Source organism: Rhizobacter sp. OV335 (genome assembly GCF_900142965.1).
In the GTDB taxonomy this organism is placed as follows: domain Bacteria; phylum Pseudomonadota; class Gammaproteobacteria; order Burkholderiales; family Burkholderiaceae_C; genus Rhizobacter.
In genome coordinates this window covers 55,590-110,489 of sequence record NZ_FRCQ01000021.1, presented here as the reverse complement: position 1 = coordinate 110,489, position 54,900 = coordinate 55,590, and the positions used below count along the sequence as shown (strand labels likewise).

The 54,900-nt window shown below is 68.5% G+C and carries 56 protein-coding genes (2 of these 56 running past the window's edge); 26 read left to right on the top strand and 30 right to left on the bottom strand.

Annotated elements, in window-relative coordinates; genetic code table 11:
- Nucleotides 1–1,203: the 3' end of a hypothetical protein gene (locus tag BUE42_RS32495; RefSeq protein ID WP_143171662.1), read on the top strand. It extends 2,175 nt beyond the left edge of the window; only the last 1,203 of its 3,378 coding nucleotides appear in the window; its start codon lies beyond the left edge, outside the window; the stop codon is at nt 1,201–1,203.
- 239 nt (nt 1,204–1,442) lie between these two features.
- On the opposite strand, the gene BUE42_RS20845 is transcribed toward BUE42_RS32495, so the two are convergent.
- Nucleotides 1,443–1,640, bottom strand: coding sequence for an ATP-binding protein (locus BUE42_RS20845; RefSeq protein ID WP_073467212.1), 198 nt, complete (start codon nt 1,638–1,640; stop codon nt 1,443–1,445).
- Between the two features lie 250 nt (nt 1,641–1,890).
- Between BUE42_RS20845 and BUE42_RS20840 the strand changes: the two genes are divergently transcribed.
- The 4 genes from BUE42_RS20840 to BUE42_RS33875 are packed head-to-tail and all read left to right on the top strand — an operon-like array spanning nt 1,891 to nt 5,647.
- Nucleotides 1,891–2,838, top strand: coding sequence for a CesT family type III secretion system chaperone (locus BUE42_RS20840; RefSeq protein WP_073467211.1), 948 nt, complete (start codon nt 1,891–1,893; stop codon nt 2,836–2,838).
- Between the two features lie 17 nt (nt 2,839–2,855).
- On the top strand, nt 2,856–4,712 hold the full coding sequence (locus BUE42_RS32490) for a hypothetical protein (RefSeq protein ID WP_143171661.1): 1,857 nt from the start codon (nt 2,856–2,858) through the stop codon (nt 4,710–4,712).
- Between the two features lie 26 nt (nt 4,713–4,738).
- The gene (locus BUE42_RS33880; RefSeq protein WP_235002498.1) at nt 4,739–5,158 is read left to right on the top strand and encodes a transposase; all 420 of its coding nucleotides are present in this window, start codon (nt 4,739–4,741) and stop codon (nt 5,156–5,158) included.
- A gap of 18 nt (nt 5,159–5,176) precedes the next feature.
- Complete coding sequence (locus BUE42_RS33875) at nt 5,177–5,647, top strand: transposase (protein ID WP_235002496.1); 471 nt, start codon at nt 5,177–5,179, stop codon at nt 5,645–5,647.
- 356 nt (nt 5,648–6,003) lie between these two features.
- Here the strand turns inward: BUE42_RS33875 and BUE42_RS20830 are convergent, their stop codons facing one another.
- Nucleotides 6,004–7,749: a tetratricopeptide repeat protein gene (locus BUE42_RS20830; protein ID WP_143171660.1), complete on the bottom strand. Its 1,746-nt coding sequence runs from the start codon at nt 7,747–7,749 to the stop codon at nt 6,004–6,006.
- 161 nt (nt 7,750–7,910) lie between these two features.
- On the opposite strand from BUE42_RS20830, the gene sctU reads away from it, so the two are divergent.
- From sctU to BUE42_RS20785, 9 genes are read left to right on the top strand one after another with little or no spacing between them, the layout of a single operon-like run.
- Complete coding sequence (sctU, locus tag BUE42_RS20825; RefSeq protein WP_073467209.1) at nt 7,911–8,990, top strand: type III secretion system export apparatus subunit SctU; 1,080 nt, start codon at nt 7,911–7,913, stop codon at nt 8,988–8,990.
- A gap of 21 nt (nt 8,991–9,011) precedes the next feature.
- Entirely contained in the window at nt 9,012–10,967 is a 1,956-nt protein-coding gene (locus BUE42_RS20820) for an FHIPEP family type III secretion protein (protein ID WP_073467208.1), read from the top strand.
- A gap of 16 nt (nt 10,968–10,983) precedes the next feature.
- A complete protein-coding gene (gene sctP, locus BUE42_RS20815; RefSeq protein WP_083614346.1) occupies nt 10,984–11,628 on the top strand; it encodes a type III secretion system protein SctP in 645 nt (214 codons plus the stop codon).
- 6 nt (nt 11,629–11,634) lie between these two features.
- Nucleotides 11,635–12,708, top strand: coding sequence for a type III secretion system cytoplasmic ring protein SctQ (gene sctQ, locus BUE42_RS20810; protein ID WP_073467206.1), 1,074 nt, complete (start codon nt 11,635–11,637; stop codon nt 12,706–12,708).
- Entirely contained in the window at nt 12,686–13,342 is a 657-nt protein-coding gene (gene sctR / locus BUE42_RS20805) for a type III secretion system export apparatus subunit SctR (RefSeq protein ID WP_073467205.1), read from the top strand. The genes sctQ and sctR overlap by 23 nt, the downstream gene beginning before the upstream one ends.
- 13 nt (nt 13,343–13,355) lie before the next feature.
- Entirely contained in the window at nt 13,356–13,616 is a 261-nt protein-coding gene (gene sctS / locus BUE42_RS20800; protein WP_056810193.1) for a type III secretion system export apparatus subunit SctS, read from the top strand.
- Nucleotides 13,613–14,476 (top strand): hypothetical protein, encoded by an 864-nt coding sequence (locus tag BUE42_RS20795; RefSeq protein ID WP_073467204.1) that lies wholly within the window; start codon nt 13,613–13,615, stop codon nt 14,474–14,476. Before sctS ends, BUE42_RS20795 begins: the two co-directional genes overlap by 4 nt.
- On the top strand, nt 14,473–14,997 hold the full coding sequence (locus BUE42_RS20790; RefSeq protein ID WP_235002494.1) for a CesT family type III secretion system chaperone: 525 nt from the start codon (nt 14,473–14,475) through the stop codon (nt 14,995–14,997). Before BUE42_RS20795 ends, BUE42_RS20790 begins: the two co-directional genes overlap by 4 nt.
- A gap of 26 nt (nt 14,998–15,023) precedes the next feature.
- A complete protein-coding gene (locus tag BUE42_RS20785) occupies nt 15,024–16,880 on the top strand; it encodes an ATP-binding protein (RefSeq protein ID WP_073467203.1) in 1,857 nt (618 codons plus the stop codon).
- A gap of 45 nt (nt 16,881–16,925) precedes the next feature.
- On the opposite strand, the gene BUE42_RS20780 is transcribed toward BUE42_RS20785, so the two are convergent.
- Both BUE42_RS20780 and BUE42_RS20775 read right to left on the bottom strand, forming a co-directional pair.
- Entirely contained in the window at nt 16,926–17,204 is a 279-nt protein-coding gene (locus BUE42_RS20780; RefSeq protein ID WP_073467202.1) for a hypothetical protein, read from the bottom strand.
- 64 nt (nt 17,205–17,268) lie between these two features.
- On the bottom strand, nt 17,269–18,216 hold the full coding sequence (locus tag BUE42_RS20775) for a hypothetical protein (protein ID WP_143171659.1): 948 nt from the start codon (nt 18,214–18,216) through the stop codon (nt 17,269–17,271).
- Nucleotides 18,217–18,416: 200 nt separating this feature from the next.
- Between BUE42_RS20775 and BUE42_RS20770 the strand changes: the two genes are divergently transcribed.
- The 6 genes from BUE42_RS20770 to BUE42_RS20745 all read left to right on the top strand — a co-directional run bounded on the left by BUE42_RS20770 (nt 18,417) and on the right by BUE42_RS20745 (nt 25,408).
- Entirely contained in the window at nt 18,417–19,808 is a 1,392-nt protein-coding gene (locus BUE42_RS20770) for a sigma-54-dependent transcriptional regulator (RefSeq protein ID WP_073467237.1), read from the top strand.
- A gap of 494 nt (nt 19,809–20,302) precedes the next feature.
- On the top strand, nt 20,303–21,046 hold the full coding sequence (locus BUE42_RS20765; protein WP_235002492.1) for a response regulator transcription factor: 744 nt from the start codon (nt 20,303–20,305) through the stop codon (nt 21,044–21,046).
- A 32-nt stretch (nt 21,047–21,078) separates the two neighbouring features.
- Nucleotides 21,079–23,013 carry a SulP family inorganic anion transporter gene (locus BUE42_RS20760; RefSeq protein WP_073467199.1) on the top strand — a complete coding sequence of 645 codons (1,935 nt, stop codon included), beginning with the start codon at nt 21,079–21,081 and terminating at the stop codon, nt 23,011–23,013.
- Nucleotides 23,010–23,597, top strand: a complete 588-nt coding sequence (locus BUE42_RS33515) for a hypothetical protein (protein ID WP_073467198.1) — start codon at nt 23,010–23,012, stop codon at nt 23,595–23,597. The genes BUE42_RS20760 and BUE42_RS33515 overlap by 4 nt, the downstream gene beginning before the upstream one ends.
- 29 nt (nt 23,598–23,626) lie before the next feature.
- Nucleotides 23,627–24,691 (top strand): TAXI family TRAP transporter solute-binding subunit, encoded by a 1,065-nt coding sequence (locus BUE42_RS20750; RefSeq protein ID WP_073467197.1) that lies wholly within the window; start codon nt 23,627–23,629, stop codon nt 24,689–24,691.
- A gap of 6 nt (nt 24,692–24,697) precedes the next feature.
- On the top strand, nt 24,698–25,408 hold the full coding sequence (locus BUE42_RS20745) for a hypothetical protein (protein WP_073467196.1): 711 nt from the start codon (nt 24,698–24,700) through the stop codon (nt 25,406–25,408).
- A 90-nt stretch (nt 25,409–25,498) separates the two neighbouring features.
- Here BUE42_RS20745 and BUE42_RS20740 read toward each other — a convergent pair whose 3' ends face one another.
- From BUE42_RS20740 to sctC, 16 genes are all read right to left on the bottom strand, one after another.
- Nucleotides 25,499–25,975 (bottom strand): RES family NAD+ phosphorylase, encoded by a 477-nt coding sequence (locus tag BUE42_RS20740; RefSeq protein ID WP_073467195.1) that lies wholly within the window; start codon nt 25,973–25,975, stop codon nt 25,499–25,501.
- On the bottom strand, nt 25,972–26,526 hold the full coding sequence (locus BUE42_RS20735; protein WP_083614342.1) for an antitoxin Xre/MbcA/ParS toxin-binding domain-containing protein: 555 nt from the start codon (nt 26,524–26,526) through the stop codon (nt 25,972–25,974). Before BUE42_RS20735 ends, BUE42_RS20740 begins: the two co-directional genes overlap by 4 nt.
- Before the next feature lie 72 nt (nt 26,527–26,598).
- Nucleotides 26,599–28,269, bottom strand: coding sequence for an HrpF/NolX family T3SS translocon protein (locus BUE42_RS20730; protein ID WP_073467194.1), 1,671 nt, complete (start codon nt 28,267–28,269; stop codon nt 26,599–26,601).
- A 47-nt stretch (nt 28,270–28,316) separates the two neighbouring features.
- On the bottom strand, nt 28,317–29,135 hold the full coding sequence (sctT, locus tag BUE42_RS20725) for a type III secretion system export apparatus subunit SctT (protein ID WP_235002490.1): 819 nt from the start codon (nt 29,133–29,135) through the stop codon (nt 28,317–28,319).
- On the bottom strand, nt 29,128–29,646 hold the full coding sequence (locus tag BUE42_RS20720; RefSeq protein ID WP_083614340.1) for a hypothetical protein: 519 nt from the start codon (nt 29,644–29,646) through the stop codon (nt 29,128–29,130). The genes sctT and BUE42_RS20720 overlap by 8 nt, the downstream gene beginning before the upstream one ends.
- Complete coding sequence (gene sctN, locus BUE42_RS20715) at nt 29,643–30,965, bottom strand: type III secretion system ATPase SctN (RefSeq protein WP_073467192.1); 1,323 nt, start codon at nt 30,963–30,965, stop codon at nt 29,643–29,645. The genes BUE42_RS20720 and sctN overlap by 4 nt, the downstream gene beginning before the upstream one ends.
- A 2-nt stretch (nt 30,966–30,967) precedes the next feature.
- Nucleotides 30,968–31,747 carry a FliH/SctL family protein gene (locus BUE42_RS20710; RefSeq protein WP_143171658.1) on the bottom strand — a complete coding sequence of 260 codons (780 nt, stop codon included), beginning with the start codon at nt 31,745–31,747 and terminating at the stop codon, nt 30,968–30,970.
- Entirely contained in the window at nt 31,705–32,442 is a 738-nt protein-coding gene (locus BUE42_RS20705; protein ID WP_073467190.1) for a type III secretion protein HrpB4, read from the bottom strand. The genes BUE42_RS20710 and BUE42_RS20705 overlap by 43 nt, the downstream gene beginning before the upstream one ends.
- Nucleotides 32,442–33,218 carry a type III secretion system inner membrane ring lipoprotein SctJ gene (gene sctJ / locus BUE42_RS20700; RefSeq protein ID WP_073467189.1) on the bottom strand — a complete coding sequence of 259 codons (777 nt, stop codon included), beginning with the start codon at nt 33,216–33,218 and terminating at the stop codon, nt 32,442–32,444. The genes BUE42_RS20705 and sctJ overlap by 1 nt, the downstream gene beginning before the upstream one ends.
- A gap of 26 nt (nt 33,219–33,244) precedes the next feature.
- Nucleotides 33,245–33,667, bottom strand: coding sequence for a hypothetical protein (locus tag BUE42_RS20695; RefSeq protein WP_143171657.1), 423 nt, complete (start codon nt 33,665–33,667; stop codon nt 33,245–33,247).
- A 13-nt stretch (nt 33,668–33,680) separates the two neighbouring features.
- Complete coding sequence (locus BUE42_RS20690; RefSeq protein WP_073467187.1) at nt 33,681–34,130, bottom strand: HrpB1 family type III secretion system apparatus protein; 450 nt, start codon at nt 34,128–34,130, stop codon at nt 33,681–33,683.
- A 115-nt stretch (nt 34,131–34,245) separates the two neighbouring features.
- Nucleotides 34,246–34,596: a hypothetical protein gene (locus BUE42_RS20685; protein WP_143171656.1), complete on the bottom strand. Its 351-nt coding sequence runs from the start codon at nt 34,594–34,596 to the stop codon at nt 34,246–34,248.
- Nucleotides 34,597–34,685: 89 nt separating this feature from the next.
- Nucleotides 34,686–34,919, bottom strand: a complete 234-nt coding sequence (locus tag BUE42_RS20680) for a hypothetical protein (RefSeq protein WP_073467185.1) — start codon at nt 34,917–34,919, stop codon at nt 34,686–34,688.
- Between the two features lie 28 nt (nt 34,920–34,947).
- On the bottom strand, nt 34,948–35,220 hold the full coding sequence (locus BUE42_RS20675) for a hypothetical protein (protein ID WP_073467184.1): 273 nt from the start codon (nt 35,218–35,220) through the stop codon (nt 34,948–34,950).
- Nucleotides 35,220–36,236: a hypothetical protein gene (locus BUE42_RS32480; RefSeq protein ID WP_143171655.1), complete on the bottom strand. Its 1,017-nt coding sequence runs from the start codon at nt 36,234–36,236 to the stop codon at nt 35,220–35,222. The genes BUE42_RS20675 and BUE42_RS32480 overlap by 1 nt, the downstream gene beginning before the upstream one ends.
- 1 nt (nt 36,237) lies before the next feature.
- Nucleotides 36,238–38,322, bottom strand: coding sequence for a type III secretion system outer membrane ring subunit SctC (gene sctC, locus BUE42_RS20665; RefSeq protein WP_143171654.1), 2,085 nt, complete (start codon nt 38,320–38,322; stop codon nt 36,238–36,240).
- Nucleotides 38,323–38,644: 322 nt separating this feature from the next.
- On the opposite strand from sctC, the gene BUE42_RS20660 reads away from it, so the two are divergent.
- The gene (locus tag BUE42_RS20660) at nt 38,645–40,090 is read left to right on the top strand and encodes a serine/threonine-protein kinase (protein WP_073467181.1); all 1,446 of its coding nucleotides are present in this window, start codon (nt 38,645–38,647) and stop codon (nt 40,088–40,090) included.
- 12 nt (nt 40,091–40,102) lie between these two features.
- On the opposite strand, the gene BUE42_RS20655 is transcribed toward BUE42_RS20660, so the two are convergent.
- From BUE42_RS20655 to BUE42_RS20620, 8 genes are all read right to left on the bottom strand, one after another.
- Nucleotides 40,103–40,633 (bottom strand): hypothetical protein, encoded by a 531-nt coding sequence (locus tag BUE42_RS20655; protein ID WP_073467180.1) that lies wholly within the window; start codon nt 40,631–40,633, stop codon nt 40,103–40,105.
- A gap of 177 nt (nt 40,634–40,810) precedes the next feature.
- A complete protein-coding gene (locus tag BUE42_RS20650; RefSeq protein WP_073467179.1) occupies nt 40,811–41,686 on the bottom strand; it encodes an ABC transporter substrate-binding protein in 876 nt (291 codons plus the stop codon).
- Nucleotides 41,687–41,830: 144 nt separating this feature from the next.
- Nucleotides 41,831–43,042, bottom strand: coding sequence for a D-amino acid dehydrogenase (locus BUE42_RS20645; protein ID WP_073467178.1), 1,212 nt, complete (start codon nt 43,040–43,042; stop codon nt 41,831–41,833).
- Nucleotides 43,039–43,980, bottom strand: coding sequence for an ornithine cyclodeaminase family protein (locus BUE42_RS20640; protein ID WP_073467177.1), 942 nt, complete (start codon nt 43,978–43,980; stop codon nt 43,039–43,041). Before BUE42_RS20640 ends, BUE42_RS20645 begins: the two co-directional genes overlap by 4 nt.
- A 26-nt stretch (nt 43,981–44,006) precedes the next feature.
- On the bottom strand, nt 44,007–45,428 hold the full coding sequence (locus BUE42_RS20635; RefSeq protein ID WP_073467176.1) for an amidase: 1,422 nt from the start codon (nt 45,426–45,428) through the stop codon (nt 44,007–44,009).
- On the bottom strand, nt 45,425–46,111 hold the full coding sequence (locus BUE42_RS20630) for an amino acid ABC transporter permease (RefSeq protein ID WP_073467175.1): 687 nt from the start codon (nt 46,109–46,111) through the stop codon (nt 45,425–45,427). The genes BUE42_RS20635 and BUE42_RS20630 overlap by 4 nt, the downstream gene beginning before the upstream one ends.
- Complete coding sequence (locus BUE42_RS20625) at nt 46,108–46,758, bottom strand: amino acid ABC transporter permease (RefSeq protein WP_073467174.1); 651 nt, start codon at nt 46,756–46,758, stop codon at nt 46,108–46,110. Before BUE42_RS20625 ends, BUE42_RS20630 begins: the two co-directional genes overlap by 4 nt.
- On the bottom strand, nt 46,758–47,555 hold the full coding sequence (locus BUE42_RS20620) for an amino acid ABC transporter ATP-binding protein (protein ID WP_073467173.1): 798 nt from the start codon (nt 47,553–47,555) through the stop codon (nt 46,758–46,760). The genes BUE42_RS20625 and BUE42_RS20620 overlap by 1 nt, the downstream gene beginning before the upstream one ends.
- 92 nt (nt 47,556–47,647) lie before the next feature.
- Here BUE42_RS20620 and BUE42_RS20615 point away from each other — a divergent pair, with 92 nt between their 5' ends.
- The gene (locus BUE42_RS20615) at nt 47,648–48,745 is read left to right on the top strand and encodes a GlxA family transcriptional regulator (protein WP_073467172.1); all 1,098 of its coding nucleotides are present in this window, start codon (nt 47,648–47,650) and stop codon (nt 48,743–48,745) included.
- 78 nt (nt 48,746–48,823) lie between these two features.
- On the opposite strand, the gene BUE42_RS32475 is transcribed toward BUE42_RS20615, so the two are convergent.
- Nucleotides 48,824–49,264, bottom strand: a complete 441-nt coding sequence (locus BUE42_RS32475; RefSeq protein ID WP_235002487.1) for a hypothetical protein — start codon at nt 49,262–49,264, stop codon at nt 48,824–48,826.
- On the opposite strand from BUE42_RS32475, the gene BUE42_RS20610 reads away from it, so the two are divergent.
- The 4 genes from BUE42_RS20610 to BUE42_RS33155 all read left to right on the top strand — a co-directional run bounded on the left by BUE42_RS20610 (nt 49,221) and on the right by BUE42_RS33155 (nt 54,095).
- The gene (locus BUE42_RS20610; RefSeq protein WP_143171652.1) at nt 49,221–50,696 is read left to right on the top strand and encodes a hypothetical protein; all 1,476 of its coding nucleotides are present in this window, start codon (nt 49,221–49,223) and stop codon (nt 50,694–50,696) included. The two genes, BUE42_RS32475 and BUE42_RS20610, sit on opposite strands and share 44 nt — an antisense overlap.
- Before the next feature lie 57 nt (nt 50,697–50,753).
- Nucleotides 50,754–52,394 carry an alanine racemase gene (locus tag BUE42_RS20605; RefSeq protein WP_073467170.1) on the top strand — a complete coding sequence of 547 codons (1,641 nt, stop codon included), beginning with the start codon at nt 50,754–50,756 and terminating at the stop codon, nt 52,392–52,394.
- 85 nt (nt 52,395–52,479) lie between these two features.
- Nucleotides 52,480–53,232 (top strand): NMCC_0638 family (lipo)protein, encoded by a 753-nt coding sequence (locus BUE42_RS33160; protein ID WP_159445470.1) that lies wholly within the window; start codon nt 52,480–52,482, stop codon nt 53,230–53,232.
- Nucleotides 53,229–54,095: a dienelactone hydrolase family protein gene (locus BUE42_RS33155; RefSeq protein ID WP_073467168.1), complete on the top strand. Its 867-nt coding sequence runs from the start codon at nt 53,229–53,231 to the stop codon at nt 54,093–54,095. Before BUE42_RS33160 ends, BUE42_RS33155 begins: the two co-directional genes overlap by 4 nt.
- A 4-nt stretch (nt 54,096–54,099) precedes the next feature.
- On the opposite strand, the gene BUE42_RS20590 is transcribed toward BUE42_RS33155, so the two are convergent.
- Nucleotides 54,100–54,900, bottom strand: partial view of a sensor domain-containing diguanylate cyclase gene (locus BUE42_RS20590; RefSeq protein ID WP_073467167.1) — the 3' end only. 1,065 nt of this gene lie beyond the right edge of the window; the window shows 801 of its 1,866 coding nt (coding positions 1,066–1,866); its start codon lies off the right edge, out of view; its stop codon occupies nt 54,100–54,102.

Genomic DNA, 54,900 nt, shown 5'->3' with positions numbered 1-54,900 from the left:
TTGGATCCATTGCATGATTATTGGGTTGATCCCTCTATGGGGAGTATTAATATTCCCAGGCTTACATCAGATATTGTATTGTTCGATCGCGTTTTGAATGATTTTCTATCGAATATCCGTCGTCCTGAGGGTTTTCCCCCGGAGCGTCAAGCTGCAATCAAGGGTGCTGTAATTGACATAGAGGGCATAAAGAAGGAGCTCGAAGAATTGCGAGGTTCGCTCACAAGAATTTCTCCCGGAAATAACACGCGTGTGAGGGAAGCTATAGGGTTCTTCGTACGCTTAATGGCTAAGATAACAAATCCATCGGGAGCTGAGGCGACCGTGCAAGGGCAAAGGCGGTCAGTTGAAAATGATGGAAAGTCCATCGGAAATTCGAAGGACGTGAAAGAAAGAAGGCGCGCAAACGCCTCAGTCAACGAAGCTGAAATTCATTCATTTTCGTCGCGTTCCGAGGCGGCTCACGAGGTTGAGTCGTCCTCACAGGAGAAGGCGACTGCCAAGAAGTCGCTCGAAGTGCAAAAGATTCGGGGTCAACTTAAGATTGCCGTGGAGCCTCTGCGTGAGTTGTACCTGACGGATTTGGAACCCATAAATATTTCACGAGATCAACTTTCTGACGACATCAAGGCGCTCGCCTCCTCTATTGAGTATATTTTGGCGGGCATTTTCGATATCAAGTTTTATTCTCCAGAGGGTAGAAATAAAAGAATAATAAAAATGAAAAATGTGTTGAGAGATTGCGAAGAAATTCTGCAAGGGATACAAGGAAGGCTCGAGAAAGCCACTTTCGAAGATCAACGAAAAGAGGTCGAAGAAGTGCTGCGAAAAGTCGTGGAAGTGATGGACATTATGTCCAGGTCGACTGGTAAAGAAGTCGGTTCGGATCGGTCGCGCGCCGAAATGATTGAGACCGAAGCATCCGAAGCGGCTTTCAGTTTGCAAAACTATTGGAGGACTTCACGGTCAATTGAGAAGGGTCGATTTGAGCAAGGCCTCGTTGATATTCTTAATATTTCAGCGGGGGCCAAGGATAAGGCTGGGCTCACGGAACTCGAGAAAAATCACGCTCGTCTACTAAGTGTGTACTTGGCCATCGAGAAAATTAAGGACGGTAAGGACCAAGATGGACTTGTGCAGTTGTACCAAGAGGCAATGAGCGTGGTCGAAAACATGCTGCGCTCATCGCCCATGCATCAATGACGCCAATCCAGCCACCTCTGCGCGGGTAGCTTCAACGCAACTCGCGGTTCCCCTGTGGCGCATCCATGCACCACAGGGACCCTTCCATCTTGTGTGCGATCCTCTTGCACAGCGTCAGGCCGTGGCGCCATGCAGCGCCAGCGGCTCGCCAAGCCCCGATCGGCCGTTCGCCATGCCGTCGTTGCCCGGATGACGATCCGCGGAACGCATCACACCGCCGTCCCGGATGGGCCTTCGGCCTACCTCTCCGCCGGCAACTCCAACGCCACCCGCAGCTCCCCCTGTGGCGCATCCATGCGCCACAGCCCGCCCTGCATCTCGCGCGCGATCTCCTCGCACAGCGTGAAGCCGACGCCGCCGACCGCCGACGCATCGGCCTCGCGCGCCGCTGACGCGAACAGCACCCGCATCGCCGAGTCGTTCATCGACAGCAGCACTTGCGGCGCCTGCGCGCCGCCCGCTCGCTCGACCTCGATCAGCAGACTGAATCGCCGAAGGCGGCACGCGCTACCTGCAGCAGCCTGAGCCGGTGAGTTCGTGCGTGGCCACACGCACCTGACAGGGACATACCTCCAAGACCAGAGCGCCCGACATGCAGTGGCGACGGAACGCAGCGCGTGACGCGGTGACACAGCAGACACGCCCGCGGCCGCGGGCTGGCGTATCACCTGGCCTGGAGCAGTTCCGATGGATGACCCTGATCGATGGCAAAGCCTGTTCGTGCAGCGGATGCGCGCACTGTTCGAGGCGAATGGACAGCCGGCGCCTGAACTGAGCCACGACGACGAAGCAGCCGATGCCGTGGGGTTCACGATGGACGGGGTCGATTTCGAGATCTCGTTCCACGCGCCTCTGCATCGGGACCACCTGCTGCTCGAATGCGAGTTCGGCGCGGCCCCGAAGGACGAGTGGGCGCTGAGGAAGCTGCTGCGCCTCAACCGCCGCCTGCAGTCATCGGGCCGCGGAAGCTTTGGCTGGCGGCGGGAAGCTGATGCGATCACCTTCGGAGTGCGGCTGCCGTTGGCGCGGTGCGAGAAGGACATGGTCGAAGCGGTGATGGCTGCGATTGCGCAGCAGGCCCACCACTGGCGCGCCGGGCGCAGGCTGGACGAAGCCGCCTTCCTCGCGGTGGAGCCGCCTGAGCTGTCGTTGCCGGTAGGCACCGATGTGCGTTCGCAGCTGATCCGCGTGCTGCAGGAGCTGTGTGCTGACGATCGCGTGGACGGTGTCGAGGAACTGGAGGCGCAGCCACAGGCCCGGGCACTTCGCATCTCCGTCGGGAATGCCGACGTCTATGTGGTGCATGCCGAGCCGGGCTCGCCCCGAATCACCTTGGAGTGCGAATACGGCGCGGCTCCGATCGATCAGCCGGTCGAGGTCTTGTTGGGGCTGCTGGCATCGACCGACTCCCATGCCACCGGCGGGGCGGATGGCTTCGGCTTGGAAGGGCCTGCGGATCTGGTGGTGTACCGAAGCACCTGCATCGGCCCGGATTGGGCCAGCCGGGGTCTGCTGACCGAGATCCTCGATATCGCTCGCAGCTCGACGGAATGGTTCGATGCCTGCTGGGGAAGCCGGACTGCGTCGCAACTGCAAGCGTGCGCGGTAGACGGTCTGGTTGATGTGTTTAATTAATACTTTTGGACTTTTAAATGAAGTGCGTATCCCTTATCTTTGGTCGGACGAAGTCAATTGGCGAATCGACTGAGGACACGAACCATTCGAAAAAAGTCGGTATTTTCGGCAAAGATAGGCAAAAATCATCTAAAATAAGCGCAAAAAAAAATTTGCAAGAAACTCTTTTGAAAAAAACTAGGGAAGTGCTGTGCAGAAATAATGGCGCCACCCCCGTTCTTGATAATGAACAAAGTCGTTCTACCGCCGATTCAAAGGAAAAGATAAATGAAAATTCGGCGAGCAAGAAGTCTTTAAGTGAAAATAAAAAATCAGTCGATCATCATAAGCAGTCCAAGGGGAAGCCGAAACGACGCGTGAAGTCGAAGCGTCGTAACGACGCCGTTAAGCACTCTTCTGACAACAGCGTGCAGAGCAAGCCGGTCCTGCCGAGCGTGCAGGCTGTGCTATTGAAAGAAGTCAGGCGGCGGATTGATACTACTTTTCATTCGATGCTCGGTTATGCTGAAGATTTGAAAGCGGGGGATGAAGATGATCATGATTTTAAGAAGGCTATTGGTGATTATTGTAGTGAAATCGACGAAACCCTGTCGAGATATTATGATTTCGAATCTTCTCCCACGGATGGTAAGAGTGAATTTGAAATCAATGAAATCAATGGGATTGAGAAGGACCTCAAGAAAATAAATGAAATGTTGAAGGGGGTTAAACGTTTTCTTGAAGATGTGCAGAAAGATAGGGTGAGTTCGGGGAAAAAAAATTTCATGAGAAGTATCCCAGGCTACTTGATTACCGCGACTGAATCATGGTCTTTGCCAGGCCCTGAGGTGACTCCATCCAGAATATATGATGTGGCTTCTGAGATATATCAAAATTGGAGCAATTCAAGGCAGCAATCGAAGGATTCGATTTTGAATGGTCTTCAATACGCTACGCGCGCTTTTGATCAGGTGTTGGTGTCGACTAAGCTAGGAAAGGCGGACTGGAAGGGATTCGAGAGGGATGAGCTCGAAGCAAGCTGCGAAAAGCTGAAGGTTCTGTACGAAATTATGAGTTCAACGAGCTACTACGACACCGGCCCGGATAAAGGCAGCTTTGTGGCGGCGTATAGGGAAGCGCATGCTCTGCTCCAAGCGATGGGGCCGGATGCACAAAAATCTGTCACAACCAAGAAAAAACGAGTGCAGTCGCTGGGTAACAAAGTCGTCGCTTCTAAAGATTTTACAAAGAACGAAACAGTTAAAAACGTTGATGCGAAATCTCAGGCGCCGAAAAAGGCTGATGTAAAAAATGGTAAGCCTGCGATGGTCGAAAAATTTTCAGGATTTCAAAATAATGGCTTGGATCCTAGGAAAAAAAATACCAAAAAAATAACCCTTGTTGAAAATAAAGAAGCGGCTAATACAATCGAGTCTGGATTAACGCCGAAGAAAGGCACCCCCCCGAGGTTCACCATTGATAAATCCCCTTTTGGCGGGGGTATTCAGTTAGAATTGGATGCTCATCGAACATTTCTTGCGGAGGGGATAAGTGAGCGGCTCGTTTTTTGGACTCGGCAGTTGGACGCCAGAGAGTACAGTACGCCTGTGTATGACGCCGAAAGAGTTTTAGATAGTGTGAAGAGCTATTTGTTGGCGGTTGAATGGGTTGAGGGTTGTTATGTTGGTTCGAGGATTCCCCTGGAGGTCGAAGGTCAGATCAAGAATATGAAAAAGTGGGCAAAGGGTGGCATGAAAGAGGTGAAGAAATTCATGGGAACTCTTGAAGTTGTCGAAGGGGATGACCCAGAGAAGTGGGGAGCGGACATGAATAAATTCGTGAAACTGCTCGAGAAACTCAAAGGGGCACTTCTCGAACCCTCCCTCACGTCCTGACTGGCTGAGCAGGCAGGATGACGGCCATGATCACACCGCGCATCAAACCCTCGACGTTCTGGCGGCATGAAGCCGGGGCTGACCTGTTCATGCAGGACCATCGGCAAGCCAAGCTGGGCGGCTTCATCGCCAACCTGGCGGCGATGGATGAACTGATCGACTTTGTGGCCATTGCGGCGCAAGTCGATGCGGCGTGCCGGCGGCCGGACCGCAGCAAGGGCGGGCGCCCGCCGTACCCCAGCGAGATCATGGTGCGGCTGCTGTTCATCCAGTCGCTGTACAACCTGAGCGACGAGGACTGCGAGTACCAAGTGCTGGACCGCATGAGCTTCCAGCACTTCTGCCGGCTCGATGGTGCGCTGCACATCCCCGATGCGCGCACGCTGTGGAGCTTCAAGCAGCGCCTGGCCCAGGGGGCTCGGTGGCCGCGATCTTCGACGCGGTGAGCCTGCAACTGCAGCAGCATGGCTACATCCGAGCGCGGCGGACAGATCGTGGATGCCAGCATCGTGCAGGCGCCTGTGACGCAGGCCAAGAGCGAGGAGCGCGAGGCACTCAACCAGGGCAAGGCGCCCGAGGGCTGGAGCAGCAAGCGGCTTGCGCACACCGACGGCGATGCGCGCTGGACCAAGAAGCACGGCAAGAGCTTCCATGGCTACAAGGTGCACGCCAATGCGGACGCGCGCTACCAGCTGATCCGCCAGGCCAAGGTCACGGCGGCCAACGTGGACGACGGCCAGACCTTGAAAGAGGTGCTGGATCGAGACAACACGGGAAGCCGGCTGTCGGGCTCGGGGCGAGCATGTGTTCGCCGGGTTGGAGCAACTCGGCGGCAAGTGCGTGCGGGCGCTGAGCTTGGCCAGGAACGAACTGGCGATCTTGCTGAAGTGCGCTGCCTACAACGCCCGCCGGCTGGTCTGGCTGATGGCCAATGACCGGCCGAGTCGGGCGCAATGAGGGGACAGGTGCGTGCGAAAGGCCAGAAGAACGAGGCCTGCGGCGCATCAAGTGGCTCGGCTCGCACGCCATGCTGACTCGCAACAGCCGCGCTGGCGCATGAACTCACCATTGGCGCCGAACTCAGCGGCGCTTGTTGACTGAAATGGGGTTACGCGAAGTGCCCCACAGGGGGCCCTCCATCTCGCGGGCAACCTCCTCGCACAGCCTGCAGCCGCGACGCCGTGCAGCGTCAGTGGCTCGCGCGGCTCTCGATCGGCCGATCGCCTGCCGTCGTAGCTCGGACGCCAATCCGGGAGCGCATCACGCCGCCATCCCGGATTGGCATCCGGGGCTACCTCTCCGCCGGCAACTCCAACGCCACCCGCAGCTCCCCCTGTGGCGCATCCATGCGCCACAACCCCCCCTGCATCTCGCGCGCGATCTCCTCGCACAGCGTGAAGCCGACCCCGCCGACCGCCGACGCATCCGCCTCGCGCGCCGCTGACGCGAACAGCACCCGCACCGCCGAGCCGTTCATCGACAGGTTCACCTGCGGCGCCTGCGCGCCCCCCAGCCGCTCGATCTCGATCAGCAAAATGCGCAGCAGCACCGCCAGCCGCTGCGCATCGCCGCGCACCTGCGGCGGCGCCACGCCGTGCAGCGCCAGCGGCTCGCGCGGCCCCGAGCGGCCGATCGCCATGCCGTTCCAGGCTTCCTGCAGCGCGAGCGGCAGGTCGAGCACCATCGCCTGCGGTGCCGCCCGGTACGAGAACATGCGCAGCTGCCGCGTCAGCGCGGTCGCCTCGTCGATGTGCGCGACCACGCCGCGCAGCGCCGCCGACATCTCGGCCGGCTTCAGATGGTCGGCCTGCGTGATGCACAGTGACAGCGCCTGCCGGGCCGCCACCAGCGGCGCGCCCAGCGAGTGGTAGATCTGCGCCATCAGCCGGCCGACCACCGCCAGCCGCTGCGCATGCAGCATCGCGGTCTCGCGCTCCAGCCGGCGCTCCTCGGCATCGCGCTCCAGCGCGGCCATCCGGTAGTGCAGCCGCTCCTGCTCGGGCTGCGTGAAGCGCCGCGCCGCATGCGCCTGGCGCAGCCAGCGCAGCGCATCGGCATGCCGGCCGTTCGCGGCATGCGCATTGGCCAGCATCTGCATCGTGTTCGGCAGCTCGCCGTCATGGCGGATGCTGCGCATCGCGCGGATCGCCCGCTCGAAGCGCGCCGCGGCCCGTCCCGGCCGCCCGGCGTGCTGGTAGTACACGCCCATCGTCAGCCACACCTGCGCCATCCAGCGCGGCGCCCGCGGCAACTGGCGCACGCGCCGCAGGAAGATCGACGCGGTGTGCCGCGCGCCTTCCAGGTCGCCGAGTCGCGAGCGCGCGTAGATCACCATGTGCAGCGACGCCAGCGGGCTGCGGTCGCTCGTCCGCGGCAGCGCCTCGGCGGCCCGTCGCCGCTCGGCCTGGGCCTCGGCCAGCCGGCCGCGCCGCTCATGCGCATCGGCCAAGTAGGTGCGGCTGAAGCCGAGCGCGGCGCGCGCGCTCTCGGCGGTGGTCGCCACCTGGCTGCGCACCTTCTCGCCTGCCTTTTCGCCTGAGATCTCGGCGGCAACGCGCAGCACTTCCTCGCAGCAGTTGGCCGCCGCGTCGAACTCGTCGACGCACAGGAAGGTGCAGGCCTGGTTGAACAGCAGCCGCACCAGCAGCTCCAGGTCGCCGCGCGCACGCGCGCCGGCCTGCGTCTGGCGCAGGTGCTCGAGCGCCCGGCTGAAGTCGCCGGTCTCGATGCAGATCGAGATGCAGGTGCTGTCCGCGCTCGAGGCGCGCGCGGTGTCGCCGGCGCGCTCCAGCTTCTCGCTGGCCGACAGCGCCCGCGCGTACGCCAGCTCGTACTCGCCGAGTTGCGCATGCAGTCGCGCCATCAGCAGCTGGATGCGGCCGAGCGTGTGGCCGTCGACGCCGTCGCCGGCGGCCAGCGCCGCCGCCTGTTCGAGCAGGCCGCGGTGGCGGGCGGGGTCTTCGGCGGCTTCGAGGGCCGGCAGCGCTTCGATCACGCGCTGCAGTTCGGCCGTCGGCGGGGCGATCGGATCAAGCATGCGCCGCATTGTGCGGGCGCCGTGCGCTCATCGGAACAAAGCCGAACGCGCCACGTCGGGTTTGCGCACGCCGCTTCGCGCCCGGTGGTGGCCGGCCGCGGCGCCCCGCCTAGCCTGTCGATGTCGGCAATCCGTCGACGCCCGTTGCATTCGGTCACGCCATGTCCGACGAAAAAACCGAAGAGCCCACAGAGCAGAAACTCCGCAAGGCGCGCGAGGAGGGCCAGGTCGCCAAGAGCCAGGACGTGGCGATCGCCGCGTCGACGCTGGCCGTCGTCGGCACGCTGATGGCGATGGCCGACAGCAGCGTCGCCCGCATCCGCACCGTGATCTCGCTCGCGCTCGACATCGGCCCCGGCGACATCCCGATGGACGTGATCTGGAAGCGCCTCGCCGCGATGGGCATGGAGGCGGGGTTCGTGATCCTGCCGCTGCTGGTGGTCGCGGCCATCGGCGCGATCGTCGGCATCGCCGCGCACGTCGGCTTCCAGCTCACGCCCAAGGCGGTGCAGCCCAAGTTCGACAGCCTGAACCCGGCGCAGGGCATCAAGAAGGTGTTCTCGGTGAAGTCGCTGATGACCTTCGCGCAGATGGTGCTGAAGGCCGTGATCATCGGCGCGGTGATGTGGCAGGCCATCGTGCAGCTGCTGCCGCTGATCTCGGGCGCGGTGTTCCAGACGCCGATGGCGATCGGCGCCATCGCGTGGGGCGCGATCGGCAAGGTGCTGCTGTTCGCGGTGGCGCTGTTCCTGGTGCTGGCCCCGCTCGACTACGCGCTGCAGCGCCACCACTTCATGAAGGGCCAGCGCATGTCCAAGGACGAGATCAAGCGCGAGTTCAAGGGCCAGGAAGGCGACCCCGAGATCAAGGGCCAGCGCAAGCAACTGGCGCGCGAACTGGCCGAAGAAGACCCGAAGCAGGCGGTGGGCCGCGCCGATGCGGTGGTCGTCAACCCGACCCACTATGCGGTGGCGATCCGCTACCGCGCCGACGAGGCCGGCGTGCCGGTCGTGCTGGCCAAGGGCGTCGACGACGCGGCACTGCGCATCCGCGGCCATGCCGAGGCGATGGGCGTGCCGGTGTTCGCGCACCCGCCGCTCGCCCGCGCGCTGCACAAGGTGCCGGTCGACCACGCCGTGCCCGAAGAACTGTTCGAAGCGGTGGCCGTCGTGCTGCGCTGGGTCGACGAGATCGGCGCCAGGCGTAGCGAGACCCCCGGCGAAGACAACCCCGTTCATTGACCCTCGACCCAGGCGGATGCCATGAAGAAATTCAAGATCAACATAGGCGGCGATGCCGCGATGGTGGCCACCGTGGTGGCCATCCTCGCGCTGATGGTGCTGCCGCTGCCGACCTTCCTGATCGACGGCCTGCTCGCCATCAACCTGACGATCAGCACGCTGCTGCTGATGGTGACGATGTACATCCCGAGCGCGGTCTCGCTGACCTCGTTCCCGGCGCTGCTGCTGTTCACGACGCTGTTCCGGCTGTCGCTGAACATCTCGTCGACCAAGCTGATCCTGCTGCACGCCGACGCCGGCCACATCATCGAGTCGTTCGGCAACCTGGTGGTCGGCGGCAACCTGGTGGTGGGCATCGTGGTGTTCCTGATCATCACGGTGGTGCAGTTCATCGTGATCGCCAAGGGCTCGGAGCGGGTCGCCGAGGTCGGCGCGCGCTTCACGCTCGACGCGATGCCCGGCAAGCAGATGAGCATCGACGCCGACCTGCGCGCCGGCCACCTGACGGCCGACGAGGCGCGCCAGCGCCGCGGCGCGCTCGCGATGGAAAGCCAGCTGCACGGCGGCATGGACGGCGCGATGAAGTTCGTCAAGGGCGACGCGATCGCCGCGCTGATCATCACGGTGATCAACATCCTGGCCGGCATCGTGATCGGCATCACCTACCACGGCATGCCGGCGGCCGAAGCGGCGAACCGCTTCGCGATCCTGTCGATCGGCGACGCGATGGTGTCGCAGATCCCGTCGCTGCTGATCTGCGTGGCGGCCGGCGTGATGATCACCCGCGTGGCCGACGAGCACGCGACCAAGCCGAAATCGCTGGGCGAGGAGATCACCTTCCAGCTGACGCGCAGCCCGCGCGCGCTGTACCTGGCGGCCGGCTTCCTGTGCGGTTTCGCGCTGGTGCCGGGCTTCCCGTGGTACGTGTTCCTGGCGCTGGCCGCCTTCCTGGTGATGCTGGCGCGCAAGCTGCAAGCCCAGGCCGGTGGCGCCAAGGGCGGGCATGAGGGCGAGCCGGATGCGCTGAAGGGCCTGCAGCGCGAAGGCGCGAAGGCGCGCAAGGGCGACATCCAGGCGATCGAGGACAAGGCGAGCGCGTTCACCGCGCCGCTCGCGGTGACGATGTCGCCGGCACTGGCGGCCTCGCTGCGGTCCGACCTGCTGAACGCCGCGTTCGAGCGCGAGCGCCTGGGGCTGCAGGAGCAGCTCGGCCTGCCGTTCCCCGGCATCCGGCTGTGGACGCGCGCGAGCCATGCCGACAACGAGTACGAGCTGCTGCTGCACGACGTGCCGCACGGCAGCGGCCAGGTGGCGATCGGCCCGAAGCCGGACGGCGAGCCGTCCAACGAGGAACTGATCGCGAAGCACGCGGTGCAGTCGCTGCACGAGCAGGCGCACCAGTTTCTCGGCATCCAGGAAGTGCAGTGGGTGCTGGAGCGGGTCGGCGCGGAGTACCCGGGGCTGGTGGCCGAGATGCAGAAGGTCGTCACGGTGCAGCGCATCGCCGAGGTGCTGCGCCGGCTGCTGGAAGAGCAGCTGCCGATCCGCAACATGCGGGCGATCTGCGAGAGCCTGATCAACTGGGGCCCGAAGGAGAAGGACGCGCTGATGCTCACCGAGTACGTGCGCGGCGACCTCGGGCGCTGGCTGAGCCACCGCGCGACGCAGGGCAGCGGCTCGCTGTCGGCGGTGCTGCTGGAGCCGGCGGTCGAGAAGATGATCCGCGACGCGATCAAGCCGACGCCGGCCGGCAACTACCTGGCGCTGGCGCCGGATGCCGTCGCCGCGATCGCACGGCGCGTGAAGGAGCTGGCGGGGATGACGCCGCGCGCCGGCATCGCGGTGGTGACCTCGATGGACATCCGCCGCTATGTGCGGCGCATCGTCGAATCGGAATCGAAGTGGCTGGCGGTGTACTCGTACCAGGAGCTGGGCGCGCAGGTGCGCGTCGAGCCCCTGGGCCGCGTGGCGCTGTGACCGCGGTTGAACTGGCATGAGCCGCGCCCGCCCTGTTTCCTTCGAAGTGCACCGCAGTGCGTTGCCGAAGCAGCCTGCGCCGGCCGACAGCCTGCGCGCGCCGAGCTTCACCGACCTGCTGCGCCAGCGGCGCCCGTCCAGCGGTGCGCGGCCGTTCGGCGAGCGGCTGCGGCCTGAGGCCGAGCCTTCTTCGTCGCATGCGCCTGCCGAGGACGAACTTGCGGTATCGGCCGAGCCGGAACACGCCGCTCCTGTCACCCGCGAACCCGAACCCGAGCAGCAGGCCGAGCCCGACTGGGCCGACGAGCTGATCCCCAGCCCCGAACTGCTGCAACCGCTGCTGCACGGCACGACCCGCGTCGCCCGCGTGGCCGCGCCGCCGCACCCGCTGGTCGCCGCGATCGCACAGACCATCTCGCGCTTCTGCAACGACCGCGCGGTCGACGACAGCGAAGGCTGGCAGGTGCGCATGCCGCTGCGCCCCGACGTGCTGGCCGACACCACGCTCACGCTGGCGGTTTCGTCGTGCTGGTTGCAGCTTCGCTTCGAGACCGCCGATTCGAAGGCCCGCGACCTACTCTTTGCCCATCGCGACGCCCTCGCCGCGACGCTCGAAGAGTCCCTGAACCGCCGGCGCGATGTCGCCATCTCCATTGACTGAATCGCCATGACCGCTGCCACCCGCATCGAACCTGTCACGCCGATCGCCACCCACCTGGGGGCCGTCGGCACCGCCGCCGCCAGCGCCTCGCGCCTGCTGCACGACCGCCGCCTCGGCGCGCTGTGGCAGGCCCTGGACCTGCGGCGCGGCGGCCTGTCGCTCGCCGCGGTGCCGGATGCCGGCACCGCGTCGCGGGGGTATGCCACCTACGCACTCGAACTCGACAGCGACGCCGGCCGTTTCAGCCTCGCGATCGCCTGCCGCGCCGATGCCGCGCTGTCGCTGGCCGCGGCGCCGGACCTGGGCGCCCCGCTGCGTGCGCTCGCTGCCGAGGCGCTGTTCGGCGAAACCACCGAGCGCCTGTCGCACCTCGTGCTGCCCGGCGTGCAGGCGGTGTCGCTCGCGCCGCTGGCCGGCGCCCAGATCCCGCGCACCGGCTGGTGCAGCCTGCGCCGCGACGGTGTCGAGATCGCGCGCATCGCCGCGCAACAACTACCCGGGCCGGTGCACGACGCGCTGCGCGGTGCCGCGCGCCCGCACGGCCAGCGCAGCGCCTGGCGCTCGCTGCTGCGCCTGCCGGGCGCCGCGGTGATCGCGAGCCGCGCACTGTCGATCGACGTGCTGCGCTCGCTGCGGGTCGGCGACGTGGTGCTGCTGCCGGCCGAGCTGCAAGGGTTGGAAGGTGCCGCCGCGGTGCTCAGGCTGGGGCCGCGCGGTGCGCGCTGCCTGGCCGCGCCGGGACGGATTCAAGGCAATTCATGGACAGTCGAAGGAGGACTTCAGATGTTGGACGATGACCAGGACCTGCTCGCCGAACCGGGCGAGCAAGCGGATGCGATCGGCGAGCTCGAACTGCCGGTGCGTTTCGAGATCGAGACCGTGTCGGTGCCGCTTTCCGACCTGGAAGCGATCGAACCCGGCTACGTGATCGAACTCGCGGTACCGGCGGCCGAGGCGCGCCTGCGCCTGGTGTCGTGCGGCCAGGTGATCGGCCATGCGGAACTGGTGGCGGTCGGCTCGCGGCTGGGCGCCCGCATCACACGCATGGTGGCACGCGATGACGCAGACCACCACGGGTGAACTGCTCCCGCTGCTCGTCATCGCGTTCGCGATCGGCGTGCTGCCCTTCGTCGCGATGATGGTGACCTCGTACACCAAGATCGTCGTGGTGCTGGGCCTGCTGCGCAACGCGCTCGGCGTGCAGCAGGTGCCGCCGAACATGGTGCTCAACGGCATCGCGATCATCGTGTCGGCCTACATCATGGCGCCGCTGGTGATGGATTCGTACGACAAGATGAAGGACCAGGGCTTCGCGCCGTCGAGTGCCGGGCAGATCGGCCAGGTCATCGAGATCGCGAAAGAGCCGGTGCGCAAGTTCCTCGACAAGCATGCGCAGGCGCGCGAGAAGGCGTTCTTCCTGAAGTCGGCCGCCGCGGTGTGGCCGCCGGAGCGGGCGCGGGCGCTGAAGGCCGACGACCTGATCGTGCTGGCCCCGGCCTTCACGCTGTCGGAGCTGACCGCGGCCTTCAAGATCGGCTTCCTGCTGTACCTGGCCTTCGTCGTCGTCGACCTGATCATCGCGAACATCCTGCTCGCGCTCGGCCTGTCGCAGGTGACGCCGACGCAGGTGGCGATCCCGTTCAAGCTGTTGCTGTTCGTGGTCATGGACGGCTGGTCGACGCTGATCCACGGCCTGGTGCTGACCTACAAGTAGCGAGCGTGCAAGCATGGACTACGACAACATCGTTCGACTGACCTCGCAGGCCATGCTGCTGTGCCTGATGGTCTCGCTGCCGGCCGTGCTGGTGGCGGCGCTGGTGGGACTGCTGGTGTCCTTCGTGCAGGCGATCACCTCGCTGCAGGACCAGGCGATCTCGCAGGGCGCCAAGCTGATCGCGGTGGTCATCACGCTGGTGGTGGCCGCGCCGTGGGGCGCCTCGATGGTGCTCGGCTTCGCCCAGCAGGCGGTACAGGCGGCGCTGCAATGAGCCTCATCCGTTCGTTCATCCGGGCAGCGCCGATCGTCGCGCCGCGTGCGGCCGCGGTCGCCGCCACCGCGACCACCGCGCACGCGGCGCCGGCGGCCACGCCGCAGGCCACCCACCAGACGCACCAAGGCCACCACGGCCCGCAGCGCTCCGGCGGCCAGGGCCGCCACGTCGGCGGCAACCGGCCGGGCGCCCGGCCCAAGCGGGCCACCACCAACAAGGCGCGCAAGACGCGGCGCCGCGGGGTCAGCGGCGTGCCGGGCGGGGACGACGACGACAACGATTTCCACTCGTCCGACGCGCAGCAGACCGGCACCGAGGCTGTCAACCTGAAGGACCAGTCGCAGGACTCCGGCGACGACCAGGACCGGGGCGGCGGCGAGGAGTCGCGCCAGGACAAACTGGCTCGCGCGCGCAGCCTGTCGGAGAAATCGGATGAACAAGGCCGTGGCGGCTCGCCGCGCCGGGTGTTCGATTCGAAGATCCCGCTGCAGCGTTGCAAGAAGGGCATGCTGGGCGTGGTGCAGAAGGCCGTCATCGACCGCGAGCTGAACAAGGCGGCCGAGACCGGCAACGGCGCGCTCGCGGCCGGCGCGCTGCGCAAGCTGAACCTGGCGCTGCTCGGCAGCACGCGCGCCGGCGCCCGGCTCGACAGCGGCGGGCTGAAGGCGGTGGCCGAGTTCCTGGCGGCGAACTACCTGAAGCCGGCGATGCCGGAAGGCGGCTTTCCGCTGTCGATCAAGATGCTGCACTGGATGCTGCCGATGAAGCTGTTGCAGCTGCAGGTGCCGCGCACGGAAGAACAAGCCGCGTTGAGCATCGCGAAGATGCTCGTGCAGTCCCGGAGGAACGAGCGATGAGTGCAGTGATGAACGACGAAGAGCTGCCCGAAGGCGCCGAGGGCGAGGAGCCGGCCGGCGACGATCCCGACCACGAGCGCTACATCGGGCTGTTGACGGAGCTGTGCGGCGAGCTCGACCTGCCGGACGTGCAGGCGGTGCTGCAGTCGCGACGCGTCGAGGTCGAGGGCTTCAGCGTGATCGTCGACCATGTGACGAACGATCCGCAGGCGATGTACATCCAGTTCGACTACGGCATCACGACCGCCGGGCGGACCTTGTCGATCTTCCGGCTGATGCTGGAATCGAACCTGCTCGTCTATGCGCAGGACCAGGCCCAGCTCGGCCTCGACCCCGACACCGGCTCGACCCAGCTGATCGTGCGCGTGCCGATGACCGACGACATCGACGGCGCATGGTTGATGGACACGCTGACGCACTACGCCGAGCACGGCCGCTACTGGAAGGACCACCTGTTGCAGGCGCCCGACGACATGTTCGAGGCCATCTCCGCCGGCGACTACCTGTGGTTGAGGGCCTGACGCTGCGCATTGCACAATCCCGCCTCATGCCCGACAGCGATTCCCTCGACGTCTTCGAAGACCGCCCGACGCTCTGGCCGCACACCGCGCCGGAGCGGCTGCTGCCGTCGCAGGTCGAGCAGCGCCTGCTGAAGGCGATGGAGCGCGTCGGCGCCGACGGCCCGTACGCGGTCGCGCTGTGCGAAGAGGCGATCTCGCTGGCGCGCTCCAGCGGCGACGACGGCGAGACGGTGCGCACGCTGTTCCGCGCCGCCACCCTGGTGCTGCAGGCGCGCCGCCCCGACCGCGCCTACGTGCTGTGCCTGGAAGCGCAGCAGGCCTTCGAGCGCCGCGACGACCGCTGGCGCGCCACCCGCATCCTGCTGCTGCGCGGCCAGTGCTGGCTCGAGGTCGGCGAGCACGAGCGCGCGATGACGCTGATCGCCGAAGCCGCCGAACGCTTCCGGCTGATGGACCACCGCGCCGACCTGGCGCGCTGCCAGGCCGCGATGGCGATGGCGCACCGCCTCGGCGGCGACCTCGACAGCGCGATCGCGATGGCCGCCCAGGCGGTCGGCACGCCCGGGGCGCCGAACGACCACCACCTCGACATCAGCCTGCGCCACAACGAGGCGCTGATGCGCCTGGAGCGCGGCCGCCTGCTGGCCCAGCAGGGCGACGTGCAGGGCGCGCAGGCCGAGTACGCGCGGGCCTCGGCGGTGCTGCCGGATGCGCGCCACATCGAATCCCCGCGCAGCCAGCCCGACGGCGGCCAGGTGCTGCAGAACATCGCGCAGGTGGCGACCGCGATCGGCGACGACGCGACGGTGCTGCTCGCGCTGCGCCGGCTGGGCGACTGGGCGCGCCGTCGCGGCAGCCGGCTCGAGCGCGGCGCGGTCTGGCTGCAGATGGCCGAGCTGCAGCGCGCCCGCAGCCGCAGCCGCGCGGCCGTGGCCTGCGCGCGCGCGGCGGTGCGCCACCTGGTGACGCTGCCGAACGAGCCGCGGCTCGTCACCGCGCGGCTGCTGCTGGCCGACCTGCTCGAAGACCAGGGCGACTACCCGGGCGCCTACGAGGCCTATGCCGAAGGCTCGCGCGTGGCCGCCGAGCAGCAGCGCGAGGCGATCGCGCTGCGCGCCGAAATGCTGGCGCTCGACCGCGATGCCGAGCAGGTGCTGCGCAGCACCGAGCAGACGCTGGCCTATGCGCAGCGGCTGTCGAACGTCGGCCACCTGGTCGCGAGCATCAACCACGAGCTGAACCAGCCGATGGCGTCGATCCGTCTGGTGGCCGAGACGGCGCTGGAACTGATCGACAGCGGCGAGACGGCCGAGGTGCTGGCCAGCATGCGCTCGATGCTGAAGCTGTCGACCCGGCTGACCGACCTGACCGCGCAGCTGGCCGCGTTTCCGGCGCGCTCGACCGCGCAGGTGCAGCAGCTGAGCCTGCGCCAGGCGGTGCTCGAGGCGCTGGGCATGCTGCGCTCGCGGCTGGGCCAGACGCCGTGCGAGATCGTGATCGGTTTCGACGATGCGCTGGCGCACGGCTTCGAGGGCCAGCTGGTGCGGGTCATCGCCAACCTCGTCAACAACGCACTCGACGTGCTGGAACCGGTGGCCGCGCGCCGCATCGAGTTCAGCTGCGCGGCCGACGGCGAGTTCGTCGTGCTCAGCGTGGCCGACAACGGCCCCGGGCTCGCGCCGGCCGTGCTGGAGCGGCTGTTCCAGCCGTTCTTCTCGACCAAGGCGGCGGGGCGCGGTCTGGGCCTGGGCCTCGCGCTGTCGCGCGACGTGATGCGCGAGATGGGCGGCGACCTGCTGGCGCGCAACGGCAGCGGCGGCGGCGCGGTGTTCGACGTGCGCGTGCCGCTGGAAGATCCGACGACGGTGCCGGGAACGCTGTAGCCCGCTGGAGCGGGCCCGGATCTGCTGCCCCTGACACCTGCCTGTTCACCGAAGGCTGGCGGATCGGAGCACCTGCGTGATCGCCGAATCGGCGCCGAACGCCGTCCGGTTGGCCTCGGCCAGCAGCGCGATCGCGGCCAGCCGGCAGGCCTCGCGGTCGTGGGCCGGGCCGTTGTCGACCGGGTCGTTCATCAGGCCGTCGGTCACGCGGTCGACCAGCGCCTCGAAGCGCAGAACCGCCTCGGCCCGCAGTTCGTCGAACGAGGTGTCGCCGAACGACGTGTCGGTGAAGGCGGCTTCGGGGGTGTCGGCATGCGGGGTCATCGTGGCTGTCCTGGGGGGTGGTGCTGTGGAAGATCCTGTGAAGAGAGCGGCCCGGGGCCCGGGCTCATCCGGCTTCCTCGGCGCGCACGGTCTTCGTGAGCGCGGCGAAGAACTTGCGCAGTTGCACCGGGTTGCTGCCGTTGCCGATGTCGCAGGCCTCGCCGTAGCGCGCCGTCATCTCGTCGCGGCTGGGCTTGCCGCGCGTCTGGAAGCCGTGCAGGTCGCCCATGAACGATTTCAGGTCGACGCCGCGCTCGCGCAGCGACTGGATCGCCTGCCCGGGCTCGGTGTCCATCAGCGAGACGGGCTTGGGCTTGTCCTCGATGGCCAGTGGCAGGGTCGGCTTCGGTGGGGCAAGCGTGACTGGTTGCGTTGGGCGCGGCGGGAGCGTCGGCGGAGCCGGCATCGCGCCGGCTGGCGAGGGCTTCGGGCCGCCCGCAAGCCGGCCCAGGCCGCTCTGGAACTGCTGGATCATGTCGTGGATCGCCTGCAGGCCGCTCCTGGCCTCGCCGAACAGCCGGGCCACGACGGGCGGCGCGAAATCCTGGTACCGCGCGTTGTTCTCGACGTCGTGCATCGCCTGCAGGAAATCGCTGGTGGTGCGCGAGGCACGGTCCGAGCCCTGCAGGGCCGCGGCCATCGGGTTCTGCAGCGCCGACTGCACCGCGTGGCGCATCTGCCCCAATGGTTCGAGTTGTCCGAGTTGCCCCAGCTGTGCCTGTGCCGCCTGCCCCAGCCGCCCCATCTTCCCCAGCAGCTGCGCATTCTGCAGCCGCGGTCGCAGGCCGGCGATACCGGCCTGCAGCGTCGCGCCGGTCGGCAGCTGCGAGGGCAGGCGCGCGTTCAGCCCGCCCAATCCGCTCATCGTCTTCGCGGCGAGCCGCGCCGTCGCGCCCGTGGCCTTCTCCGCCAGGCCGGGCGCGGCCGTCGTTGCCGCTTTGCCGGCCTGCTGGGCGACGCGACCGATGAATTGGGCGCCGTTCTTCAGCAACATCGGATTGATCGGAGGCATGCGGGTTCCTTGGGCAGTGACGTCGTTGACCGCCACGGTAGGCCGGCCGGGCGCTGCGGGCTGCAGCCCGACGCGAAGCGGCGCACGCGGGCGCGAAGTTGCGCGCCGCCGCCCGTGCAATGCGCCGGCAGGGCGCTACGATCGCTGCATCGCTTGCATTGACCGACCGACACGTGAAGCCCTCGATCCCCGACAAGACCATGCAAGACAACGACAAAGCCGCCAGCCCCGCCGCCACGCCGGTGACGCGCATCCTGGTGATCGAGGACGACGAGGCCTTCCGTGCCAGCGTGAAGCGTGCGCTGGAGCTTGCCGGCTACCAGGTCAGCCTGTTCGCAGACGCCGAATCGGCGATGGAGCAGATGGCCGCCGTGGCGCCCGCCGCCGTGCTGACCGACCTGCGCCTGCCCAAGGCCGACGGCCTGTTCGTGCTGCAGCGCACGCGCGAGAAAGATGCCGACCTGCCGGTCGTGCTGATGACCGGCCATGGCGACATCCCGACCGCGATCCAGGCGATCCGCTCGGGCGCCTACGATTTCCTCGAGAAGCCGTTCAGCCGCGAGCGGCTGCTGGCCGTGATGCAGCGCGCGGCCGACCAGTACCGTCTGGTGCAGGAGAACCGCCAGCTGAAGACGCGGCTGGCCGAATCGTCCGGCATCGACCAGATCGTGCGCGGCGACGCGGCGCCGCTGCGCGAGCTGCGCGACCTGATCCTGCGGCTGGCGCCGACCCCGGTCGACGTGCTGATCCACGGCGAGACCGGCACCGGCAAGGAACTGGTCGCGCGCTGCCTGCATGATTTCGGCCGGCGCAGCGGCAACTTCGTCGCGCTGAACTGCGCGGCGATCCCCGAGAGCCTGTTCGAGAGCGAGCTGTTCGGCCACGAGGCCGGCGCCTTCACCGGTGCGGGCAAGCAGCGCATCGGCAAGATCGAGCACGCGAAAGATGGCACGCTGTTCCTCGACGAGATCGAGGCGATGCCGCTCGCGCTGCAGGCCAAGGTGCTGCGCGTGATCCAGGAGCGCGAGATCGAGCGCCTGGGCAACAACAAGCCGATCCACGTGAACTTCCGCGTCGTCGCGGCGACCAAGGTGAGCCTCGAAGACCTCGCGAAGAAGGGCGAGTTCCGGCCCGACCTGTTCTACCGGCTCAACGTGGCCTCGCTGAAGATCCCGGCGCTGCGCGACCGGCTGGGCGACATCCTCGGGCTGTTCCAGATCTTCCTGCAGCAGGCGAGCCTGCGCTTCCAGATGCCGGTGCCGTCGCTGACGCCGGACCAGCGCCAGGCGCTGCTGGCCTCGCGCTGGCCGGGCAACGTGCGCGAGCTGAAGGCCTGCGCCGAGCGGATGATCCTCGGGCTGCCGATCTTCGTCGACGGCGAGCCGACCGCGTCGGCGCCGCGCTCGTTCGACGAATCGGTCGCGATGATCGAACGCAGCCTGCTCGAAGAAGCGCTGCGCCGCCACGGCGGCTCGGTGAAGGCAGCCTGCGCAGAGCTCTCGCTGACGCCGGCGACGATGTACCGCAAGCTGAAGGCGCTGGCGGTGGATCCGTCGGCGTACAAGGACCCGAGCGTCGATCCGGCGGGCTGAGCACGATCCGGCCTCGCGCCGCGCCGGTTCCCCGCGCCAGTTCCCGATACTCCTTTGCGCCACGCGATTCGCAGATGACGCGTGCCAGGCCCTCGGGCTGCCCGTGGCCCGTCGTGTTTGCCGCCAGGCCGTCTGCCACCGAGCACGCGTTTACGGCCATCCCGCTGACGACAAGCTGACTTTACTGGAGCGGGTTTCGGCCGTGCGTCGAAACCGTCGGGTCCGGTGGCGTTCGATGGCTGTCGCAGTCGTGAGAGAGCCGCCCCCGCTCCCTTCTCAAACTTGATTCAACCGCCGGCCCACCCGCCGTCGGATGCCTGTCGACTTGTGTGCGGGTTTCGCCGCCCCTGACGGCGAATCAAGCACTTGCATGCAATTGTGAAACCGCTTGCAAGTCGCGCAGCCATACACCGCTTCGTGGCACATGCCTTGCGGAACGAGACCGTCAGACATCATTCAACACATAGGGGAGTCTCGTGAACAAAGCAGCCTTGTTGATCGAAGACAAAGACACGCAACTGGTCGTGCGGACCGCACTGGAGTGCGCCGGCTACCACTGTGAGGTCTACACATCCACCGGTACTCTGTTGCGCGGCATCAAGCGCGACGACCATGGATTGATCGTCGTCGATGTCGACGACCCGGCCACCGATTGCCCCGCGATCGTCGACTGGCGCCGCAACTGGCTGAACCCCGAAGTGACTTTGGTCGCCCTCGGCCGCACCGACCCGCTGACCGCGGCCCGCGTGCTGAACGCCGGTGTCGACGATTTCGTCGCGAAGCCGGTGCGCGGGGCCGAGCTGCTGGCGCGCATCGGCGCCGCCGCGCGCCGGCGCGTGCCGGCCCCGGCCGAGACTGGCCCGAGCGTTGCCGGCTGCAGCATCGACCGCGGCGCGAGCGCCATCGTCTCGCGCTCGCAGCGCGTCGGCCTGACGGCCCGCGAACTCGCGCTCGCGCAACTGTTGTTCGAAAACGCCGGCCAGCTGGTGACCCGCGCCCGCCTCGCGCAGGACGTGTGGGGCACCGACGTCGGCATCACCGGCCGCTCGATCGAGCAGCACATCTATCAGTTGCGCCGCAAGCTCAAGCGCTGCGCCGGCGAGGCGCTCGCACTGCGCGGCGTCTACGGCAGCGGCTACCGCATCGACGCGGCCGTCGTGCCGTGCACACCTTCCGGACCTTCCTCTGCACCGACGGCCGCCCTCGGGCTGTCGGCGCAGGCCATGTTCCACGCCTAGAGCCACAACCGTCCACCACCGCCCACACCACCATGCGCTCCACCACCCACTCCACCTTCGACGGCCTGCGTCCCGACCGCGTCCCGCTGCCCTGGGGCGACGTGCGAGGGGCCTCGCTGTCCGCGTTGCTGTCGCTGATCACCACCGTGTCGTACGGCGCGGTGGCGGCCGGATCGATCTCGTCGATGGGGCCGGGCGTGGTGTCGGCGATGGTGTTGTCGGGGCTGATCGCCGCCTCGCTCGGCGCCCTCGTCGCGAGTGCGCTCGGCTCGGTGCCGACGCAGATCTTCTCGCCGCGTGCGTCGGTCGCGGTCGTGATCGCGGCGGCCGCTGCTTCATTCGCCGCCGAAGGCACCAAGCTGCCGCAGGTGCTCGCGCTGTTGTCGCTGTGCCTGTTCGTCGCGATGCTTATTCAGCTGGCCTTTGCGGCGCTGAAGCTCGGCGGCCTGATCCGGCTGATCCCGACTTCGGTGACGGCCGGCCTGGTGATCGCGCTGGCGCTGCGGCTGGTGTGGTCCGAGCTGCCCGACCTGGTGGCCGCACCCGACCGGCTGCGGCCGTGGGCGCCGCTGTGCACCGCCATCGGCACCTTCGGCGTGTTCGCGTTGCTGCGGGTGCGCTACGGCGCCGGCGGCGCGATGCTGGCGGGCCTGGCGGCCGGCCTGCTGGTCGCGCTGGTGGTCGATCTCGGCGCGCCGGGCGCACTGCCGCACCTGCCCGCCATCGACCTGGCCGGTGGTCCGCTGCTGCCGGTGTCGCGCCTGGTCGGGCAGTTCCTCGAAGGCTGGCCGCCGGGCCGCTGGCTGGACGTGCTGGCCTTCGCCGGCGTGATCGCGCTCGTCAACTCGGTCGAGACGCTGACCTCGGCGATGCAGATCGAAGACCTCGGCACGCAACGCTTCGATGCCAACCGCGCGCTGATGGCCGGCGCCATCGGTTCGCTGGTGTCGCTGCTGGCCGGCGGGCTGCCGGTGGCCGGGGGCACCTCGACCTCGTCGGTGCACATCAAGGCCGGCGCCAGCTCGCGCAGTGCGGCGCTCGCGTCGGCGGTGCTGGTGGGCCTGGGCACGCTGGTCTTCGCGTCGCTGATCGTCAAGGTGCCGCTGGCGGTGATCGCCGCGCTGATGCTGTGCGTGGCCGGCGAGATCGCCGTGCCGCCGGTGCGCGAGCTGCTGGCGCAGTGGCAGGCCGGCCGGCACGGCATGCGCGGCGAGCTCGCGGTGGTCGCGCTGGTGTGCGTGCTGCTGCTGTCGGCCGACATCCTGGTGGCGGTGGGCGCCGGCGTGGTCGCCGCCTCGGTGCTGGCCTTCGTGCAGATGCGCGACAGCCTGGTGCGCCGCGAATACAACGCCACCGACGCGATGGCACCGACCATCGTCGGCGTGCCGATGAACGCGACGAACTCGCGCGACGTGCCGGTGATCGAGATCGGCCAGCCGCTGTTCTTCGCGACCGTCGAGGCCGCGGTGGGCGCGGTGGAGCGGGTCAACCGGAGTTCGCGCCAGGTGGTGCTGGACCTGACCCGCAGCGGCGGCCTGGACCTGACCGCGGCGAAGGCGCTGTCGCGCTGTGCCGCGGTGATGCAGCGCGACGACCGGCAACTGCTGGTGGTCGGCGGCGAGCGCATCAGCGAGATGGAGTCGCCGCTGCGGCCCTGCCTGGTGTTCGGCCACATCGGCGATGCGGTGAACTACTGCACCGATGCGCAAAGCCTGCGCGAACTCGAAGCGGAACGGGTGCGGCGCGATGCGCAGACGATGCCGCAGGCGGTGATCGAACACGCGACACGGTTGCTGGCGGAGCACATCGGGCCGATCGCCGACGTGCTGGTGCGCCGCGCGGCCGCTGCCGTCACCAGCCGCGACCAGTTCTGCAACGTGCTGGCCGGGCAGCTTGATGAGAGCCGGATGCGAGAGGCCTTCCTGGCCGGCATGAAGCGCGTCGACATCGTCCGGAGCGCACCGTGAGCGCGGCCGCCGTGCAGACCGGCGCGCGCGAACGCGACGCCTTCGTCTCGATGCTGGCGCGGCTCGATGCGCAGCTCGACCGCGACCTGGCGACGACCGATGGCGAAGACACGGATTTCGTGCCGACGCTGCAGATGCTGAAGCCCGACGAGATCGCCGCGCTGACGGCGGCCGCGCCGCGCCGCGAGGCGACCGCAGCGCGGGCCCTGTCGGTCAAGCCCGCGCGTTCGTTCGCACGCCTGCTGCCGTGGCTTGTGGGTGGTGGGCTGGCGGCCGGTGCGGCCTCGTTCGCGATGTCGTTCAGCGGTGCGCGGCCGGTGGCGCCGCGGCTGCCCGAAGTTGCGACCATCGTGCCGGTGGCACCGGTGGTGTCGGCCGCGCCGGCGGCTTCGGCCGTGGTGGTGGCGGCAGCTGCACCAACGCCCGAACCCGCACCCGCGGTCACGCCCGCACCCGCTGCCATTCCCGCCGTGATCCCGCCCGCCACCGTCGCGCTGCTGCAGCCGCCGCCGGCAGCGGCCTCCACCGATTCCTGTCCCTCTGCACGCCGGGCCCTCGGCCTGTGCGAGCTCCCGGCGCCTTGAGCGCTGTCCACCATTCACCGGAGAAATCCATGCGCCAACTTCTTCTGACCACTGCCCTGTGCCTGGCCTCGCTGGGGGCCCATGCCGGCGACCGCATCGTCACCGGCTCCGACCGCGGCACCTACATCGAGATCGGCCGCGACCTGTCGCGCCTGATCGGCAAACCCGCCGGCCTGCCGCTCGAGGTGCTGCCTTCCAAGGGCTCGGCCGAGAACGTGCGGCGCCTGCGCTCCGAGCCGGGCGTGCGGCTCGCGCTGGTGCAGTCCGACGTGTACCGCGCCTACCTCGACCAGGCGAATGCCGGCGACGCCGAGGCGGCGCGGCTGATCAAGCCGCTGCGCGTGGTGATGCCGCTGTACGACGAGGAGATCTACTTCGTCGCGCGCGCCGATTCGCCGCTGCGCTCCATCCATGAGCTGCGCGACAAGCGCATCAACGTCGGCCCGGTCGGCAGCGGCACCGCACTGACCGCGACCACGCTGTACCGCGCGATGTTCGGCAGCCCGATGCTGGAGCAGAACACCAGCTTCCTGTCGAACGAGGAGGCGCTGGTGAAGCTCGCGACCGACAAGTCGATCGACGTGGTCGTGGTCGTCGCGGGCCAGCCGGCCAAGCTGTTCGCCGACATGAAGTCCGAGGCGCGCCAGTACATCAAGCTGCTGACGCTCGACCGCGCGGCGCCCGAGACGCAGGCGCTCGACGGCACCTACGTGCCGGCGACGATCCGCAGCACCAGCTACCCGAACTGGCTGACGCAGGACGCGACCTCGCTGTCGGTCAAGTCGATGCTGGTGACCTACGACTACCAGTCGCCGGCCGTGCGCGATTCGCTGACGCGCTTCGCCAAGTCGATGTGCAGCAACTTCGAGAAGCTGAAGACCGAAGGCCATGCGAAGTGGCAGGAGGTGAGCCTGGCGCCGCCGCAGCTGCCGAAGGGCTGGTCGTACTACGCGCCGACGCAGAAGGTGCTGTCGCATTGCGACAGCGAGGCCGAGCCGGCGCACAACGTCGCGTCGACCGGCAAGGCATCGGTCGCATCGAGCTGCTCGCAGAGCCGCGAGGTGCTGGGCCTGTGCCGCGTGGCGTCGCGCTGAACGGCCATGCCCCCGCCGCAGATTCCGCTCGGCAACGCACCGGGGCTGCAGCGGTCGAACTCGATCGGTCCCGGCGTCACGCCGGGGTCGATTCCGGGCAGCCGCCCGGCGATCACGCCGCGTCCGTCGACGCCGTCGCAGCGCGATGCATCGGTGGGCGGGCCGCCGCGGCGCGAGGGTGGCGCGACACCGATGATGAGCGCGGCACAGCGCCCGCGTTCGATGAGCCTGCCGCCGACGATGCGGCGCGATGGTGCACCGGGCGGCGAGGGCGGATCGCAGGCGCTGGTGCTGCACGGCCAGGCCGGCACGCCGGGGCAGGGCGGCATGCCGCCGAAGCTGCCGCCGCCGCGACCGCCTTCGATGTCATCGCTCCCGGGGCGGCCCGGATCGAGCATGGCGCTGACGCGGCAAACGCTGGGCGGCGTGAAGCCGATCGGTCAGGGCGGCAGCCAGGCGCACGGCACGGCCGCGACGTCCGGTGCCGCCGAGAGCGATGGCGATTTCTCGAAGAAGCTCGACCAGCTCGAGGGCGGGACCCGAAACCTGCGTGAGCTCGAGCAGCTGGGCGCCGACAAGAACGATCCGAAGAAAGTGATGGACGCGCTCACCAAGATGCTCGACCTGATCGCGGACCTCAGCAAGAAGCTCGACGAGCAGATGGCGGCGGCGGGCAACTCGTTCACGAAGGCGGCCGATTCGCAGCCGCCGGCCTAGCTTTGCCGCCGGCTTGAGGCCGGATCGGAAGACCGGCCGATCACGGTGGCAGTGCTGCGCAAGGAACTGCACGCGAGCTGAGGGCGTGAATCACACACGGTGGTCGTAGACGAACCGTCGTACCTTCTCTGCCGTCAGCCCCGCGGCATCCGGATGCGCCGGGTTGATGAGGACGTTGTCCTCTTCCTCGATGATCACCGAGGGCACGACCAGCAGTGCGGACCTGCCTTCGCTCAGCCACGCCGAGCCGAGTTCGCGCGAAACCAGCCCTTCGGGGATCGCGTCCCAGCCGACCTTCACGGGCCGCGGCAAGACCAGCCGCACGGCCCAGACCGCATCCGGCACATCGATGCGCACCAGGAAGCGATTCCACGGCAGCTTGCCGGCGCTCTTGCCGAAGTGAGCCCGCGTTTCCCACGCCGCGAGCGACACCGATGTCGCCGCGCAGGTCAGCGCCTCGCCCGGATGGTTCCAGCGCGAGCCGCGGCTCGCGGCCCCCTTGCCGGCCAGGTCGTCGGCGCCCCACTGCGGCGTGTCGGTGGCGATGCGCCACAACGCCACCGTCATGCGGGCAGGCCCCCGCGCATGCGCTCGAGCACCTGTTCCACGGCCCTCAGGCCCTCGGGGTTGCGCAGCAGCTCGGCCGGCGTCCTGTTGCCCAGCTCGGGCAGCGGCTCGCGCATCCATTCGGCGAGCCAGGCGTCGAGGTCGACATCCTTCAGCTGGGCGGGATCGCCGCTCTCCTCGAGCAGGCGGCGCAGCGTGGCGGCCACGCGCAGCAGGCCCATCACGCGGTGCCCGGCGACGTCAGGCAGCACCTCGCCGGCTTCGTCCTTGCGCCGGAACGTGGTGGGCGATACACCGATGATGTCCATCACGGCGGACACGGACTGGCCGGTCGCCTCGGCAATCACGTCGACCAGGTGAGTGGGAACGCCGGCTTCGACGGCGTCGAAGAGCACGATCCCGGTCGAGCTGCGCACCCGCTCGACCAAGTCAGCGAAGGCCCTGCGGGACGCCTTGGCGCCTGTCGCGGCGCCTCGTGCCGGCACCGACCAGAAGTCGGCCGGCCGCCCTGAACCCAGCGCCGGACGGGGGCGCACAGCGGCAGCACACATCGCTTGATCCAAATGGTTGATCGGAATGCGCCAAATGGTAGCGCATCCCGATGAATATCGGATCAAGCCGGATCAGAAGAAATCCGCCGCCTTCGGCTTCTCGCCGCTGGCCCCGTTGAGCCCGGTCTTCACCGCGCCCGTCACCATGCTGCCGGCGCTGCTGTTGGTGACCACGTTGAGCCCGGTGCCGGCGAGGTCCAGCCCGGCGTCGCGCAGGGCCTTCTTCACGTCGCCACCCTGGATCGCCGTCGCGGCGACGTTGGTGCCCTCCGACCAGGCGCGCGAACCCACCGCGACCGCCTTGGCCACCAGGTTGAACGGCGGCGGCAGCACGCGGCCCAGCTTCTCGGCCACCTTCGAGATCACGTTGGCGATCTTCGACACCACGCTCAGGCAACCCTGCAGGAACTTCTTGAAGCCGCCGCCCTTGGCCTTCTTCTGGTCCGGCTGGTCCATCTCGCCGGCCACCATGTCGCCGACCGCCTTCACGTCCTCGGCGCCCTTCGGCTTGTGCGTGGCATTCGCCGGCGTCGTCGCGACCTCCTTGTTCTCCAGGTGGCTGCGGAAGGCCTTGATGTCGTCGCGGCTGATCGTGCCGTCGTCCGACTGCTGCCACAGCTTCTTCGCGCCCTTGATGTCACGCCCATGCTTGGCGTTGTCGAGCTTGCCGAACAGCACCGGGTCCTCGAGGAACTTCTTCGCCGCTTCCTTGTCCTCCGGCGCGGCCTTCGGGTCGTCGGCGATCTTCTTCAGCTTGTCGCGGTTGAACTTGCCGCCGAACGCGCCGTTCGGGTCCGCATCGATGCGGTCCAGCGCCTTCATCTGGTCGGCATCGAGCTGGCCCTTGGCCGAGATCTTGTCCTCCATGCTGGCGTGCGAGACCTTGTCCTTGCCGTTGTTCAGGTCCTTCCATTCCTGCGGGTGGTCGGCGAAGTACTTGGCCGCGGCGATCAGCTGCGGCGGGCACTTGCCGGTGTGCGAGCTGCCGTCGACGATCTTGTGCAGCTCGTCCAGCGACATGTTCTTCGGCAGGTAGTCGGCGAACTTGTACAGCTCGTTCTCGGCATCGTTCTTCGTGATGGGCCGGCCCTCGGTCGTCTTGCCGTTGTCGCCCGACGGGATGTAGTTGTCGGCGTAGCCCTTCGCCTTCTCTTCGTTGTAGGCCTTCAGCTCCGGGTCGTCGGCCAGCTTCTGGATGTCCTTCGAGCTGATCTTGTGATCGAGCTTGCCGTTCTTGGCGCCGTCCAGCTTGTCCCGCAGATTGTCCGGGCCGGTGTCCGACAGCACGGTGTTCAGCGCCTTGCGCAGGTCCGGTGGCGTCTTCTCGTCCTTGGCCATCTTCTCCATGTCGGAGATCTTGGTGCCGTGCTTGCTGAACGAGCCTTCATGGCGCTCCAGCGTCGACAGCGCCTCCATGCGCGCGTACTTCTGCTCCGGCGACACGGGTTGCTGTTGTTGCTGCTGCGGCTGCTGCTGCGCGGCCGCCTTCTGCCTGGCCTGCGCCTGCTGCGCGCCGCCCTGCTGCACCGCGCCGATCATGCCCTTCAGCAGCTGCGCGCCACCGCCTTCGCCGTCTTCGTCGTCGCCACCCGGCAGCGACAGCGGCGGCAGCTGCCCCATCGTCGATTGCGCGAGCTGCTGCATCGGGTCGTCGCCCTGCGGCGTGCCGCCGAGCTTGCCGTGCGGCACGACGGTGCCGATGCGGCCCCGCAGCCACGCCTTGTTGTCGACCATCATGTTCATGTTCGTCCTCCTGGAAAGATTCGATGGGGAAGGAAGTGGGGGCGTCGTCAGCGCGCCTGCAGGCTGCCCTGCAACTGCTGCAGCAAGCCGGTCGGCAGCAGCAGGTGCCGCACCTGGCTGACCAGCACGCCGATCAGCAGCGCGAGCATCAGCATCGTCACCGCGCCCTTGACCGGCTGGCTGAGGTTGGTGGGTTCGAGCTTGTCGGCGGCCCGCGTGATCAGGCCGAAGCCCAGGTCGATCAGCACCAGCACCAGCATCATCGGCGCGGCGAACTTGATCGTGCTGGTCATCAGCGTATCGGTCTGCTGCACGATGAACAGGTCCGGCACCCGGGCCATGTCCGGCATCGGCGCGAACAGCGGCCACACGTGGAACGAATCGAAGATCGCGCCGATGAACACCAGCATGCCGCCGAGCGCGAAGAACACCGCGATCACCAGCTGCACCAGCAGGCTCGACACCGGCGTGCTCTGCTGCCCGCTCATCGGGTTGGTGAGCTGCACGCTGTTGTAGCCGGACTGCGTGTCGATCATCGCGCCCACGCATTCGGCGACCCAGAACACCGTCGACGCGGCAAAGCCCATCAGCAGGCCGATCATCGATTCCTTCAGCGCGAAGCCGGCCCACTGGGCGGCCGTCAGGTTGCTCGCGACGTCGGCCGGCAGGCCGAACGCGACGAAGCCGCCGATGATCACGACGAGGCCGGCGCGCACGTAGCCCTGCACGAACTGGTCGCCCATCGGCGGCAGCACGTTGAACGCGGCGAACAGGCGCAGGCTCGCGAGCGCGGTCGCGAGGAACAGGTCCTCCAGCGGGTGCAGCGTGCGCGCCGCGACCTCGTACAGGCCTTGCATGTCATCCATGGGCGGCTTCCTGGCGCTGGGCGCGCTGGCGGGCGACGAAGCGCGCGGCGCCGGCCTCCTCGGTCTCTTCCTCGGCCAGCTCCTCGATCGCCGCATCGCGCTCGCGCAGGATGGTGGCGATGCGCTGTTCGAAGCTCTCGATGCGCTGGTCGTTGCGGCGCACCGCGGCCTGCGCGGTCTTCACGACGGCGGCCTGGCGTTCGACGTGCTTGTGGCTGTCGGCCAGCGCCTTCTCGGCCTGCGCGGTGGCGCCTTTCAGGTCCTCGATGCGATAGTCTGCCGCACGCACCGCGTACGGCGTGAAGGACGTGCGCAGCAGCGCGTCGCGTTCGTCGCGCGCGGTGGCTTCATCGGCACGGCAGGCGGCGAGTTCGCCTTCGGCAGCCTGGCGCGCTTCTTCCAGCTCGGCGAGCTGCTTGCGAGCGGCCTGCACCTCGGCTTCGAGCCGCTCGCCCTGGCGCTTGCGCACCTTGACGAGCGTGCGCAGTGCCTTCACTGGAGCCGCACTCACCTGACCACCTCCGCCAACTGCCCGAGGATGTCCTCGTACGGCATCAGGTCGCTGGTCTTCTGGTTCAGGAACGCGCGGATCTCGCCGACGCGCTCGATCGCCAGGTCGGCCACCGGGTCGTTGCCGGCCTGGTACTCGCCGACCTGCAGCAGCATCTCGACCTCGTCGTACTTGGCCATCAGGTTGCGCAGGTGACCGGCCGCCTCGGCATGCTCGGCCGGCACGATCTGCGTCATCACCCGCGACAGGCTGCCCAGCACGTCGATCGCCGGGTACTGGTTCTTCGCCGCGATCTTGCGCGACAGGATCATGTGGCCGTCCAGGATGCCGCGCACTTCCTCGGCGATCGGGTCGCCGCCGCTTTCGTCCTCGGCCAGCACGGTGTACAGCGCGGTGATCGAGCCGACCGCGCCCATGCCGGTGCGCTCGAGCAGCCGCGGCAGCTCGGCGAACACCGACGGCGGGAAGCCGCGGCGTGCCGGCGGCTCGCCCGCGGCCAGGCCGATCTCGCGCTGGGCGCGTGCGAAGCGCGTCAGCGAATCCATCATCAGCAGCACGCGCTTGCCCTGGTCGCGGTAGTACTCGGCGACCGCGGTGGCCACGTAGGCGGCCTTCGCGCGCTCGATGCTCGAACGGTCGGAGGTGGCGCACACCACGACCGATTTCGCCATGCCTTCGGGGCCGAGGATGAACTCGATGAACTCACGCACTTCACGGCCGCGTTCGCCGATCAGCGCGATCACGCTGACGTCGCACTGCGCGCCGCGCGCCAGCATGCCCATCAGCGTGCTCTTGCCGACGCCGGCCGGCGCGAAAATGCCCATGCGCTGGCCTTCGCCGAGCGTCATCAGGCCGTCGATGATCTTGATGCCGGTGGGCAGCGGGTGCTCGATCATCGCGCGGCTCATCGGGTCCGGCGGGTCGGCGAACACCGGGCGCTCTTCGTCGCCCTGCAGCGGGCCGAGCCCGTCGATCGGGTCGCCCAGGCCGCTGATCACGCGGCCGAGCAGTTGCGGGCCGACCCGCACCGACAGCGGCTTGCCGGTGCCGACCACCTGCGTGCCTTCGGAGACGCCGCCCATCGAGCCGAACGGCGACAACAGGGCGCCGTGCTTGCCGAAGCCGACCACCTCGGCGCGCTGCAGCAGGCGGCCGCGCGGGTCGCGCAGCTCGCACAGCTCGCCGACCTTGGCGTCCAGCCCGCTCGCGCGGATCAGCGTGCCGACCACCTCGGTGACGCGGCCGGTGCGGGTCAGCACATCCTCATGCGTCAGCTCCTGTTCGAGCGTGCTGACGAAGCGCTGAAAGCTGGTGTCCATGGTCAAGCGGCTTCCAGGTGGTCTTCGGTGGGGGTGTCGTCGTGATCGCTGTCGTCGTCGATGGCCTCGGCTTCATCGCCTTCGTCATCGTCGCCGGCCTGTGCCATCTCGCGTGCCGCGCGCTCCACCGCCCGGCGGATCGCCGCCAGCTGCGTGTCGAGGCCGGCATCGATGACGCCGCTGTCCGATTCGAAGCGGCAGGCGCCTTCCGGCATCTGCGGGTCGGCGATCACCTCGATCACCGTGCCCTGCGGCAGCTGCGCGGTCAGCTCGGCCACGGCGCGCTGCGCGTTCTCGCGGTCGGCCTCGGGCACGCGCAGCGTCAGCAGCGCCGAATCCTTCACCAGCTTCGTGATGGTGCGCAGCGAGCGCCGGTACAGCGCCGAGCGGTCTTCCTGCTCGATCACGCGCTCCACCGCCATCGAGACGATGCCCGACAGCCGCTCGCTTTGGCGCACCAGCGTGCGCCGGCGCGCGTCGGCGGCCTGCAACTGCTGCGAGGCCCAGTGCGCGGCGGCATCCTGCGTGCCCTGGTCGAAGCCCTGCTGCCAGGCGCCGTCGAACTGCGCCTGCGCCTGCACGAGCAGTTCGTCGGCCTGGGCCTGGGCGTCGGCGCGCAGCGCTTCGGCCTGGGCTTGCGCCTCGGCCAGCACGCGCTCGCGCTCGGTGTCGATCGCCGCGGCGACTTCGGCCGACGACACGAGGCGCGCGTGGTCTTGCGCGCGCAGCACGCCGTCGTCTATGCCGACAGTGCACGGTCCATGGGTGAGCCAAACAGCCATGCATGCTCCGGAAAGTAATGGGGGAGTCGAGCCATCATTGAATCGCCGGGGGGCGAGGTCGATGGGGCGGCGGAAGAAGACGCGGACGGAAAAGCGAAGGACGGGTCGCTTGGCGTGCTGCCTGGCGCGAGGGCGAGCCGCACCCAGGCCAGCGTGTGCTTGCAATGCCATTCGCGGCGCTCGCTGAGGCGGGCGTAGCCGGCGGCGGCCAGCCGTTCGGGGTCGAGATCGGACGCCGACAACGCGCCGGCGGCGCCGGCTTCGGCCCGCGGTGCCGACATCAGTTCGTTGTAAGCGGCCTCGCCGATGCGTTCGATGATGGCCTGGCGCGCACCGCGGCCGATGCAGCGGCGCACGCGCTCGCGCTCGGCGTGCAACGCGACGGCGGCCAGCACGCGCAGCACCTGGTCGCGCGGCAGCAGCGCGATGCGGTGGGCCCGGTGCTGGAAGCCGGCCAGCGAGGCCCAGCGCAGCCCGTAGACAGAACCCAGCGCAGAACCCAGCGCCGAGGCCAGCGCGGCCTCGCTGCGCGCGCCGGCACCGGCCGGCGGCGTGTCGAAGCCGATGCGCTGCCAGGCGGCCTGCACCCAGGCCGGATGCAGCTGCGCGGCGATGTCGGCGGATTTGGCGCGCGCGGTCGCCAGCAGGTGGCGCAGCAGCGGCACGGGCTCGGCAGACGCGGGCAGCGCGTTCATCAGGCAGCTCCGGCGGCAGCAGCGTTGGCGGGCTTCAGCAGGCCGCGCTGGCGTGCGACGGCATAGCCGCCACCGCCGAGCAGCGCGACCGCGCCGAACAGCAGCGACAGCCCGAGCACCGGCGACATGCCGCTGCGCTGCGCGATCGCCGCGGCGGTCGCTTCGGGCAGCGCGGCCGCGGCCACCAGCGTCACGTTGACGTTCTCGTACGACAGGCCCTCGACGCTGCGCACCACCAGGTTCTTGACGGTGGGCACCAGCGTGGCCACGTTCGACTCGCTGCGGTGCTTGATGAACACCGACGCGCTCGACGGCTTCACGTGCTCGGCCAGCGGGTCGTTGTTGGGCAGCACCACGTGCACCCGCGCCGAGACCACGCCGTCGATGCTCGACAGCGTCTTCTCGAGCTCCTGCGACACGCCGTAGATGAAGCGCACCCGCTCTTCGGTCGGCGTGGAGATCAGGCCGTCCTTCTTGAACATCTCGCCCAGGTTGGCGCGGCGCTCGGCCGGCAGCCCGTTGGCGCGCAGCACCGCGAGCGCGCGGCCCATGTGGTCGGTCTCGACCGCGACGTTCCAGGTCTTGCCGTCGGGGCTGGCCTTGGCGGCGTCGAGGTTGGCCATCAGCAGCACGCCCAGCATGTCGTTGGCGTCGGCCTCGGTCAGCTTCGTGTAGACGTCCTGCTTGCAGCCGGCCAGCGCGAGGGCGCAGGCGGCGAGCACGATCGCGCGCAGCAGGAAGGCCGGGGGAGTGGGGATCGACAGGGCGGACGACATGGGGGGCTCCTTCAGGACCGCAAGGGTCACTGGTTCTTCAACAGGGTTTGCAGGCTCTTGTTCGAGCCCTGCGTGATCGAGGTGGCGATCTGCAGCTTCAGGTTCGTCACCGCGACATTGCGGCTGACGGCCATCGACGCGGCGACCACCTCGGAGGCGCCCATGCCGGGCGCCGCGGCCAGGAAGTTCTCGACCTGGCCTTCGACGCGCTGCAGGTCGCCCTGCTGGCGCTCGATCACGTGCTGGATCACGTTGCCTGTGCGGCTGACCTCATGCGTGGTGTGATCGTTGTGGCGTTGCATCAGCGATTCGAAGCGCTGCTGCATCTCGGGGGTGACCGGGGCCTGGGCCGGCGGCACGACCGCGCCCGAGGCGCCTTGCGTGGCGTGGGTGGCGAGCGCCTTGAGCGCCTGCTCGGCCGGGCCGATGGGGGAGATGGCGTCCATCATGATGGGGCTCCGTTCAGCAGATCATGGCCATGGGGGGCAGCATCGACAGGTGCGCGGACGTGTCCTGGGACGGCACGCGGATCTTCTTGTTCGAACTCGCTTCCATCGCCTGGATGATTCCGCGCGCGGCGGCGTCATGCGGCAGCGCGAGCGCCTCCTCGGCATAGGCTTCCCACAGCCCGTCCTGCTGCACGTACAGGCAGAAGGACAGCATGGCCTTGATGACTGCGTTGGACGGGTGGGCCCGTTCGGTGCGCTCCAGCACGGAGCGTGCGCCGTTGAGGTCGCCGGCATGGATCAGGATCCGCGCCTCGGCCGCTGCCAGCTGCGGCAGGTTCGGATGCACGGCGGACATCAGCTTCAGGACCGCTGCCACGTCGGCGCGCGGCGCGATGTCGGTCGCCAGCGTGTACACCGCCGCGAACAGATCGGTTTGCCACTTCGGCAGCTTGGGAGCGGACATGGGCATATCCTTCAGGCGAATTCAGGGAGAAGGTGGAAAGGTGGCGCCGCCGACCCGGCGCCCCGGGAGTACTGCTGGGGAAAAAGGGCGGACGGTCGGTCCGCCATGAACGCGCTTATTGCGCAGCCGACTTGAACGACTCGCCAGCCTTCTTCATGACGCTGTTCAGACCGTCGTTCACCGAGGCCATCATGTTCATGGCGGCCATCGCGGAGCTGGCCTGCATGTTCATCTTCGTCATCGCGGCGGCATCCTGCACGCCACTCGTCAGCGCCGCCGCGGTGTCGTTGACGTCCTTCTGGCCGTTGCTGTTCAGCGCGTCGCCGGTCGAGTTGCGGGCGTCGTTGGAGGCGCCTTCCACGCCAGCGGTCGACACCTTGTTGCCGACAGCGCCCTTGAGCATGTCAACACCGCCCTTGACCTTGCCCAGAACACCGGTGTTCGACATGAAATTCGGGATACCCATGATGTTTTCCTTCAGTTGGTTGAGTGAGAGAGACCAAAAATTGCGACCACTTGCCGGACGCCCCGGAGGCGTCCGCTATCGAGAGCGGGTCACGTTGCTCTTGCGAATTCGTCTTCAATCGACCTGGACCGGTTTGCCGCGGCGCCCGCGTCGATCGCCTGCTGCAGCCCGCCACCGGGCCACATCCGCGACAGCACGCTGAAGATCGCCGCGGCTTCCGCGCCGCATCCATGCACGCTGCCGAGCCACATCACGGCCACCAGCTTGCGGACGACTTCGATGTCCAGGGGCTGCGCGGCGTTCGTTTCGTGGGCGTGGCTCATGCGTGTCTCGGCTTCGTCGATGGGTTGATCAGGCGGCCAGTTCGCGGCCGTGGGTCTTCTGCCAGGCCAACAGCACGATGCGGCGCGCCGCGGCGAAGGCGTCGCTGACGAGGCCGGCGAAGTTCTTCTCCTCGAAGTCCGTGGCGCGCAGCTGCATCTGCTGGCTGAGCGTCTCGGCCTGGGCGAAGTACTTGGCCAGGCGGCGGGTCTTCTCGCCGGTGGTGTCGTCGTTCACGGTGGCCTGCAGTTTGTCGAAGTCGACCAGCAGGTCGGCCGGCGGGGGGGCGAGATCGGTGCTCATCAACGGACTCCTTGGAGGGCGGTCTGACCGGTGGTCAGCACCGAATCGGGGGCGACGGTGAGCACCAGGTGCTTCACGCCGTCACGGGTTTCCATCACCGACACGCCGTCGGCTGACAGGGAGGACAGGACCGACGGGCTCGGCGGCTGCGGCGCGGCAGGCTCCTCGAGCACCGCGTCGATGCGCTTGACGATCGGCGTCAGGTCGGCGGTGACGCGGTCGATCGAGGCCTGCGTCGCGGCCACGTCGTTGGCCTTCACCGCGTAGCTGAAGACGCCGGCGCCGCGGTAGGTGATCTGCGCGCCGGGCAGGCCGATCGCATTGCGGATCGTCTCGGCCACATCGGTCGCCACCGACACGTGCTGCTGCAGCGGGAAGCCGGCGGGTGCGGCCTTCAGCGCGGCGTTCACCGCGCGCAGCTGCTCGGCGTTGTCGAGCAGGCCGTCGATGCTCAGCGAGTTCTGGGCGATGCGCACCGACAAGCGGCCGGCGGCCACGCCGTCGATCGCACGCTGCAGCGTGGCGCGGGTCATCTCCAGCGTCGGCGCAGGGGCCTCGCTGGCCTTGGAGCTGGCCGAGACCAGCCAGCCGGCCGAGACCAGTGCCACGATCACTGCGAGCGCTCCGGGGACGGCACGGGAAGGTCGGGCCACCAGCCGTTGACGGACGGCAGCCAGGCTGCCCGACGGCGCGACGGCGCGGGTTGCGGCCAGCAGCGCGGCGTCATCGGGCCAGTCGGAATCGCTGGGGCCGGTGCAGACGCGGACACCGCCGAAGTCGACCGGGACGAAGTCATCGAAGCGAAGCAGCTGCGGGCTGCCGTTCGTCCACTGTGCCAGCGCGACACCGTCGGCGCCGAGGCGCAGCGTGAGGGCCTGAAACTGCCAGTCGGCAATGGAAATGTCGCATTCATCTGCTTGTCCGATCGAATGGGTTCCTGGACTCAAATCTAAGAAGGCACCGGCATGCGTGCCGCTCAGGATGCGAAGGCGTTTGTGCGCCGGCGAAGTGCTCATGTCAGCGTGCTCCCTTGGTGTCGCAGCCGGTGGCCAGGCCCATCGCCTGGGCCGCACAGCCGGCCTTCGGCGCGGTGGCCTTGGTCGTCGTCTTGCCGGTCGTGCCGGCCGCGGTCTTCGTGTTGAGCGACGTGGTGGCCGCCGTGGCAACGACCGGTGCGGGGGCGGTGCTGCCGGGCAGCAGTGCGGCGCGCGGCGTCAGCAGCGGCTTCAGCGTCGGGATCACGTAGCCGGGCGACAGCGCGCCGTAGGTGGTCAGCGAGGCGACGGCGGTCGGGCCGGCGAAGCCGCGCTGCGAGCTGCCGGTGCGCGGCGTCGACGAGGACGACGGCGGCGGCGCGAGCGGTGCGGGCAACTCGGGGACCGGTGCCGGAGCGGGTGTCGGGGCGGGCGTGGGCGGCGGTGTCGGGACCGTCGGCGTCGCCGCCGCGCGGCCGACCGCGATCACCTTCGGCGTCAGCAGGAACAGCCGTTCGCTGCGGAAGCTCGAGCTCTCATCGTGGCGGAACGCCGCGCCGAGCAGCGGGATGCGCGAGAGCCCCGGCAGGCCGCTGCGCCCCTTTCTGTTCGATTCGATCGAGATGCCGCCGATCAGCAGGCTTTCGCCTTCGCGCACGGTGGCCTCGGTGCTGATCTCGGTCTGCTTGATGACCGGGACCGAGTCGACGACCGTGCCTTCGAAGTTGCCGTCCTGGATCGACAGCGACAGCCGCACCTCGCGGTGGTCGGCGTAGGCGACGATCTGCGGCGTCACCTGCAGCGTGGTGCCGGCCTCGATGGTGAAGAGGTTGGCGTCCAGGTTGCCGGCCACGCGCACCGAGGCGACGCGCTTGTCGGTCATCGTGGCGGTGCGGTTCACGGCGCCCAGCACCTTGGGGCGCGCCAGGATGTTGGCCTTGCCGGTGCCTTCGAGGGCACGGATGCGGGCCAGCAGTTGCTTGCCGGCGTTGCCCACCAGCGTGGTCACGTTGCTGCCGGTCAGCGCGTTGCTGCCGGCCGCGCCGGGCTGCGAGCCGGGCGAACCGGGTGACACCGTCAGGCGGGTCACGCCGTCTTTGGTGAAGGTCCAGTCGACGCCGAGCGACTCGAAGGCATCGCTGCTCACGTCGATGATCGTGGCCTCGATCTCGACCAGATCTTGTGCGATGTCGAGCTGGCGGATCAGCGTCTCGTATTCACGCATCCGGTCGGGCAGGCCGCGCACGATGATCGCGTTGGTGGCCTCCTCGGCCTGGAAGAACGGGCGCTCGGCCTCGGAGGGCACCAACGCGTCGGAGCTGCCCAGCTGGTTGGCGCGCACCTCGTCGTCGCGCTTGTTCGCGTTGCTGCCGCCGCCGGTCTCGGGCAGCTTCAATCCGTAGGTGGCCTGGGCGGCGCGGGCCTTGTCGGCGCGGCCGACCATGCCGTTGACGGCACCCTTCAGCGCCTGGGCGCCGCTTGCGGCACCGCCGCCGGCGCTGTTGTTCGAGAACAGGCTGTTCAGCGTGCTGGCGAGGCCCGGCACCTTGGCGTTGCCGAACACCCGGTCGCCGGCCGTTGCGAAGCGCAGCGGGAAGACCTGGATCGATTTGCCGACGCGGTCGTGGCCGTCGCGCTCCAGCTGCTCGAGCACCGTCGAGACCAGCTCGATGTGGCGCGGCGGGCCGTAGGCCAGCAGCGTCTGCTGGCGGTCGTCGAACTTGAGCGGGAAGCGTGCATCGCCCAGGCCCAGCGAGCCGAGCATCGAGCGCACCTGCTGGCGGTCGTAGCCGCGCATCCGGAACACCCGGCTCTGCATCGCCCGGGACGGGTAGACGAACAGCGTCGTGCCGTCGAAGTACCAGATGACGCCGTAGGTGCGGGTCATCGCGTTCAGGAAGTCTTCGGGGCGGGTGTTGAAGTTCGCGTTCACCGAGCCGTCGACCCCGGAGTCGACGACCACCGGGATGCCCTGGCTGGCGGCGAAGTCCTGCAGCACGTCGGGCAGCTTCTTGCCGTCGGCGCGGTAGACGAATCGCTTGCCCGAGAAAGGCGTCGCATCGGCAGCAGCGGCGGGCTGCATGCTGGCGAGGGCGGCGGCGGCAATCAGGGTGGTCAGGAATCGCACGGCTTGTGTCCGGTTTCGTTGGCTGTCTTCGCGGTGGGTTGCGTCGACTGCATGGATGCAAGGTTAGGGGCCGGCGCGAACCCGGCAGGGGCCGGATGCGAAGCCGCGGACAGTGCCGCGAAGGCCTTGCGGCGCATTTTTTGAAAGCGGTTTCGAACGAACGTTCGCGCGGCGTGTAAGCCAGGTGAAAGCCAGCGCGTCGCCCAGTGGAAACCAGGTGCAAGCAATTGCGAGAAGCGACACGCCAGTGCCGCTTTTGTCGTGTAGCCTTGCGTGGTATCGCGTTCCCATCCATTCAGCGAGCCCTCTTGCGCGACGTCGAATGAACCATCCGACCCAGCTCTCCAAATACGCGATCAACCAGGTGATCGGCGAAGGCGCCATGGGCGTGGTCTACAAGGCCACCGACACGGTGCTTCGGCGCACCGTCGCGATCAAGACCTTGCGCCGCCCGCTGGTGGAGCAGGGCGGTGGTGGTGCGCTGCTGGCCCGCTTCCGCAACGAAGCGCAGGCCGCGGCCCGGCTGATGCACCACAACATCGTTGCGGTGCACGACTATGGTGAGCACGACGCCGAGCCGTACATCGTGATGGAGTACGTGCAGGGCTCGACGCTGAAGGAGCCGCTGCGCCGCGGCACGCGTTTCGACGATGCCGACATCGTCGGGCTGATGGGCCAGCTGCTCGACGGCCTGCACTACGCGCACGAGCAAGGCGTGTGGCACCGCGACATCAAGCCGGCCAATCTGTTGTGGACCAATGACGGTCGCTTGAAGATCGTCGACTTCGGCATTGCGCGCATCGCGACGATGGGGCTGTCGCAGGTCAGCTCGACGATCGGCACGCCCGGCCACATGGCGCCCGAGCAGTACGCCGGCGAGCAGGTCGACCGGCGCGTCGACATCTTCGCGGCCGGCGTGCTGCTGTACATGCTGCTCGCGGGGCGCCCGCCCTTCGTCGGCAGCAACGAGAACGTGATGTTCCAGACGCTGAGCAGCGAGCCGCTGCCGCCGTCGCGGGTGCATGGCAGCCACCGGCCGCAGTGGTTCGACCCGGTGGTGGCGCGCGCGATGGCCAAGCGGCCGGATGACCGTTTCGCGACGGCGATGGAGTTCAAGCACGCGCTGATGGCGCAGGCCAGCGAGGCGCTCGGGCTGCCGCCGATCGCGGCGCGGGTCGAAGCGGGCAGCTCGTTCATCGAGCTGCAGAGCGCGCCGACGCTGCCGGACGGGCGCGCGAGCGATTGGCAGCGCGGCACCTTCGCGCTGGGCACGCAGCCGCAGCGGGCACCGGCGCGGCCGTCGCAATGGCATGCCGAGACGCTGCAGATGCTGGAGTCGGAGCTTGCGCAATCGATCGGGCCGCTGGCGCGCGTGCTGGTGCAGCGCGCCGCGCGGTCGACCGGCGACCTGATGTCGTTGCGGCAAACGCTGGCCGAGCAGATCGACACCGAAGCCGGGCGTGACCAGTTCCTTCAGCGCACGCGCTCACGCGCGAGTTCGTTCGGCACGCTGGGTTCGGGCGGGGCCGCCGTCACGACGCGGCGGCGTGCCGCCGACGACACGCTGCTGGGCGACCAGGTGATGCGCGTGGCCGAGCTGGCGCTCACGCAGCATGTCGGCCCGGTGGCACGGGTGATCGTGTCGCGCGCGGCCTCGCGGGCTGCGTCGCGCGACGAGTTCTTCAAGCTGCTCGCGCAGCATGTGGAGGACGAAGACGAGCGCGAGGAATTGCTGCGCACGCTGGAGAGCAGCTCGGCGGGACGGTGAGGGGCCGGCTGCTCAGTGCAAGGTCGGCCGCGGCGCGCGCTTGTCGCCGGTGTCCGCCAACAGCGCATCGAACTCATCGTCGACCGATTCCTTGAACCGGTCGAAGCCAAGCTCGGCGCCATCGTCCGTCTCCTCATCGCCATCGACGAACAGCGTCTCCAGCGCCTGCATGCCGACGGCATGACCGAGGTCCAGCGCCGCAACGGCGTCGCTCGGCTGCTCGATCCACTTCAGCGGGCTCAGCTGCAGCATGCCTTCGGACGACAGCCCGAGCATCCAGCCGTATTCGAGCATCACCGCCTGCTGCATCGCCATCATCTGCTCGACGCGCAAGCCGGCGAGCTCGCGCGCCAGCATCGGCAGCAGCACCTGCGGCCTCACCGCGGTACTCGCGCCGTCGTGCTGCATCTGCAGCCGGCACAGCAGGCCGCCGGGGCCCCAGAACGCCGAGCTGTCCTGCAACGCAGTGGCGCCGCCCTGCGGCAGCCCCATCAGCAGGGACATCTCGGAGAGGAACTCATTCGAAGTGGTGGTGGTGTTCACGGTGGCAGGGCGTGCGGGGGTGGCTGATCGTGAAGCCAGTGTGCGTGCCACCGATGGGCGGTGCATCCAGGCAACCGAACGGTCGTACGTCGACCCGAAGATGGGTCGGTCGGCTCCGCATGAAAAAGCCGGGCCCCTCGCGGGACCCGGCTGCTTCGGCAAGGCCGCTGGAGTCGATCAGGCCGACGGCTTGCACGAAGGCAGCTTCCAGTCGGCCGGGCGGTCCACGCCGGCGCGCAGGTTCTGGCCCACGGGCACGAACCACACGTCCTGCACCAGGCCGTAGGTCTTGCCGATGTTGCGCAGCTCGCAGCTCTGCCACAGCTTCGCGATCTCGGCGTTGACGGCCTTCACGAGTTCCGGGTTGTCCTTGCTCAGGCCGAACACCACCTGGCCGAGGCCGGTCAGCAGCGGGAAGTCGGGCGACTGGTCGGTGAACGCGTTGAACTTGATGTGCCACTGCGGGTTGCGCGAGATCGCGTACTGCATCACCGGCGGGTCGCCGATCACCGCGTCGATGCGGCCGGCCAGCAGGTCGCGCACGGCCGCGTCGGAGGTGTCGTACAGCGCGAGCGTCAGGCCGCTGATCTTGCGCAGCTCGGGGATGAACGAGAAGCCGGTGATGGTGCCGACCTTCTTGCCTTCCAGGTCCTTCAGCTTGCTCCAGTTGTTCTTCTCGGTCTGGGTGATGCCGTTCTTGAAGTAATGGATCGGGTCGCTCAGCGTCATGATCTTCGAGCGCTGCTCGGTCCAGCCCATCGTGCCGGCCATCACGTCGACGCGCCTGGCCTGCACCGACGCGATCGTGCCGGACCACTCCATCAGCGCCGGCTTCACCTTCAGCTTGGCGGCATCGCTGATGCGCTGCAGGATCTCGCCGTCGTAGCCGACCATCTTGCCGTCCTGGTAGCCGGTGCCGGGCATGTCGCCGGTGAAGGCGATGGTCAGCGCGCCTTTGTCGATGGTCTCGACCGTCTGCGCCAGCGCAGGGGCCGCGATGGCAGCCAGCAGCGTGGCCAGCAGGGCAGCGATTCGAATGCGTCCGTTCAACATGGGGAACTCCTGAAAGTGTTGACGTTATGGGACTGGAACGGCAGCGAATATAGGGACGCCAGCCCCGCGGGGATGGCAGGCGCTGACACGTGAATTGCACGTTTGCGACATGCCGGGTAAGCCCTCGGGATCCGGATTGGTGCGTCAGGCCGCATACCGCTGCAGCTCGCCCGCCAGCCGCTCGGCGCTGCCCGCCGCGAGCGTCAGCCCGAGCGCGCCTTGGCCGGCGTTGACGAAGACGTTGCTGTCGCGCACGCGGCCGATGATCGGCACCGAATCGGGCGTCGCGGGCCGCAGGCCGGCCCAGGTCTGCGGCGCCTCCAGCTCGCACAGCCCGGGGTACACCGCCTCCACGCTGTCGAGCATCGCCCGCACGCGCGAGGCCGGCACCTCCAGCCCGTAGCCGGTGATCTCGGCCATCGCGGCCACGCGCAGCCGGTCGCCGAGCGGCGCGAACACCGTCTTGCGGCCCAGGTGCGTGACGCTCGCAGTCGGCCGGGCGCTGCCCTTGAACGGCACCGTGATGCTGTAGCCCTTGATCGGGTAGACCGGCAGGTGCAGCCCGACGCCCGAGGCGAGTGCCGCGGCATGCGGCCCGGCCGCCAGCACGAAGGCATCGGCCGTCAGCTCGCCGCGGTTCGACTGCGCCGATGCATAGCGCAGCCCGTCGCGCACGAAGCCGCTGATCGACGTGTCGAACGCCACCGTGCCGCCCAGCCGCCGCAGCCCCGCCACCAGTTCGCGGCACAGCAGGTAGGGGTCGGCCACGCACTCGTCTTCGGTCCAGATGCCGCCGGCGATCTCTTCGCGCGCTGCGGCCAGTGCCGGCTCGCGGTTGCGGCATTCGGTGGGCGACAGCACCTCCTGCCGGCAACCGAACTGCGCCTGCAGTTCCACCTGCGCGCGCTGGCGCCGCAGTGTGTCTTCATCCGGGCACAGCACCAGCTTGCCGTTCTGCGCGAAGCCGAACGACCAGCGCTCCTCGCCCATCCAGCCCTCGAGCACGCGGCGGCTGCGCTGCGCCAGGTCGAGCAGCGCGGCCGTGCCGTGCAGGGCCGTCTCGCGCCGGCACGCGCGCAGGAACTGCAGGCCCCAGCGCCATTGCCGCCAGTCGGCACGCAGCCGGAACTTCACCGGCGAGTCCGATGACAGCAGCATCTTCGGCAGCGATTGCAGCGTGCCCGGCGATGCGAACGGCTCCACATAGCTGTAGCTCAGCTGCGCGCCGTTGGCGAAGCTGGTGCCGGTGCCCGGCTCGGGCGCCGCATCGACCAGCTGCACCTCGAAGCCCGCCTTCGCGAGCTGGTAGGCGCTCGCGCAGCCGATCAGGCCGGCGCCGACCACACAGACCTTCATGCGGTGACCTCGTCCGCCGCCAGCAGCCAGCCGCCGCGCACCCGAGACAGCACCAGCTGCGCGGTGGCCACGTCGGCCAGCCCGACGCCGACCGACTTGAACACGGTGATGCCGGGCTGTTCCAGCCGCCACGGCTGCTGGCCGCCGAACAGCTCCGGCAGGTCGACGTACTTCTCGGTCAGGTGGCGCTGGTTCCACAGCACGATCTCGCCGGCCTCGACCAGGCTCTGCTGCTTCCATTCGACGACGATGCGCGCCGCGCGGCTCATCGTGGTGTCGTCGAGCTCGCGGCCCTTCGGCGTGCTGGTGCCGATCGCGGCGACGAAGGCGCCCGGCGCCAGCCACTCGCCGTCGAACACCGGCTCGGACGAACGGGTCGCGGTGATCACCACATCCGCATCGCGCACCGCCTTCTCGGCCGTGGTCAGGCGCACGCGCGCGCCGCTCAGCGACTGCAGCCGGTCGCACCAGGCGCCTTCGGCCTTCGGGTCGACGACGCAGATCTCGTCGAAGCGGAACACCTCGCACAGCGCATGCGCCTGCGAGCGCCCCTGCAGTCCGGCGCCGAACAGCGCCAGCTTGCGGGGCGACGGCGCGGCCGCGCGCGAGGCCACCATGCGCGTGATCGATGCGGTGCGAAAGCGCGTCAGCTCGTTGCCGTCGAGCACCGCGACCGGCGTGTTGGTCGACAGGTCGAACAGGATCATCGCGAAGCTGAACTGGCCGGTTACCGTCGGGTAGACCTTGACGCCCGCCACGTTGCGCGCGGCCCAGATGCCGCCCATGGTGCTGAGCTTCATGCCGGCGCAATCGGTGCGCTGGCGTCCGTGCACGGCCGCCTTGTCATGGGCCAGGTCCTGGAAGGCCTCGGCCAGCACCTCCGTGACGCCGCGGAAGTCCAGCAGCTCGGAAACCTGCGAATCGGTGATGTGAAGCATGGTGTTCGCTTTGACGTTGGGGGGGATCAATCCAGCCCGTTGGGAACGGCCTCGTGCCACGGGGTGGCCTTCTCGAACGCATGCGCGATGCGCAGCACCAGCGGCTCGGCCATCGGCTTGCCGACGAACTGCACCGAGACCGGCAGCCCCTGGCCCGACAGCCCCGCCTGCACCGCGACCGAGCACAGGTCGAGCAGGTTCACGAAGCGGCCGAAACGCGACAGCGGCGTCGACAGCTCGTCGACCTCGCCGACCGGGATCGCGGTGATCGCGTTGGTCGGCATGAAGCACACGTCCACGCTCTCCATCGCGTCGAGCATCGCGGTGCGCGCCTTGTCACGCATCTTCAGCAGCTCGATGTACTGCGCGGCGTCGATGTCCTTGCCGGCCAGGATGCGGCGCCGCACGTGCGGGTCGAACACCAGGTCCTGCTCGAACAGCTCGCCGAGGTTGGCATACCCCTCGGCGCTCATCAGCTTGCCGGCGATGCGCATCGATTCGGTCAGGCTCTGCGGCAGCGGCCGCTCGACCAGCTGCATGCCCAGCTCTGCCAGCGTCGACAGCGCGCGGTCGTACAGCGACAGCACGTCCGATTCGATCGAATGCCGCTCCGACGCCGGCAGCACCCACACCCGCGTGCCGGCCACGCCGTGCTCGATGTGGTGGATCACGCGGCGCACCGGCGCATCGGCGCTGACCGAGTCGCGCGGATCGGGCCCGGCGATCACGTCCAGCAGCAGCGCCACGTCGCGCACGCTGCGCGCGATCGGGCCCACCGTGTCGTGCGTCGGGCACAGCTCGACCAGGCCGTGGCGGCTCACCAGCCCGTGCGTCGTCTTCAGCCCGACCAGCCCGCACAGCCCGGCCGGAATGCGCACCGAGCCCCCGGTGTCGGTGCCGAGCGCGCCGCAGGCCAGGCCTGCCGCCACCGCCACCGACGAGCCGCTGCTCGAGCCGCCCGGCACGCGGTGCGTCTGCAGGTCCCACGGGTTCCACGGCGTGCCCATCACCGCATTGGTGCCCCAGCCGCCGAACGCGAACTCGACCGTCTGGGTCTTGCCGATGATCACCGCGCCGGCCGCGCGCAGCCGCTCGACCACCGTCGCGTTGATCGCCGAGACCTTGGCCGGCACCGCGCGCGAGCCGGCGCCGATCGGCCGGCCCTCGATCTCGAACAGGTCCTTGATGGCGATCGTCACGCCGTGCAGCGGCCCGAGCCGGATGCCGGCGCGCAGCAGGCCGTCGAGCGCGCGCGCCACCTGTCGCGCCTCGTCGGCATAGACCTCGACGAAGGCCTTCAGCTGCGGCTCGAAGCGGGCGATGCGCGACAGCTGGTGCTCGACCAGCGCCTCGCTGCTGACCTGCCCGTCGCTGATCGCGGCGGCGGTCTCTTCGAGGGTGGCCCAGGTCAGCGATTCGATGCGCGATGCGTTGGTGTTTGTTGTCATGTGGTCCCCATGGCGCGCCGTCCGCGCGACAGCCTCCTGCCCAGCAGGCGGGAGACCATCGACAGCGGGAACGCGATTGCGAAATAGAAGAGCCCGACCAGCACGAAGATGTGCAGCGGCAGGAAGTACTCGCTGGACATCGCGCGGGCCGCGAGCATCAGCTCGTCGGTCGCGATCAGCGCGCACAGCGAGCTGTCCTTGAGCAGCGAGACGTAGCAGTTGACGAGCGGCGGCAGCATCACGCGCAGCGCCTGCGGCAGCACCACCGCGGTGAACACCTGGCGCGGCGTGAGCCCGGCCGCGAGCGCGGCCTCGCGCTGGCCGCGGTGCACCGAATCGAGCCCGCCGCGGAACACCTCGGCCACGTAGGCGGCGCCTTGCAGCCCGAGCCCGAGGATGCCGGCCCAGTAGCCCGACAGCGTGAGCCCGAACGACGGCAACCCGAAGTACAGCGCCAGCAGCAGCGCGAGCAGCGGCACCGCGCGCACGAACTGCACCACCGCGTTCGACGCCAGCCGCAGCGCCGGCGAGCGCGAACGGGCCATCGCCACCAGCAGCGCCGCCAGCAACAGCGCGAGCACGAAGCCGAGCGTCGACAGCTCGGCGGTGACGCGCGCCGCCTCGAGCAGGCGCGGCCACCATTCGGGCAGGTACTCCCGATACACCTGGAAAAACGCGCTCATCGTCCCACCCCCAGCCGGCGTTCCATGCGGTTGAACATCCAGCTGACGGGGAACACGATGCTCGTGTAGAGCACCACCGCGCTGGCGTAGATCAGCGGCGTCTGGAAGGTCGACGTCACCAGGTTGCGGGCGTAGAACATGATCTCGGGCGCGGCAATGGCCGACGCGATCGAGGTGTCCTTGATCAGCTGGCTCGCGTAGTTGCCGATCGCCGGCAGCGTCAGCCGCAGCATCTGCGGCAGCACGATGTAGCGCAGCGCCTGCAGCGGCGACAGCCCGCAGGCGAGCGCCGCCTCGCGCTGGCCGACGTGCAGCGCGCGCATGCCGGCGCTGAACACGTCGCACAGCACGGCCGCGCCGACCAGGCCGAGGCCGACGATGGCCGCGCCCTTCGGCGAGAAGCGCACGCCGATCGACGCGAGGCCGAAGTACAGGATGAACAGGTGGGCGAGCGCCGGCACGTTGCGCATCCACTCCACGTAGACGCCGATCGCGGTGCGCAGCACGGCGAGCGCGGTGAACACGTTGAGCAGCGCGAGCAGCAGGCCGAGCGTGAACGCGATCAGCGCGGCGCCGAGCGCGACCTGCGCGGCGGTGACGGCGCCCTGGAGCAGCGTCAGCACGATGGTGGGCAGGGCGTCGAGCATCACGTGGCCAGCCCGGAGAGTTCACCGACTTGGCCGACCTGGCCGAGGAAGGCGCGCGTGCGCTCCTTCCCGGGCCGGTCGATCACGTCGGCCGCCGGGCCTTCCTCGACGATCACGCCGCCGTCCATGAAGATCACGCGGTCGGCCACGTCGCGGGCGAAGCGGATCTCGTGCGTCACCAGGATCATCGAGCGGCCTTCCTCTGCCAGCTCGCGGATCACGCCCAGCACCTCGCCGACCAGCTCGGGGTCGAGCGCCGAGGTCGGTTCGTCGAACAGGATCAGCTTGGGCTTCTGGGCCAGCGCACGAGCGATCGCCACCCGCTGCTGCTGGCCGCCGGACAGGCGCTCGGGGTACTCGTCGGCCTTGTGGCGCAGGTGCACCTTCTCGAGCATCTGCTCGGCCAGTTCATACGCCTCGGCGCGCGGCATGCCGCCGGCCTTGATCGACGCAAGCGCGACGTTGTCGCGTACGTTCAAGTGCGGCCACAGGTAGAAGCCCTGGAACACCATCCCGATCTCGCTGCGTTGCGGTGCGAGTTCGCGGTCGCTCATGATGCGTTCGCGCCCGTCGCCGGTGCGCACCGTTCCGATGCGCTCGCCTTCGAGCACGATCTCGCCGCCGCTCGGTTTCTCGAGGAAGTTCACGCAGCGCAGGCAGGTCGATTTGCCGGAGCCGCTGGGGCCGATCAGCGAGAGCGTTTCGCCCCGCTGCAACTGGAACGAGATGTCCTTGAGCACCTCGGCCGAACCGTAGCTCTTCTTCAGGCCCTTGACCGTCAGCAGTGTGTCTTTCATGTGTCCCCGCCGTGCGTACTGATTGCGACGAAGGGGATGCTAGGGACGATCCCCGCGACGGCATGGCAGGGCCCTGCGGCTATATTGAACGGATGCGACATTCCGGGAAAACCCTGGCCGACGAATCACGCACCGATGAGGCGCGCTCGCTGGTCGATCGGCTCGACCACGCCGAGCAGCCGAGCCGCCCCGGAAAGAAGTCGGCCTCGAAGGCCGAGCTGCGCGTCGGCATCCTGCTGTGGCCCGGGTTTCCGCTGCTGTCGCTGGCCGGCCTGTGCGACGGCTTGCGCCATGCTGCCGACCTGGGCGACCAGAGCCGGCAGAACCGCTGCTCATGGGCCATCCTCGGCACGCCGGGCGAGTCGGTGGCGGCGAGCTGCGGCGTGCGGGTGCCGGTCGACCTGCCGCTGTCGGCACCGGTCGACTACGACTACGTCGCGGTGATCGGCGGGCTGCTGCCGCAGATCGGCAGCGCCGACACGCGCTATGTGTCCTTCCTGCGCTCGGTGGCGGCGGCCCAGGTGCCGCTGATCGGCATCTGCACCGGCAGCTTCGTGCTGGCGCGCTTCGAGCTGCTGAACGGCCATGCGCCGTGCATCCACCCGTTCCATGTCGACGACTGGCAGGCGATGCACCCGGGCCTGGCCTTCGAGACGCGCTCGCACTATGCGATCGGCTCGAACCGCATCACCTGCGCCGGCGGCATCTCGATCGTCGAGCTGGCGGCCGAGCTGGTGCGGGTGCACTGCGGCGCCGACCGTGCGGCCAAGGTGGTGCACCAGATGACGGTGAACGCCGAGAAGACCGCGAGCCACGTGGCGCGCCGGCATGCGCTGGGCTACGAGTCGAGCGACCATGAGAAGCTGCGCCAGGCCATCGTGCTGATGGAGAAGAACATCACGACGCCGCTGGAGATCGCGGTGATCGCGCGGCTGGTGAAGTCGAGCAGCCGGCAGCTGGAGCGGGTGTTCCTCGCCGAGACCGGCGCGAGCCCGTCGGAGCACTACCGCAACTCGCGGCTGAAGTACGCGCGCTACCTGCTGACCACCACCGACCTGCCGGTGGTGACGATCGCCGGCGAGAGCGGCTTCTCGGACGCGTCGCACTTCATCCGGCACTTCCAGCAGCTGTACGGCATGGCGCCGGGGCGGCTGCGCAAGGCGCTCAGCGGGCCGACGCCGGCTGTCTGATGACGGCGTGATGACCGGAGGGGGTGAGAGGCGGGCGGCTTCGGTTGCGCGAACGCGGCTTCGCATGTCACGCAACCGTCAGTAACACGATGGGAAGAATCGTTCGGGTACCGCCAACACCACCCCACCCGAAGGTTCTGCCATGTCAATTCCAACCGCGCCCTCCAGCGTCGCGCGCAAGTCCTCGACATCGTCGCTGCCGAATCCGGCCGACATCCCGCTGCCGACGACGCCGAAGCAGCCGACCCTTTCCCGCGCCAACTCGCAGCATGTCGAGAAAGCGGAAGACGCGGGCCTGCCGAAGCCCGTGAGCCGGAGCAACTCGCGCAGCAGCCAGAAGACCGGTTCGATGGCACCGCGCCGCTCGACGGACGCGGGCACCGTGAAGCGGGCCGCGACGCACGGGGCATTGACGAAGAAGACGCCGGCGAAGTCCGACACGTCGCCGCTGACCCGGTCACCCGCGGAGATCACCGTGGCCGATGTCGAGCAGGCGAGGCAGGAGTTCCACGACGGCATCGACATGGATGTCGTCAACGCGGAGCTGGAGCGCTTCGTCGCCAGCGGCCACCGGCCCGAGGACGCTCTGGGCGTCGCGCTGCAGGAGATGTTCTCCCCCGGCGGCAACACGCCGGACCATGATGCGGCGGCCGCTGCACTGCGCGACCTCATCATCGAGGGACATCCGCCGCGCGACCCGTCGGTGCATGACGACGGCTCGACCTCGCCGGCCCAACCGTCGCGGATGGACCAGGCCAGGCAGATGGCCTCGGCGGCGATGGCCTTTCCGGGCCGGGTGGCCGCCAACAAGGACTTCACCAGCACCTTGGGCAAGGGCCTGGCCTCGGGCGGCGTCGTCGTCATGCGCAACATCCCGTCGGTGCTCGTGTCGACGGCGCTGCGCCAGGGCGGCACCTTTCTCCTCGAGGCCGCACTCCAGAAGGGCAACGTCTCGCCGGAGGTCAAGGCCTTCCTGGGCTTTCTGTTCGGCCAGGGCCTCGCGCTCGGTCTGCTGACGGCCGGCCACCTGCGTGACAAGCGGGCTGGAACCGGCACGGCGTCGACCGCGCAGTCGCGCCTGATCATGGGCGGCACCTCGTTGGCCGCGGGCGTCGCCGAAATCATTGCGAACGCGCACGACGGCACGCTCGGCGACTCGGCCGCGCTGCACATCGGGTTCAGTCTCTACACCGCGTGGCGAGACCCCGGAGTGCAGTCGTGGTTGCGACTGAACAACCCGCACACCGAGGGCAAGTCGCCGGACCGGAAACACTTCGGTGCGATGAGCGTGTTCTACATGCTGGATCAGGCCTTCGTGAGCTTCGGCATGTCGAGGCTGGCGTCGCCGTCGGGTCCGGCCGCCTGGCATGCAGGGACGAGCGCCGCCGATCAGGTGAAGAACGCCCTCATCCGCGGCGGCCTGAACCTGCTCGGCGAGGTCGGCGAGGATCTAGTCTTCCAGGGGATCCCGGCGCTGCGCTCGGCCATGAACGCAGGCGAGGACACCCACGCGCTGGAACTCAACATCAAGAACGTCGGCTTGCAGAAGGGCTACCTGGCGAACACGGCTTTCGGCCCCTGGGCCGTGCGGACGGCCATTCTGGCGCTGACCATCAGCTTCCTGTCGGCCATCGGGCCTTCCATGGCCAAGAAGCCCGCCATGGTGCAGGACCTCTTGAGCGCGCTGGTCGTCGGGGTCTGGAACGGGTTGCTGTACTACGACTTCGCGAACGCCGGAGCGGCGCAGCCGGATCCGGAACGCCGGGCCAGGATCGAGGATGCCGAATCCGCTGGGGCCGGAGATCGCGACAGCGACACCGCCAGCGTGAGCACCTACGCGCACCCCAATGTCGACATGACGAACGAAGCGGCCGTCAACCGGCAACAGGACATGCAGCTGACGCAGCGCCGGCCCGGCCCGCAGGACGCATCGTCCTCGTCGGCCGCCTGAGCGCGCCGCCGCCATCGCCTTCTTCGTCATCCTTCCATCCGAACAGAAAGGTCCAACATGTTCAGCACCTTTTCAGCCCGGCGCAACAACGCCGAGGCGACCAGCCGCCGCGTCGTCGATCCCGAATCGTCGCGGCAGGGCACCGGCACCGAGACCGAGCCGTCGAGCCCCACCCGCTCGCAGACCACCCGCGCCACCAACGTCGGGCCGAAGACCCGCGATCCGGTGGCGGTCGGTGCCAGGCAGTCCCAAGGGCCGCGCCGCGGCGGCTTGGGCGCGATGGTCGGTCGCCTGACCGGGGCGACGCAGGCGGCCGAGGCCGCAGAAGCAGTCGCCGCGGAGAAGGCCACCGACGCCGCGCAACGACGCACCTTCATCCGCGCCCGCGCCACCATCGACTGCGGTGCGATGCGGCGCAACATCCGCCTTGGCCTGGCCATGATCGGCGCCGGCCCTCGCCCGGACTACAGCGACCCGACTGCCACCGAACCCAAATGGATCCCGGGCCGGCGCATGGCCGCCGTCGTCAAGGCCAGCGGCTACGGCCTGGACCAGACCCAGGGCCCCGGCATGGACGAGGAACGCGTCAAGATCGCGATGGTGGCCCTCTCCGAAGGCTGCAGAGACTTCTTCGTGGCCAGCGCCGGGGAAGCGGCGGACTTGCGCGCGGCGCTCAAGGCGCAACGGCCGGACCTGGAGAAGGGCGTCGCGATCAACATGCTCGATGGCATCGCCCCCGGTGAAGACCTGCGCTACCTGATCAACCACAAGATCACTCCGGTGCTCAACGGCGTCGACGAGGTGAAGATGTGGAACGCGGCAGGCGAGGCGGCGAACCGCAAGCTGCCGGCCGTGCTGCAGTTCGATACCGGGATGACGCGCGCCGGCATCCGCGACAAGCGCGTGGCCGACCTGGCCGAGCTGTGGCGCTCGGGGCAGTTGCCCAACCTGGACATCATGCTGGTGATGTCGCACCTGTCCGACTCCGACATCGCGCAGCCGCTCGAGGGCTCGACGCTGTACGAGCATGTTGCCGGCCACAAGACGCAGCAGCAGCTGGAGACGTTCAACTGGATTGCCGAGCAGTTCCCCGGCATCGACGAATCGATCGGCGCCTCGTCGACGGTCTTCCTCGGCAAGGAGCTGCACAAGGACATGGTGCGCATGGGCGCGACCTTCCACGGCCAGGCACCGTTCGGCGATGAGAACCATCCGCTGGAACCGACGCTGAAGATCGAGGCCAAGCTGCGCCAGGTGGATGTCGCCGAGACGGGCTCGCAGATCGGCTACGGCAGCAACTACACGGTGAAGGGCGACCCGGAAGTGCACGGCGCGATCGCCTGGGGCTACACCGAAGGTGCACCGAGGCGCAGCAACGGCAACAAGGAGGGGGACCCGCCGCGTCCCCACGCGCTGGTCGGACAGCACAAGGCAGAGTTCATCGGCTCGACCTCGATGGACCAATCGCAGGTCAAGCTAGACGACGTGCCGGCCGACCTGCGCAAGCCGGGCCGGATGGTGACCGTGCTCGGCGACGGCATCAGCGTCAACCAGTTCTCGAAGATGCACGGCTCGGGCGTCTCGGAGCTGAGCGTCAAGCTCGGGTCGCGCGTGGCGAAGGTCTACCTGGACGAGGGCGCACCGTCGCGTGTCGGCGAGCCGTTCGTCGACGATTCGCCGCACGCCTGGAAGGACTGAGCGCCCGGCCTTTGCCCGCTGCCGATGGCCTGTGCGACCATCGCGCCCTCGGCAACGTGGCAGCAACGAAGGGCAGGACGTGGGCATGGTCAGAGGCAATCGGTCCGTCATGGCGGACATCGGGCAGGCGGCGATGCTTGCGTTGTGGGTGGCGTGGCCCGGGGTGTCGCTCGCGCAGGTCGTGGCACCACCCGTGGCACCGTCGGTGGTCGAACCGGCGGTGACTTTTCCGGTGACCTCGGCGGCCGAATTGATCACGCCACTGGCGACGCCGCCCGCGAATGCCGAAGCGGCGCCCGAGAGCCTGCCGCTGGGTTCGCTCTGGGCCGACCCGCGCGCGGTGGCCCGCCTGTTCCGCGAAGCCTGCATCCAGACCGAAGGCCAGGCCGCCGCCGCGGTCGACTGGGCCCTCGCGCAGGGTTTCTCTCCGGTCGACCCGATGCGCGGCTCCACCGACGAATTGCTCGCCGGCGAGCCCGGCACGGTGCTCGCCGCGCCCGGCAGCGACAGCCGCGTGCTGCTGGTGGCCGCGCAAGGCGCGCGCTGCATGGTGTGGGCCGAGCGGCTCAGCGGGCCGGGGTTGCGGCTGGCGCTCGTCGAGATGACCGGCGAACTGGCCGGCAAGGGCGCCCGCGTGCAGTTGCAGGTGGAGCGCAGCATCGAACGTTCCGGCGCCTGGCGCACCCAGATGCAATGGCGCTACCGGCGTGTCGGTGGGTCGCAGGATTTCGGCATCGGCTCGGTGACGACGCTCAGCGCCGCGCCGGGCACGCAGGCGCTGCACTTCTCGCCGTTGCCGGCGGCGACGGGCATCGCGCCCGACGGGCTGAAGCCATGATCCGCGGGTTGCGCTGGCTGGTCGCTGTCGGCTGCGCGGCGATGTTCGGCGCACAGGCGCAGACCGAGGTCGCCTTCGACAGCCTCGACCGCCGCGGCGGCCAGGTCGTCACGTTGAAGGCCTGGTGGTTCGGCGTCGACAAGCGGCAGGCGCCGGCAGTCGTGCTGCTGCACGGCTGCAGCGGCCCGTACGACCACCGCGGCCGGCTCGGCGAGCGCATGCGCGAGTACGCGCAGCTGTTCAACCAGCAGGGCATGCATGCGCTGGTGGTGGATTCGCTGACGCCGCGCGGCGAGACCGAGCTGTGCACGCAGCGTGTCGGCACGCGGCAGGTGACGCAGGCCAACCGCCGGCTCGATGCGCTCGCGTCGCTGCACTGGCTTGCGCAGCGGCCGGATGTCGATGCGCAGCGGCTGGGGCTCGTCGGCTGGTCGAACGGCGGCAGCACCGTGCTGTCGACCACCAACCTGCGGCAGCGCGAGGTGCGCGATGCGCCGCTGCAGCCGGCCTTCGCGGTCGCGTTCTACCCCGGTTGCGAAGCCGACCTGCGGCGCGGCTACCAGCCGTCGGCACCGCTGCTGGTGCTGGTCGGCGAGGCCGACGACTGGACGCCCGCCGCGCCCTGCCACGCGTTGGCGGCGCAGGCGGGGATCGACGGCGGCGCGGGGTCGCCCGCGGTGCAGATCGAGGCCTATGCCGGTGCGTACCACGGCTTCGATTCGCACGCGCCGGTGCGCGTGCGCAAGGAGGTGCCGAACGGGCTGCATCCCGGCGAGGGCGTGCACGTCGGCGGCAATCCCGAGGCGCTGCAACGCTCCCGGCAACGCTTGATCGAGTTCATCGCGCCCTGGGTGGGGCGCTAGGAATTCACATCAGCATCACGATGCCGTCGCGGCCGGCCGACTTCGCGCCGTAGAGCGCCATGTCGGCGCGCTTGAGCAGCCGGTCGAAGGCGATGTCGGGCGGAGGTCGCTCGGTCAGGCACAGCGCGGCGATGCCCATGCTGACCGTGACGATGCCGAGCGAAGAATCGGCATGCGGGATCGCCATGTGGTGGAGGGTCTGGCGGATGCGCCCGCAGCGGCGCTCGGCGTCGGCCGGGCTGACGTCGGGCAGCAGGACCGCGAACTCCTCGCCACCGATGCGGGCCGCGCATTCGCCGCCGCGCTCGAAGGCCGCACCGATCGCCCGCGCGACGCGCGCCAGGCAGTCGTCGCCGGCCGCGTGCCCGTAGCGATCGTTGAAGCGCTTGAAGTGATCGATGTCGATCATCACCAGCGTCAGCGGGCGCTGCGAACGCCAGGCGCGGCGGACTTCTTCCAGCTTGCGCTCGTCGAACGCGCGGCGGTTCGCCAGGCCGGTGAGCGCATCGCTGCGCGACTGGTGCAGCAGCTCGCGACGCGCCTGCTCCAGCTGCGCCAGGTCGCGCCAGCGTGCGAGCGCACCGAACAGCGGCTTGGCGATCAGCGCGATCTCGCGCTCCTCGACCGCCTGCGGCAGGTCCAGGCAGGCCAGCAACTGGCCGCTGTCGGCGGCATCGTGCCGGCACACCTGCAGCGAGGCGGCGGCGCAGGCGTGCAGCAGCGCGCGCGATTCGTGACAGTCGCTGCTCTCGGTGCACCACTGCATCTGCCAGCCGTCGACCGGGAACAGCGGCGGCAGCTCGGT

What these genes read in the sequence shown, in the direction of transcription:
- BUE42_RS20840 (WP_073467211.1), top strand. Translation starts at nt 1,891, where the DNA reads ATGGATGACCCTGATCGATGGCAAAGCCTGTTCGTGCAGCGGATGCGC.
- BUE42_RS32490 (WP_143171661.1), top strand. Translation starts at nt 2,856, where the DNA reads ATGAAGTGCGTATCCCTTATCTTTGGTCGGACGAAGTCAATTGGCGAA.
- BUE42_RS33880 (WP_235002498.1), top strand. Translation starts at nt 4,739, where the DNA reads ATGATCACACCGCGCATCAAACCCTCGACGTTCTGGCGGCATGAAGCC.
- BUE42_RS33875 (WP_235002496.1), top strand. Translation starts at nt 5,177, where the DNA reads ATGGCTACATCCGAGCGCGGCGGACAGATCGTGGATGCCAGCATCGTG.
- BUE42_RS20830 (WP_143171660.1), bottom strand. Translation starts at nt 7,749, where the DNA reads ATGCTTGATCCGATCGCCCCGCCGACGGCCGAACTGCAGCGCGTGATC.
- sctU (WP_073467209.1), top strand. Translation starts at nt 7,911, where the DNA reads ATGTCCGACGAAAAAACCGAAGAGCCCACAGAGCAGAAACTCCGCAAG.
- BUE42_RS20820 (WP_073467208.1), top strand. Translation starts at nt 9,012, where the DNA reads ATGAAGAAATTCAAGATCAACATAGGCGGCGATGCCGCGATGGTGGCC.
- sctP (WP_083614346.1), top strand. Translation starts at nt 10,984, where the DNA reads ATGAGCCGCGCCCGCCCTGTTTCCTTCGAAGTGCACCGCAGTGCGTTG.
- sctQ (WP_073467206.1), top strand. Translation starts at nt 11,635, where the DNA reads ATGACCGCTGCCACCCGCATCGAACCTGTCACGCCGATCGCCACCCAC.
- sctR (WP_073467205.1), top strand. Translation starts at nt 12,686, where the DNA reads ATGACGCAGACCACCACGGGTGAACTGCTCCCGCTGCTCGTCATCGCG.
- sctS (WP_056810193.1), top strand. Translation starts at nt 13,356, where the DNA reads ATGGACTACGACAACATCGTTCGACTGACCTCGCAGGCCATGCTGCTG.
- BUE42_RS20795 (WP_073467204.1), top strand. Translation starts at nt 13,613, where the DNA reads ATGAGCCTCATCCGTTCGTTCATCCGGGCAGCGCCGATCGTCGCGCCG.
- BUE42_RS20790 (WP_235002494.1), top strand. Translation starts at nt 14,473, where the DNA reads ATGAGTGCAGTGATGAACGACGAAGAGCTGCCCGAAGGCGCCGAGGGC.
- BUE42_RS20785 (WP_073467203.1), top strand. Translation starts at nt 15,024, where the DNA reads ATGCCCGACAGCGATTCCCTCGACGTCTTCGAAGACCGCCCGACGCTC.
- BUE42_RS20780 (WP_073467202.1), bottom strand. Translation starts at nt 17,204, where the DNA reads ATGACCCCGCATGCCGACACCCCCGAAGCCGCCTTCACCGACACGTCG.
- BUE42_RS20775 (WP_143171659.1), bottom strand. Translation starts at nt 18,216, where the DNA reads ATGCCTCCGATCAATCCGATGTTGCTGAAGAACGGCGCCCAATTCATC.
- BUE42_RS20770 (WP_073467237.1), top strand. Translation starts at nt 18,417, where the DNA reads ATGCAAGACAACGACAAAGCCGCCAGCCCCGCCGCCACGCCGGTGACG.
- BUE42_RS20760 (WP_073467199.1), top strand. Translation starts at nt 21,079, where the DNA reads ATGCGCTCCACCACCCACTCCACCTTCGACGGCCTGCGTCCCGACCGC.
- BUE42_RS20750 (WP_073467197.1), top strand. Translation starts at nt 23,627, where the DNA reads ATGCGCCAACTTCTTCTGACCACTGCCCTGTGCCTGGCCTCGCTGGGG.
- BUE42_RS20745 (WP_073467196.1), top strand. Translation starts at nt 24,698, where the DNA reads ATGCCCCCGCCGCAGATTCCGCTCGGCAACGCACCGGGGCTGCAGCGG.
- BUE42_RS20740 (WP_073467195.1), bottom strand. Translation starts at nt 25,975, where the DNA reads ATGACGGTGGCGTTGTGGCGCATCGCCACCGACACGCCGCAGTGGGGC.
- BUE42_RS20735 (WP_083614342.1), bottom strand. Translation starts at nt 26,526, where the DNA reads ATGTGTGCTGCCGCTGTGCGCCCCCGTCCGGCGCTGGGTTCAGGGCGG.
- BUE42_RS20730 (WP_073467194.1), bottom strand. Translation starts at nt 28,269, where the DNA reads ATGAACATGATGGTCGACAACAAGGCGTGGCTGCGGGGCCGCATCGGC.
- sctT (WP_235002490.1), bottom strand. Translation starts at nt 29,135, where the DNA reads ATGGATGACATGCAAGGCCTGTACGAGGTCGCGGCGCGCACGCTGCAC.
- sctN (WP_073467192.1), bottom strand. Translation starts at nt 30,965, where the DNA reads ATGGACACCAGCTTTCAGCGCTTCGTCAGCACGCTCGAACAGGAGCTG.
- BUE42_RS20710 (WP_143171658.1), bottom strand. Translation starts at nt 31,747, where the DNA reads ATGGCTGTTTGGCTCACCCATGGACCGTGCACTGTCGGCATAGACGAC.
- BUE42_RS20705 (WP_073467190.1), bottom strand. Translation starts at nt 32,442, where the DNA reads ATGAACGCGCTGCCCGCGTCTGCCGAGCCCGTGCCGCTGCTGCGCCAC.
- sctJ (WP_073467189.1), bottom strand. Translation starts at nt 33,218, where the DNA reads ATGTCGTCCGCCCTGTCGATCCCCACTCCCCCGGCCTTCCTGCTGCGC.
- BUE42_RS20695 (WP_143171657.1), bottom strand. Translation starts at nt 33,667, where the DNA reads ATGATGGACGCCATCTCCCCCATCGGCCCGGCCGAGCAGGCGCTCAAG.
- BUE42_RS20690 (WP_073467187.1), bottom strand. Translation starts at nt 34,130, where the DNA reads ATGTCCGCTCCCAAGCTGCCGAAGTGGCAAACCGATCTGTTCGCGGCG.
- BUE42_RS20685 (WP_143171656.1), bottom strand. Translation starts at nt 34,596, where the DNA reads ATGGGTATCCCGAATTTCATGTCGAACACCGGTGTTCTGGGCAAGGTC.
- BUE42_RS20680 (WP_073467185.1), bottom strand. Translation starts at nt 34,919, where the DNA reads ATGAGCCACGCCCACGAAACGAACGCCGCGCAGCCCCTGGACATCGAA.
- BUE42_RS20675 (WP_073467184.1), bottom strand. Translation starts at nt 35,220, where the DNA reads ATGAGCACCGATCTCGCCCCCCCGCCGGCCGACCTGCTGGTCGACTTC.
- BUE42_RS32480 (WP_143171655.1), bottom strand. Translation starts at nt 36,236, where the DNA reads ATGAGCACTTCGCCGGCGCACAAACGCCTTCGCATCCTGAGCGGCACG.
- BUE42_RS20660 (WP_073467181.1), top strand. Translation starts at nt 38,645, where the DNA reads ATGAACCATCCGACCCAGCTCTCCAAATACGCGATCAACCAGGTGATC.
- BUE42_RS20650 (WP_073467179.1), bottom strand. Translation starts at nt 41,686, where the DNA reads ATGTTGAACGGACGCATTCGAATCGCTGCCCTGCTGGCCACGCTGCTG.
- BUE42_RS20645 (WP_073467178.1), bottom strand. Translation starts at nt 43,042, where the DNA reads ATGAAGGTCTGTGTGGTCGGCGCCGGCCTGATCGGCTGCGCGAGCGCC.
- BUE42_RS20640 (WP_073467177.1), bottom strand. Translation starts at nt 43,980, where the DNA reads ATGCTTCACATCACCGATTCGCAGGTTTCCGAGCTGCTGGACTTCCGC.
- BUE42_RS20635 (WP_073467176.1), bottom strand. Translation starts at nt 45,428, where the DNA reads ATGACAACAAACACCAACGCATCGCGCATCGAATCGCTGACCTGGGCC.
- BUE42_RS20630 (WP_073467175.1), bottom strand. Translation starts at nt 46,111, where the DNA reads ATGAGCGCGTTTTTCCAGGTGTATCGGGAGTACCTGCCCGAATGGTGG.
- BUE42_RS20625 (WP_073467174.1), bottom strand. Translation starts at nt 46,758, where the DNA reads ATGCTCGACGCCCTGCCCACCATCGTGCTGACGCTGCTCCAGGGCGCC.
- BUE42_RS20620 (WP_073467173.1), bottom strand. Translation starts at nt 47,555, where the DNA reads ATGAAAGACACACTGCTGACGGTCAAGGGCCTGAAGAAGAGCTACGGT.
- BUE42_RS20615 (WP_073467172.1), top strand. Translation starts at nt 47,648, where the DNA reads ATGCGACATTCCGGGAAAACCCTGGCCGACGAATCACGCACCGATGAG.
- BUE42_RS32475 (WP_235002487.1), bottom strand. Translation starts at nt 49,264, where the DNA reads ATGCCGTCGTGGAACTCCTGCCTCGCCTGCTCGACATCGGCCACGGTG.
- BUE42_RS20605 (WP_073467170.1), top strand. Translation starts at nt 50,754, where the DNA reads ATGTTCAGCACCTTTTCAGCCCGGCGCAACAACGCCGAGGCGACCAGC.
- BUE42_RS33160 (WP_159445470.1), top strand. Translation starts at nt 52,480, where the DNA reads ATGGTCAGAGGCAATCGGTCCGTCATGGCGGACATCGGGCAGGCGGCG.
- BUE42_RS33155 (WP_073467168.1), top strand. Translation starts at nt 53,229, where the DNA reads ATGATCCGCGGGTTGCGCTGGCTGGTCGCTGTCGGCTGCGCGGCGATG.